We start from the raw sequence: 57671 nt of genomic DNA on the forward strand, positions 1-57671 counted from the left end.
CCCTCCTAACTGACAATAGGCAAAAGCTATTTTTGGTTGATTATCTAAGCGTTGATAAATCTGTAAATAATTTTGGCCACCCTCAATTGCTTGCTCATACTTGCCCCAATCTTGGTAGCAGTCGGATATTAAACCTGATAAATCAGCTATGCTCGCCTCTAATTTTAGTTGTTCGTAAAGGTCACGACTTTGCTGATAATGAGCAAGTGCTTGTTCGTACTTACCCCATGCTTGATAAATATATCCTAACTGCCAATATCCATTAGCTATATTTGGCTGATTATCTAAGTGTTGATAAATCTGTAAGTAATTTTGCTGACTCTCAATTGCCTGCTCGTACTTGCCCCAATCCCGGTAGCAATCAGATATCCAACCTAATAAATCAGCCATATCCGCCTCTAATTTTAGTTGTTCGTAAAGGTCACGACTTTGCTGATAATGAGAAAGTGCTTGTTCGTACTTACCCCATTCTTGATAAATTTGTCCTAACTGCCAATATCCATTAGCTATATTTGGTTGATTATCCAAGCGTTGATAAATTTGTAAATAATTTTGCCGACTCTCAATTGCCTGCTCGTACTTGCCCCAATCTTTGTAGCAGTTGGATATCAAACCTGATAAATCAGCTATGCTCGCCTCTAGTCCTAGTTGTTCGTAAAGGTCACGACTTTGCTGATAAGGAAAAATTGCTTGTTCGTACTGACCCGATTCTTGATAAATCCGTCCTAGCTGACAATATGCATTCGCGACATTTGGCTGATTATCTAAGCATTGGTAAATTTGTAAATAATTTTGCTGACTCTCAATTGCCTGCTCGTACTTGCCCCAATCTTTGTAGCAATCAGATATCCAACCTGATAAATCAGCCATATCCGCCTCTAGTCCTAGTTGTTTATAAAGGTCACGACTTTGCTGATAATGAGAAAGTGCTTGTTCGTACTTATCCCATGCTTGATAAATTCGTCCTAACTGCCAATAGGCAACAGCTATATTTGGCTGATTGTCCAAGCGTTGATAAATCTGTAAGTAATTTTTGCGACTCTCAATTGCCTGCTCGTACTTACCCCAATCGCGATAGCAGTTGGATATCAAACCTGATAAATCAGCCGTATCCGCCTCTAGTCCTAGTTGTTCATAAAGGTCACGACTTTGCAGGTAATGAAAAAGTGCTTGTTCGTACTTATCCCATGTTTGATAAATCCGTCCTAACCTCCGATAAGCAACAGCGATATTTAGCTGATTATCCAAGCGTTGATAAATTTGTAAGTAATTTTGCCGACTCTCAATAGCCTGCTTGTACTTGCCCCAATCTCGGTAGCAGTCGGATATCCAACCTAATAAATCAGCCGTATCCGCCTCTAGTCCTAGTTGTTCATAAAGGTCACGACTTTGCTGGTAATGAAAAAGTGCTTGTTCGTACTTATTCCATTCTTGATAAATTCGTCCTAACCTCCAATAAGCAAAAGCTATATTTGGCTGATTATCTAAGCGTTGATAAATCTGTAAATAATTCTGCTGACTCTCAATAGCCTGCTTGTACTTGCCCCAATTCCGATAGCAGTCAGATATCCAACCTGATAGATCAGCCACATCTGCCTCTAGTCCTAGTTGTTCGTAAAAGTCACGACTTTGCTGATAATGATAAAGTGCTTGTTTGTGTTTGCTCCATGCTTGGTAAATCTGTCCTAACTGACAATAAGCAAAAGCTATATTTGGCTGGTTATCCAAGCGTTGATAAATCTGTAAGTAATTTTGCCGACTCTCAATTGCCTGCTTATATTTGCCCCAATCCTGGTAGCAGTCGGATATCCAACCTGATAAATCAGCCATATCCGCCTCTAGTCCTAATTGTTCGTAAAGATCACGACTTTGCTGATAATGGGAAAGTGCTTGTTCGTACTTGTCCCATGCTTGATAAATCCGTCCTAACCTCCAATAGGCAAAAGCTATATTTTGCTGATTATCCAAACGTTGATAAATTTGTAAGTAATCCTGCCGACTCTCAATTGCCTGCTTGTATTTGCCCCAATCCTGGTAGCAGTCGGATATCCAACCTAATAAATCAGCCACATCTGACTCTAGTCCTAGTTGTTCATAAAGATCAAGACTTTGCTGATAATGATAAAGTGCTTGTTCGTACTTACCCCATTCTTGATAAATTTTACCAATATCCCATAGTGTATTTGCTTCGTTTTTTGAATGGCTATGTTTTCTATCAATAGTTAAAGTCTGCTCAAAACATTCTACTGATTTCTGATATTTGCCATGTAAACGATGACAAACACCTTGATCTATCCAAAGATATCTAAAAGATAATGTATGAATATTTGAAGATAATTTTTTAAAGCATTGCTCATAATAAAAAAATGCTTCGTCAAATTCTTCTTTTTGTTGGTAACAAATAGCTAATGCCCAATTAAAATAAAGATTTAAATGACTATCTAATATTTGATTAAGTTATTCAAAAAGATTAACAGCTTTTTCGTAGTTATCTTCACGAAGGTAACTCATAAAAATCATAAACTTTAATGCTTTAATACTATTTCTATCAATATTTATATACTGACAATTTTTAAGGGCAGAAGACATTTCTTCGCCCAATTCTTTTACTAAATACCGAATGCCACAAAATAGTATCGCATTTAATGTACCAACAATATCAATAACACAATTGACTAATTGCATATCTGCTTTTCCACAAGCAACAAATAAAATAGCTAGCTGCAACTTAACTCTATTTTCTTCTGATAAATTTGAGTCATTTGCAGCTTGTTTGAGTAGCGCAAATACTTCACCTTTTTGAGTAAACGATTCAATCCTGCGTAGCAGTTTTAAAAGTTGCTTGATTATATCATCAATACCATCTGTATCTAAACAAATAAGGGTAGTAACTAATTTTTGGATAATTTTCTTACGAATGCTACTATTACTTACCTCGACTTGAGTTAGAACTTCACCAGCAAATATTAAATCTTTTAAGTTTAATTCAAACTTACTTGTTTCTGATTTTTCAAGTGAATTTGACCAAACAAGAATAGCATCGTGAGATAAGGAATTTTTAAATTTTATATCGCCACCTTGAAGTGTAGGCTCATATGCGTCAAGTTTACTAAACAGTTTCTTTAATAATTTATCAACTTGTGCATTAAAGTGTATTCCGTAATAGCCTAATGCTAATAATATTGGTTCGTTCCAACGTGGCTCGTAGAAGTGTTTGTCAATTAGGCTTAAAATTTCACTTTGGTCGTTATCTGCTATGTAACGCGCGACAAAGTACTCTTCAAATGTTAGGTGCATAAAGCCGTAAATCCCAGGCGCCCTTTCAACAAATAGCCCAGTAGTTTCCCGCACTTTCCGCAAAAACTCTTCTACTGCTTGACGGACGCTTTCTGTGTCTGGCTCAATATCGTTTAATTCTGCAAGTTTTTCTGCTAGCTGTTGTTCTACTTCTGCTTGAGTTACTAACCCTGATGGTTTTTCTTCGTGCATCCAATAAGCTAGCGGCGCCAGTAGTCTCACTACCTCGGTTTCTTTAAGCACTACTGTTGGTGCATCAGGCAGTTTTTTACTTAGCTGCCAATCTTCTATTAATGTCTTAACTGCTAAAGCATATAGTTCAACTCTACGATTTGGCAAACGGGCGCCATTGCGATGTATCAATGACAAAATAGTTAATAGCAAAGGGTTTGCCGTTAAACGCTTTACACCTTCGTTACCTTCTATTGCTTCTAAAATTTCCCTTGTTTGATTATCTCCTGCTGTTTGCCATTGCTCTTCGGTTGCTTCGGGTTGCTGTGCTTTTTCAACCGCGCGACACCAACGATGCAGAAATTTTTCTACCTCTTCGCTGTCCATATCCTCGATGGTAAATTCAGCAAAGCGGCTGCTTAGTTGTACGTCACGGTAGCCAGCAATACGGCTTGTGATGACAAATTTATTACCTGCGAATTCATCAGCAAACTGATTGATGCGCTCAACTATTTGTCTGCGGCTCTCTTGGTCAAATACTTCGTCTAAGCCATCAAGTAATATTAAGCACTGCCCTTGCTGCATTGTTTCTAATATTCGTGCTATTACCTCAGCTTCAGCGTGGTATTGACGTAAATAATCTAGTAAGCTCAAATTTGGTTGTTTGTCTAAGCGTTCTGCATAATCAGCTATACGAAAGAAAACAGGTAATAACGTTCTACCTAGTTCTTGTTCACCATCTGTAACTATTTCCTGGCTATCTCGTTTGGCAACAGCATAATGCAATGCTAGATAACGTAGTAGTGTTGTTTTACCTGCACCTGGCGCCCCCAAAATTACATTGTATTGGTTTTGCCGTACTGCTTCAGATAAATCAAGCTTTTGCGTAATAGTTTTTGTGGTAGTAGAAAAAGATGATTCGAGGACAACTGGTTCGTCATAGTAACTAGGCTCATCCAAGTCATGCGGACTAGAATTTCCAATTGTTAGCCTTTGCGTGTAATTACTTAATTCATGTCGCTCGGTTTCTACTACCTCCTGGCGCCGTACTGCCTGTAGGGAAACATAAATTTGGTCTAGAAAAATATCTACTTGGCGCTGCACTTGCATTACACCACTAATTTTTAAATAAGAGTTTTCTGCAATTAGTCTTTCTAGATATGAATAAAGTAAGGGATTTAAAACAGGACGTGTCTCAAAGGTTACTACTTTGTTTCGCCAATCCCAAAAATCTGGCGCCCGGTTGCTAAATTCCTTTAAAAATTCAGATTTGTTCAGCCAAAAAATCAATACGATGTCTCGGTTAAATATAGATTCTCTACCCAAATTTAACTGTTTCATCTCGCGTACTAGGCGAGGTAAGGGCAATTGGTCTATTCCAAATGCCATTATTAACTTGCGGCTAGCTTCTTGCTGTATATTTGCTTGATTATCTAAGCTGTAGAGAAAATTATATAGAGAATTATCGCTGTAGAAAAAGTTTTGAATTTGAAAGTTTTCGTCACAGTCTGATAATAAAGTTTTGAACTGCTCCACCACTGGATGTTGGGGACTGCTATCTGGGGCTATTGCAAAAATAATAGTGCCGCCATCAGATAGTTCTAAGGTGGTAACTAATTTATCTAGCTCTGTATCGTCAGTTTCGCTTAGATAATTTGACTCTTGGGGAGCAGTTGTCATAAGTAGATAAAATTATTTGGCTATAAGAATTTAGTAAAGGACAGGCAAGTAATTGAAGGACAGGCAGGATGCCTATCCCACGGGTTTCCAGCGTTCTAAGTCTTCGATAAGAATTGGGTTTACGTCAAACCAGTGATTTCGGCGCTCGTCGTAGTACCCTAGAACAAATTTGTTTTGTAATAATTCGTCACAAATTACAAAATCTCCTTTACCTGGTAAGTTGTAGGTTTTGGTATTGAGTTTGCCTGTACGATGTATTTCTTCCATTGCAGGATAATGATAGTCGCTGAGAGTGTAGTCTTTACGGACTTGTTGTACTGCTTCAATTGCTGTGTCTAAATCTACTAATAGTAATTTTTTTCTTAAAGAGACTTCACAGGAAGCGCGTGCTAATCGTATTAAGTCACGGATAACACCACCGCTTTTCTCACATATTAACTCTAGTGCATCGGGGTTAAATAAACCTTTGTAGCTGTTGCCTAGTCGCGCAAGTCGCTTGTTGATGATGCTAATTAAAACATCTCTACCATCCGAGTGGTTATTAAGGGTAGGTTGGGAGTTGGCGCCACATTCAAAAACTGGCGGGTTTGTTAAATCTAGGCATTTTTGAAAGCTTTCCATTGGTTGGCGGAAGTTGGGTGAGTATCTGAGAGAGATGGGAATGGAATAAATAATGTGACAGCTTAATTCGGTGAGTAGGGGACTGGAAAACATTTGCAAGGCTGTGACAAAATCGTGTCTATCTAACCCATCTACTATTACTACTAACTTTTGCTCGCTTTTTTTCTCTGCGACTTCAACAATGGCGTTTACTCTTTCAATTATTTCGCTGAGTACTGGGCGGATATTAACGGTTTTAGTAAGTTTTTGGTTTAAACCTTGTTTGAGGATGAAACCAAGCTTTTCGATAAATTCTGGTAGTTTTAACCCTGCGTCAGTAGCTTCTTCGTCTTGTAATACTACTGTTTTGAGGCTATCTCCAAGATTTTGTAAGAGTTCGTCGTTTAATCCCCAATTTGATTGCAGGACTGTTTCAAAAATTTTTACACCAATTAAAACTACTACTTCGGCGTAACCAATGTTGTAACGGTCAAGTGCTGTTTCTGTATCAACCCAAATTACTGTGTAATCTTGATTTAGTTGTTGTTGCAACCACCGTAATTCAGTAGTTTTACCACCTCCTCTATGACCAGCTAGTAAAAATTTTGCTGGGTCGTCTTCCATTTCTAGCGAGGTGATGAGGCTGTCTACTGGGCTGTTGGCGCGTTGTACGTAAAAGTCTCGTAGGTCTTCGGGTTTATTTAGTGGCTCTTCTGGCTTAAATAATTGGTAAGCAGGTTTCCAAAATTTTGTATTGCTCATTGCCAGATAACCTCAATTTTGATTTATGTCAAAACAATTAGATTTAAGTATAACTAAGGATGTTCCGGCGATGGATTATACAAATTTTCATAAATTATGAGCTAACTCTTGTGGGATGGGCATCCTTGCCCGTCCCTTAAAATGTGTATTAATTAACAGGCAGGGATGCCTGTTCCACAAGATATACACAAGACAAAAACAATACTCCTCAATACACATGTATCAAGGAGTGCGAATAAAAGTATGGAATGATTCACCCTGTATGGATATTTGCTTGAACTAGAAATCATCAACAAGTAGACTCAAGCGGCTGATAACAGGGTCAACTTCAACAGGCGCCGGAGGAGGAGTGTTACTAGGTTTATATACTTCTCCTCCTGTGGGTAGTGATTGGGTTGGGGCAACTTGAACGGTGACACCCTGTGTTACCATAATTGCCAGTTGTGCAACTTGTTGACTCAGTTGTATTAGCTGAGTTTCGACGGCATCAAGTCGATTTGCTTCTCTGGAATAATAGCGTCCTTCAAGGTCAGTAATTTGACGATGTAGGTCGGCGATTTGTGGTTCACCACCACCAGTACTACTAGGTAATGGCGGTGGTGTTGATATTTGTGATGGTGATGACGACGGTAGTGCTTGTGTGGGTTTTTGGTTTGGGCGTACCGATTCTGGTACGCACAAAGCTTGCCACAACGCTTCTTTACAAAGGTCGCTAAACGACTTATCAGGGTCTTTTTCCAAATGGCTTTCGACTAGCGCAAGCAAACTTTCGTCCGCAACCCCCGGATTAAATGTGACTGATTTAACTACTTTTTTTGACCATTGGAACATTTCTTTTAAGCCTTAGCGGGACGATTGGATAGCTGTGCCTCTCCATAAATATACTGTCCCAAAGCGTTAGCTTGCCGCGATGGTGCAGCTAAATGAGCGTTAATTTTTGCTTCTTTGAGTAAACGCTGCATGTCATCCCAGAAAAATTCGCCACCACCACCAGTGAGAATTACGTCTGTCACCCGTTCTGGCAACCATGCTAATACACGATTACAAATTTCGCGGGAGAACATCTCAGTTAAGTTAGGTAGGAAATCATCGAGGTTTGTTGGTTTGCCGGCGCCACGTGGACGGTAGAAGCGGTCACCTTTTGGACGGTTTACAGCAGCGATTAAAGATAATGATTGTGCGTCAGAACCTTCGATTTCAGCGGCAACTAGTTCGTAGAATTTGTTCATACCAAATTCTTCGCTCTTGGAAGCTCCACGTGCGAAGCGGAAGTTATCAACCATTAAGCAGTCGATTGTTTGGTGACCAATGTCAACGATGGCAACTGAAACTTTTGTAAAGTCAGGAGTTCCGGGGCCTTTTTTAGGTTGTGCTTCACACCATAACAAGCTGCCGTAACCTTCGGGCATTATCCAAACTTTGGTGACGTTGAGTTCTACTGTCTCACCACGGAAGTTCATTACGTGTGGTCCGCTGATTTGACTCATCAACTGACTTTTTTCTTTTTCAAATTGCTCTTGGGAATGATAGGGCAAACTTAGTACTACAGAAATTTCGTCTTTGAGTTTGAAGTAACCTGCACAAGCTAATACTTTTGCAAGTGCGTCTTCTACCTTCGATTGACCCACACCTAAGTTAGCTCCAAAGTCAGCAGCTAATTGACCAATTGCGTAACCGCTACCTTGAAATTCCATCCACAAGTCCATCAATGGGTCGGTAGCACGTGCTTCAAATACTCCACCACGTACTTCTTCCATCGTCATTTTTTTGACGTTGGCAGGAATAAATAATACGCTGTTTGGTTCGCGACTGACGGAGGTTTTTGTGGAAGTTCTACCTAAGTCAACGCTAAGTATATTTTTGCCTGAGCTATTTCCAGTTGGTCTTGGCGCCACTCCTGGGTTTGCTGTCATTGGATTTGCACCAATGGGGTTTGCAGTCACCGGGGTGCGATTCATTGGAATTGAGGCAGCGTTCATTGGAGTTGCTGCGCTAATTGGTGTTGTATTGTTGGGTTGGTCTGTCATAAAGCTCCTAGTAATTACTTAGCTCTAACAAGTTATCATGCTATAAACGCAAAAAAACGAGTACTAGAAAACGCTGGTAACAAAAATTTTTACCTAAATACAAATGTAGCTAGAGATACGTTACTAAACATTTGCATACTCGTTCTTCAACTCGAAGAAGTTACAAAAGGCACGTAATGTTTGAAATTATCGCTTCTTATGCTTGCTTTTATTGACGCGCATCAACAATCGCTCAAATGTGCTGCTATCTCGGTCTTCGTTTTTGTTTGCGTCTAAACACCCACAAGCTAAATGCTTATACCAAAGCCACCAGCACAATTTTTGATACAGGGGCAAGGTACTTATCAACTAACTCGTACCGTGTACAAGGACGCATATCCTGAGTATGTTAGCAAACATGTCCACAGTGCGCTACCCAATGTTGTATAAAATAAGAAAGATGGCAACAGCATGTTACCAATACCCGCACGGTCAAACCATTCGATAGATTTAGTAATGTCTTTACTTGACACGGTTATCCACTTGCCGTATTTATCTGCAAGTTTCTTTAGAGAAGCTTGTGCTGCTGCAACTGCGACTTCTTTGGCTGTAAAACCTGCTAGGGGCATTATCAATTCCGATGGAATTGGTGGAAACAGGTTCTCTAAGAACATCATTAAAGCTATTCCAAAGTAACCCAAGGAATAGACAATATTTATTACACTTGGTATTATCCAATCGAACATTGAGTTGATGGGTGTGAAACTTCTAGCCGTCTCGTTACATTATTATAGGACTTACGCTCAGAAACCGGGTTTCTACGCAAAATCGTTATTTTTATTACAAGATTTCAATCAAGAAACCCGGTTTCTAGGATTTTATGCGTAAGTCCTGATTACTTAAATAATTTTGCCCGATTATGGGGGCGCCTGCGCGTGTCGAATAGTTAAAATGTTAGCTTTCAATGTGATTAATACAATCTTATGCACGTAGCAAGTATAACAGCTAGCTTAATTTATTAATCGTAGAAATTTGGTATAAATTTGAGGAGGGGGAATAGGCGCGCCAATCCCCCACGCGGACTAAACAATAGGCGTCAATGATTGGCGGATATTAGAATGTTCTGATTCCCAATCTAATGGATTCCAATCACGCTCTTCAAGCGCCATTTGCTCGATTAAACTAGCTAAACGTAAAGCTTTTAATGCTTGTTCTCCACCCACAGAAGGAGGATTGCCACCACGAACACAGTTGACGAAATGGTCTAATTCCGCGCGTAAAGGCTCAATATTACTAGTGTAAACTTTTTCAATTAAGCCATCTTGCTTGTAAAGTCCTTGTCGATTTGCAGTGTTTGGGTTAGCTGCTGTGTGTCGATGAATCAATATTTCGTTTTTAAGAAAATCTGCTTCAGTTAGTGAGTTTTGACAGTGAGCTAAGATATTGCGAGTTTTTCGATGCGTAATTTTACTTGCGGTCAGTGTAGCGACAACCCCGTTCGCAAATCCTAATGTTGCTGTCACATAATCTAAATAAACAGAGTCTGGACTGCGAGTCCCATTAGCAGTTAACTTAACCACAGGCGCCGCAGCTAAATCAAGCAATAAATCAATATCATGAATCATTAAATCCAAGACAACCGATACATCATTGGCTCGATTTGAGTAAGGACTCATTCTGTGTGCTTCGAGAGCTAAAACTTTTTCGGTTTTCAAAACTTTACTCAATTCTTGAAAAACAGGGTTAAAGCGCTCAATGTGACCCACTTGCAAAATACATCCCGACTCAGCAGCAGCATTAACGAGCGACTCTGCTTCAGAAAGACTTGCAGCAATAGGCTTTTCGATTAAAACATGGACACCAGCTAACAAACAACTAATACCGACGGCGTAATGCATCCTTGTTGGCACTGCAATACAAACCGCATCGACAAGAGGTAGCAGGTCAGCATAATCTTCAAAAAAGCGAGCTTTGTACTTGCTTGCTGTTTCCAGTCCACGCTCAAAATTAATATCTGCCACTCCCACTAGTTCAACGTCTTTCATTGAACTAAAAACGCGAACGTGATGTTGCCCCATGTTACCTACACCAATCACACCGACGCGGATAGGGCGTAGTGGGCTACGTTGTGTATATGGATTTGGTTCTGCCACTGACATGCTATCTTGCACTATTATTCTCTCCTCAACCACCAAATATAGAGATGCTACGGACATTGGCATATCATACAAAATACCAATAACGAGCCGTTTTAAACCATCCAGATGGTAACATGGAGGTTATATTTATGAAGAATTTCAAAGTTTGTTGTGAGTTCCCGTTACATGAGAGTCTTATGCGCGCATTCCCTACACTATGGGATTCTACTTACTTACTTTTTGTATATTTTGCACAAAATTCAATAAGTCTTCTCGCAAACTTTATATATTTTACTCCAAATACCGATTAGCCGGATTCATCTTACTACAGCGCAATTGCAGCTTATCAGCAACAAAATCAAAATTATTTTGAAATTTAGAAACCGGGTTTCTTGGTTGAAATATTGTAATGAAAATAACAATTTTACATAGAAACCCGGTTTCTTTTAATTAGAATTACTTCCAACTTTAAACTTCTAATCTTCGCAGTTGAATTTGGTGCAAGCGTGGACCAACGACTGAAATAACCGTGAACTCCAGGTTTTGGTAGATAAAAATTTCTCCCAAAGCTGGAATTTTCTGCAACTGATACAGCAAGAAGCCTCCTACTGTCTGATATTCTCTTGTCAGAGGTAAATTGATATGTAAATTTTCATTTAATTCTTCGACATTGATTTGTGCTTGCACTAAATATGTGAATTCATCCAGAACTTGAATAGATAGATTATTGGCATTCTCTGAGTCATTGGCATCACCGATAATGGTACCAATAACGTCTTCGATAGTTACCAGTCCAGCAGTTTGCCCAAACTCATCTACCACCATTACCATTGCTGGCTTTTGTCGCTGCATCACTGGCAGCAATTCATGGAGTAGTGTGTTTTCTGGGACAAACCTTGCTGGTCTTATCCAAGGTTGAATTTGTGTATCTAGCGTGAGTTTGCCTAGAGCTAAGGGTTTTGTTAGGTCTTTAAAGTAAGCAATACCACGAATATCATCCAAATCTTCACCGATGACTGGGTAGCATGAGTAACCAGTAGTTATCATTGTTTTGAGCAAAGTTTGTAATGAGGCGTTTACTGGTAGTGATACAATACTAGTACGGGGAATCATTACTGCTTGAACGGTAATTTCTCCAAATTCAAAAACCCTTTTAAGTAATTGCCGTTCTTTAGCGAGTAGCCCTGTTGATTCGCGTTCGGTCGATATAATTAGCTGCAATTCTTCAGATGTAACAGGCGGGCGCCAGCTTTTACCAGTATACTCAATACCAAAAAGTCCGAGTAAGCACCGATTAGATTGATTGAGTATCCAGATAAATGGTCTAAAGAATCTAACTATTGCTTTAAAAAGCGGACCCAAAAATCTTGCAAGCTGTTCCGAGTAAAGAATTGCCAGCGATTTTGGGCAAAGTTCACCCAAAACAATTTGCAAGTAAGCAATTAAAAGAAAAGTAATGGGAATTGAAAGCGAATGCACAACAAAAAAATTCATCCCACTAGGCAGTGGTAATGACGTTAGCCATACATCAATCAATTTAACCATCGTACTTTCCCCTATCCATCCCAATGCCAAGCTGGATAGGGTTATGCCTAATTGAGTAGTAGATAGTAGTCTATCTATACTACGATGCAGCGATTCAACTGCAACGGCGCCTGCATCACCTGACTCAACCAACTGGTGGATGCGCGAACGTCGCACCGTCACCATCGAAAACTCAGCAATCACAAAAAAAGCATTGATTGCAATCAGCAACAATACCGACAACAACCTCAGCCCCACGTCTCTGAAACTCACTTTATTGATAACCCGCCTTCGAGATAAGCGCCCACTAAAATTTTAGATTTTAGATTTTAGATTTTGGATTTTATATTAAAGACAAAGTGCTATATTTGGTACTTTTGTATCACATATCTCATCCAAAATCCATTCATTGTCGTTCACGCAGTGTTCGCGCCTGTAAGACAAATCCCCAATCCCAAATCCATTCATGTCCGCAGGAAAATCCCCAATCCAAAATCCATTTATCTTTCCACTGGGATATTCGATACTTCAAGTCGCATTTTCTGTGCTGGGTAGTCAGTCAAAGCTAGTGATATTTTTTTGACATCATCAAGTAGTGGTGTGGGAATACTAACCGTACCAGTAAATTCTGAGCTATTTCCTGGTAATTCGGCGGGTAATCCTTCAGTACTTTGGCTAAGAGTTCTGCCCTTATCGTCCGTAACATCCAAAAAACTATACAAAAAACGTACAGTTTCTGAACCTTTGTTTTGCATTTTTACCCTAAGTACCAAATCGCCACCCGAAAAGCTTGCTGACTGTACCGAGAAATTCACACCGCCATTTTCAGCATTGATAGGAAATCCAGCTTGAGGCTTTTCTTGTGTCTCTTTTGGTTTCTCTTCTGGCTTTTGCTTCTCCTTAGTATCTTCGTCATCATCAGACTTCGACGCTTTAGCAGCCTTAGTCTTACCTTCAATACGTGCCTTTACAATTTTTAATATTTCTTCTTCCCTTAATAATGCCACTCCTGTCTGTGCCGTATTGCCAGATTTAGCGCTAGCAAACTTACTAGTAGGACGTGCGTCGGGAGTAGTTACACCTTTTAGGGCTTTACTACCGACATCAAAACCGATTATGGCACTTACAGAACCAGCTCCCAACATCAGGGTTAATAAAGTCAACGTCAGAAGCACAGTAGAATTAAGTTTCATCGCTCTTAATACTCAAGAGAATAAATAATTGGGCTAATGTAACTAAAATAGAGGAGTTTGTAAACTAAAACCATTAGTCAACTTTATCAATATCAGTTTGCACTATATTTATTCTCAAATTATGTATTATAATCCGATAAACTACCACTACTGACTTAACATTTACACATTTTTTTGACAGAGCAGCTGGCAAAAGTGTTTTTGTGTGTTATTGTAGATTATTAGTTTAGTCAACCAGGGTTGGCCGATCGGTTTAGGCAACGAACTCATAATTCGTCCCAGACAGGTTCAACTCCTGTACCCTGGATTTAAGACAAAGTTAGGAGTTAGGAGTTAGGAATTAGGAATTAATCTTCAACTCCTAACTCCTAACTATTTATTATCTTTGTTCAAATCGGAACTCAGTGCCGCTTCTGAGCTTCTCTTGATTCATGCGTGGGGACATCATTAAAGATGTATTGTAAGGGTTGGGTAGGTCTGGTGTACGAATGTACGGGTCATTCATTGCTTGCTGCATAATTACATCTCGGTAAAGCGCGTTTACCAAGTCAGCATCTCTTTCAATTTCTTTTTCAGGGAAAGAGCTACGGAAAGGTGTACCTGTACCTAATATCAAGTCAATATCTCGATTGATACCTTGGTTACGGTAATAGTTAGGACTATTCTTATAGAAAGCTCTTTGCATTGCATCAGCTGCGGTTTCATAGCCAGGTGCGCTTTCTTGTGCTGCTGCAACTGATGGAAATGATGATGCTAGTAGTATAAAAAGACTACTTAATAATTTAAACTTTAAACCCACAATTAAATTACTCCTACTTTATGAACTATTAAGCTATTGCTCGTGGGCGCCTCAAGAGCGCGCATCATAATTTATGCTTAGTTTGGGAACTCGGATGAGTTCAACTTTGGTGTAGCACAATTTTTTACCAGTTGTAATGAGTTATTCCGCTGAAATTAGTCAGAAGTCAGATGTTTGGGCTGTCAGTACTGATATATCTACCCTACGTGACAAGTTATTAGATTTACTTTGCCAAGATGCGTACAAAGAGGGAGATTTTGTTCTTTCCTCTGGGGCAAAAAGTACATACTATATAAACGGCAAGTTAATAACGCTGCATCCAATAGGCGCCTTGGCTATTGGCAGGTTACTTTTAAATATGTTGCCACCCGATACACAAGCTGTAGCTGGGTTAACTTTAGGCGCCGACCCTATTGTCAGTGCTGTTAGCGTTGTATCGGCATATGAGAATAAACCTGTATGCGCGCTTATTATTCGTAAAGAAGCTAAAGGTCACGGTACACAAGCGTATATTGAAGGGCCTGTTTTACAAAGTGGCGCCAAAGTTGTTGTGTTAGAAGATGTTGTCACAACTGGACAGTCCGCGATGAAGGCAGTAACTAGATTACGTGATGCTGGTTATGTAGTTGATGAAGTTATATCGCTTGTAGATAGGAAACAAGGTGGCGCCGAGTTTTATGAGTCGCAAAATTTAAAGTTTGAAGCTGTGTTTGATATTGAGGATATTCAAAAGAGATATAAGGAATTGCTTTAAACATCTGTAGCACAGGGTAAAATTGGCAACGGATGATAAACGGATGTAACGGATAAGTGATTTTAAATAATTAGGCGCCTTAAGTAGGGTGTGTAACTGCATAAAAAAAACTACAACCAAAACGAAAAATTAAAATGCCAGTTACGCACCACCAATTTTTAACCTATAAACTTCCTATTATGGGTTTAAAATTTTCCTTTCATCAAATTCGTTGCTAGAGCGTATTAATCGGTCTCTACATGGTTTTAAATCATTTAGACAGCGTACTTTTGCATCATTGCTTCGATTTGATTGTTTAGCTGTTCAAGCTCTTGCTGTTTTTGGCATATCCATATTTTGTCAGTTCCACGTTGCTCTAAAGTTTCTTGGTGTGCTTTTTGATGCTGCTGTAAAAGATTTTCATAAAGTGAGATAGCTTGAGAAATTACTCTACTTGCTGATTCAACCTTAGTATCAAAAACAGAAGTAGTGATTTCGTGTAGTTGCTCAGAAAGTTTATCGATAGATTCATCAAATTTTTGAAATCCTATTTCCAAAACTTTCGATTTTATTTGATTATGTAGTCCATCAACATCAAACATTCCCAAACCGAATGAACCTGCTATTGTAGCAGCTATACTAGCATTAATCAGCAGTCTATAAATGCTGGTTACAAAACATTAGTTCCGTGTAATTTAGAAAAAGCATCAGATTTAGCTGTTGCTAATCTTTATTACTATTTCAAAGTTAGAGATAAATCTCAAGATGAACCTGAAGAACAATTAGCTGATAATCCTCAACCTATCTCAGATTTGACCGCAAAATCTTCTACCAATGATATAGAAACTTTTTTATCGCGGTTTTAATAATTTAAAAACTCCTAGATAAAAAAGTATGAAATAATTTATTGTGGGATGGGCATCCTCGCCCGTCCCTATTTATTAGAATGTCAATTTAAGCATTTACTTGGTTTGATTAATACACAAATATACATATATACATATATTGTCTTCTCTATGTTATCGCAAAGAAACCTAACAGACCTGTAATGTTGGGTTCCGCAAAGCCTCCACCCAACCTACGGTTTTTAGTTGCTCCCGTTGCGAGAACTGGGAATAGACTCAGAGGCGCCGTAACGTAGTAGGGTGCGTAACTGCATTAAAGAACCATAACCAAAACTAAAAATTAAAATGGCAGTTACGCACCACCAATTTTTGTAATCATAAGGCATCGTAGGCGCCCATATCTGGATTTTCCCAGTCAGCAAAACATTGTAATCTTGCGCGTAAGTTTGCTGCTTGTTCTGGGTTTATTCCACGAGAAGGTAAATCTATAAAATTATCTTTTGAGACAAAAGTAACAATAACTTTTGCTCCTTCTAATAAATCAGGTGTTTCAAGTAGTTCAATTTTTCCGTTCTGATAAATACCTTCTATTGATTTACTCCCTTCACGCTCAAAGAATACCGAAAATGAACGAACCGCAAAGGACGCAAAGTACGCAAAGGAAGAGAGAGAATTTATAGGTAATCTTCCAGCAGGAAGGGAGTAAGCATTTACTTGGTTCCGCAAAGCCTCCACCCAACCTACAACTGTCTAATTTTTTGGGGCGGGCAGGGATGCCCGCTCCACAAGAACAACAAAGATTTTAAGATTTAGCTACGACTTCTTTGTCTTTTGCTAAGAATTTTTCCAACTCGGTCAACGCGTCTGCATCAACTTTGGTTTGCATTGGGCAGAATTTGGGACCACACATTGAGCAGAATTCAGCGGTTTTGTAAATATCTGCTGGTAATGTTTCGTCGTGGTATTCTCGCGCGCGTTCTGGGTCGAGTGATAATTCAAACTGACGGTTCCAGTCGAAGTTGTAACGAGCATGTGATAGTTCGTCGTCTCTATCACGGGCGCCGGGACGACGACGGGCGATATCAGCTGCGTGTGCGGCTATTTTGTAGGCAATTAAACCGTTTCGCACGTCTTCGGCGTTGGGTAATCCTAAGTGTTCTTTAGGTGTTACATAGCACAACATCGCTGTACCGTACCACCCAGCCATAGCGGCGCCAATTGCTGAGGTAATATGGTCGTAACCTGGAGCAATATCGGTGACGAGTGGACCGAGTACGTAGAAAGGCGCCTCGGAACATTCTTCCATTTGCTTTTTAACGTTAAATTCGATTTGATCCATTGGTACGTGTCCAGGACCTTCGACCATAACTTGAACGTTGTGTTCCCAAGCTTTGCGCGTTAGTTGCCCTAAAGTTTTTAGTTCAGATAATTGGGCGTCGTCGGATGCATCATGTGTACAACCTGGACGCAGCGAGTCACCCAAACTAAAGGAGACATCGTATCTTTTAAAGATTTCGATGATGTCGTTGAAGTGGGTATATAAAGGATTTTGTTTGTGGTGTTGCAGCATCCAGCGAGCAATGATACCACCACCACGAGAAACAATACCTGTAATTCGCGATTTGACTAAAGGTAAGTACTCAATTAGCAAACCCGCGTGGATAGTCATATAATCTACCCCTTGTTGAGCATGTTTTTCGATTACATGCAAAAAGTCATCAGGGGTGAGTTTGTCTAAGTTGCCGTGAACGCTTTCGAGAACTTGGTAAATAGGTACAGTACCAATGGGAACGGGTGAAGCATTAATAATAGTGGTACGAATTTCGTCTAAATTACCACCACCCGTTGATAAATCCATTACCGTATCGGCGCCATATTTTACAGCCAAATTTAATTTAGCTACTTCCTCAGCCATATCCGATGAGTTAGGAGAGGCGCCGATATTGGCATTAACCTTACACTTGGAGGCAATACCAATTGCCATTGGTTCCAAGTTAGTGTGATTAATATTAGCAGGAATAATCAAGCGTCCCCGCGCGACTTCATCACGAATTAACTCAACAGGGAGGTTTTCCCGCTTGGCAACGTAGTGCATTTCCTCAGTAATTACACCAGTACGAGCATAATGCATCTGAGTAACATTATCTTGCCCACGTCGTTTGGCAACCCATTCAGTTCGCATAATTTAAATCATTTCCTTCATGAAAGAGCTTCCCTCCGCTGGTATTACCCAGACTCAGGTGTTAAGGGTGTAATCTCAGCCCGGTTTAACTCAGGCACCCCTAGCAAGGAAATTAATCCTATTGTTGTTATTGTGACAGTTTTTTGCCTCGTCAAAAATTAATAAATGTATTGCAAAATCGTCCAAATGCATTACTTTTATGTGCTTTTGTAAAGAATCTTGTAGCACAGGCATCTTGCCTGTGCAGTAAAATATTCTTAACAGTCAAATTTAATTCAAATATGGATAAATCACTCCAAAAATCAAGAAAGAGCAGAAATTGATGCCGAATTCGCAGAAATGGCTAACGATAACAATTATCAAACAGAAGTTGAAATTTTGAATCAAGAATTTGCGAGTGCAGATTGGGAAGCATTCAAATTAGGCGAATCTCAACTATAAACAGAGATTGTTACATAATAAGTATTTTAGGGAAAACTAAAGTAACCTTAAATACTTAACATCTACTTAGTCGTCATGACTGAACAAATTGATACAAATTCCGCTTTAAAAACACTCAATTTAAAACCAGGTGCATCTCAAGAAGAAATAAAACAAGCTTACCGAAAGCTCGCTCTTGAGTGTCATCCTGACCTTTTTCTCGACCCAACACAAAAACGAGGCGCCGAAGAAAAGATTAAGATAATTAATCAAGCTTACGAACAGCTTAAGAATTATCAATATATAGATACAAACACCGTAAACACAACTTCATCCAATAAAACAAGCGTTTCTTCTACTGCATCAACTCCAGAAACAATTTACCAAAGAGGGATGAGCAAAGCTTCCACAGGTAAATACAGCGAAGCTATTGAAGATTTTACTATCGCGATTCGGTTAAAGCCAGATTATATTGAAGCATATAAATTTCGCGCGCTGGCTTGTGAAAAGCTGGGATACGTTAACCGTGCAAAATCAGATTACAAAAAAGCTTCAGAGTTAGAAGTTATTCAACGTAAATTTGAGCTTCGTGAACGAATACGAAAAGAGCAAGAACAAAAGTATCAGCAAGAAACTGCTCCTCAAAAGCCAAAACGTGCATATCCATGTAAATTAGTCAAGTCATTAAATCATGGTAATTGTATTTGGAGATTAGCAGTTAGTGCTGATGGACAATTTATAGCTAGTGCGGGTAGTGATAACATTATCAAAATTTGGAACTTATCAATATGTGAATCAACAGGTAACTTAATACACACTATTAAGCACGACCAATTAATACGGTGTGTTGTATTTGGTAATGATAATCAAATGCTAGCTAGCGGTAGTGATGATGGTAGTATTGCTGTTTGGCAAGTTGCAACGGGTAAATTAGTTAATAAATTCAAAGTACACTCGGCGCCTGTTTGCTCAGTTATTATTAGTCCAGATAATCAAACTATAATTAGTGCTAGCAATGACACGAGTATCAAAATATCCCATATCAGTATGGGAGAAATGTTGCATGTAGTTAAAGCACATACTCATACTGTACATTCGTTAACACTTAGTACAGAAAAACAAATATTAATTAGCTGTAGTAGTGATAAAACCATAAAACTATGGAATTTAAAGACCCTTAAATCTATAAGTGTAATACCACACTCGGCGTTTATCACTTGTATTGCTATTAGCCCAAATGAAAAATATGTAGCTAGTGGAGGTTTTGACCAAAGTATAATTTTATGGGATATCAGTACAGGGAAAAAAATTAATACTTTTGCTGGACATCGCGCGCAAATTTCCTCTGTATCTTTTAGCTGTGATTCTCAGATTATTGGCAGTACAAGTACAGATGGAGCTTTGAAATTGTGGCAAATTAGTACTGGAGAAGAACTTAATATAGGGACAAGTAAAATTAATGTTGCTAAGTTTAGCGAAGTTTCCAAAAGTCTTATTTGTGCAACTAGTGAGGGAATTATTCAAATTTGGCAATGTGATTAATTGTAAAAAGGAAGAAGTTTTTATAATTAGCTTTAATATTTGGGACGGGCAGGGATGCCCGTTCCACAAGAGGTTTAATATGTGTTGTATGAATCGGCGACTTTATCTAGAATTTTACCTAGTGCGGCGCCACTTGATTCACATGAAAAGTTATCTTTAGCATAGCGTTGTGCTGCTTGACCGAGACGGTTTCTTAGGTCTGCGTTATTCCATAGCATTTCTATTGCTTGAGTTAACTCATCAACGGAGTTTGGTTCTACTAATAAACCTGTTTCACCGTGTTGAATATAATCTTCTGCTCCGTGACAACGGGTGGCAATAACTGCACGACCCATTTGCATTGCCTCTACTATAGTGACTTGTCCTGCTGCGGTTACTTGCGAGTTGGGAAGTAAGGGGACTACATTTATTCGCGCTTCTTGAGACAGGCGCCAGCATTCTGCTTTACTAATACCGAAGGGTGTTTGAACATTGGGTGGAATGTCTATTCCTTCTAATGCGCGTTTGCCTGATGCTACTACTGTTGGTAAGTTAAGTTTAGAAACTGCTGTAAAGAACGAAGGAAAATCACGGTGTGCAGAACCTAGGGCAGTTATAAATGGTTGTTCTGTATTTTCTTGATGCGTTATAGGAATTTCTTTTTCGTGGAATGGAACGAATTCAAAGCGCTCTTTGGGAATACCTAACCATTCATGATAAATATCGCGTTCACGTTTTGTATGTACGATAAAGCTATCTATATTATCTAACGAAGCTTTGGCAAACTGGCACCTAATTCCAGTTGAACATGTACCAACGTTGAATAACCAAGCTATGATTGGGAAACGCTTACGAGTTAGGCGCCTTTGCATACCTAATACTGCTGGCAGTTGCGGGAAAACTGTTATAATCCCTCCTCTAGTTATTTTAACTGCGTCCATTCCATGCTGCCAATAAATAAGCCAATCTTTTAAACCAGTTACCTTTGACTTGCGGTCGTGCCAGTTTTGTAACGGTTGACTGCGCGGTACAATAGCAAATTTATGCCTATCTCCAGGAACATATTTAGTTAACCAGTACTCCTGGGTCAGGTTCAATCTATTAATAAATGGGGCAGCAACTGTCCAATGCATAAATTATTTTCGATGTATTCTATTGTTTATACGTCTACAAACTTTCTGGAATTAACTAATCAATCAGGATTAGTTAAGTACACTATAACCAGTGACTTCACTTAGATTTATATAAATGAAGTCATTATTATTACTAAGCTTTTAATGTTCTTTATAATGTATATCACCAGGCATAGAAAAATGATAGTGATAAATGACACTATCAGAATAAATAGATAAATCTTCAGATAAGAACGCTGAAAAAATTACAAAAGCTTTAAGTTATAGTTGTACTATTTATGCTTGGGCTTGTGTTGAAATTTAACCCATTCTTGTTATAGTGCTAGTGGCGCCGGATACTGGTGAGCAACTGCGGGCAAGTCTAATAATGATAATCTTTCTACTAACGCGGTGCCTCCTAAAAATAAAAATGAACGTCGATTAATTTCACAACTAGAATTTGTCATGGTGCGATATTATTGTTTTTCCCCTTTACTATTTGCCCCCGATGACCGATATCGAATACAAGTATATTATTTTTTACAAGCCATACGGAGTATTGTGCCAATTTACACGCGATACCCCAGAACGTCAAACTCTCCAAGATTATATAGATGTGCCAGATGTTTATCCAGTTGGGCGCCTGGACTGGGATAGTGAAGGTTTAATATTATTAACGAACGACGGACAACTACAACACCGTTTATCTGACCCAAAGTTTGGACACGAGCGAAGTTACTGGGTACAAGTAGAGCGCATCCCCACTGAAGAAGCTTTGTCCCAATTAGGCACTGGTGTAAAAATTCAAGATTACCGTTCTAAAAGCGCGAAAGTTCGGTTATTGCCACAAAAACCAGATGTACCCGAACGTAACCCACCGATAAGATTTAGAAAAAATGTCGATACTGCATGGTTAGAGATGACTCTGACTGAGGGAAAAAATCGCCAAGTTCGTAGAATGACCGCAGCAGTGGGTTTTCCAACACTCCGGTTAATACGTTTCCAAATCGCCCATCTCATGCTAAATAGTTTACAGATGGGTGAATGGCGCCACCTCACATCTGCTGAAGTAGATTTGCTGCATAATATTGTTTTTACAAGCTGTAATTATAAACAGGTGGTTAAAAAACCTAGAAACCGGGTTTCTTCGATGAAATCTTGTAATAAAAATAACGATTTTGCATAGAAACCCGGTTTCTGGTAGATTTTAATTTTTTTTAATCTTTTTTTAATAATTGTATGAATAGTATTATTCTAGCACTAACAAATAATCGTTAAAGATTTTTGTATTAAATATAGTATAATAATACTCCTTTCTTTGTTATCGTTTATAAACATTCGCATACGGGTGCTTTCAAACTAAATTATGATGAGCCGTAACCAAACATCTAGTCGAAATCGTATTTGTCAAGAGGAAGATAATATTTTACCGATTTCTTCAACGCGCTTGGAGCTTGTATCCGATAAAGTGTTAGCTAGCGAACTTAGTCAAACAACTGAGTTACATCCCTGTGATAGTACTTTGTCGTACCGTAAGCTTTACGATGAATTACCTTCGATTAACTTTACGCTTGATGCAAATGGTATTATTTTATCTATAAATAGATTTGGCGCCTCGAAGCTTGGTTACACAAAAGAAGAGTTGCTATATCAACCAATTTTTAAATTATTCGCTTCAAACGAACGTGAGAAGTTGGCAAGTTTGATATTAAATCTATTTAAAGTATCCGGAACAGGGGTTGTAAGTTCTGAGTATCGCTTAAATTGTCCGAATAGTAAAATTGTTTGGGTAAAAGCGACTGCACAAATATTTTCTTCATCAGCAAATCCTGTAGTTGTCTTGGTTTTCGAGGATATTACACAGTTTCATGATTTGAAAGAAGCTTATAATGAGTGCGAACAGCGGTTTAAGACGATAGCGAATAGCGCTCCTATAATGCTGTGGACATCAAACAGCAATGGGATGTATGACTTTTTTAATGAGTTTTGGCTTGAATTTACAGGGTGTGCTTTAGAACAAGTGCGCGGGATAGGATGGCTTGAGCATGTACATATAGATGATAAAATCAACTGTTTACAAACCTATTACTCAGCTTTGAATGCAAAAACAAAGTTTGATATGGAGTATCGGTTACAACGTGCTTCGGGTCAGTATTGTTGGGTTTCAGATACAGGTATTCCAAGATTTACAGCGAGTGGAGAGTTTAGTGGGTATGTTGGTTGCTGTGTAGATATTAGCCAATATAAAACGATTGAACTGGTACGAGAACAAAGCGAAAGCGAGAAAAAGCTCCAAGTTTCCGAGATTGAAAAACTTAATCGTCTTAAGGATGAATTTCTCAGTACTGTTTCGCACGAGCTACGTACACCACTAACAAATATGAAAATGGCAATTCAGATGCTTGGGATTACGCTGAATATGAATGTCGATGCTTCCCATGCTTTAGAAAATAGAATACAGCATTCTGAAGCGAAAGCCGCGCGTTACTTCCAAATTTTAAATAATGAGTGTGAGCGTGAGATAAATCTAATTAGTAATTTTTTAGATTTACAGAAGCTTGATATTAATAGTAAACCGTTGGTTTTGGAAACGGTACATATTAAGGAATGGGTAGTCAAAGTAGTGGGGTTATTCAAAGCAAGGAACAGGAACTCTTTGAGTAACTTATACGTGGATGTTGCTCCAGACCTTCCTCAGTTGGTTAGTGACCCTTTTAGTTTAGAGCGAATTTTAATCGAACTCTTGACTAATGCGTGTAAGTTTAGTCCAGCAGACGAAGAAATCATTGTTAGTGCGCGTTTAAAATCTCAAGATATTGAGCTTAGGGTGACAAATACAGGTGTGGAAATTCCTGCATCTGAGTTACCGCGTATTTTTGATAAGTTCTACCGTATTCCTAGTAATGACCCTTGGAAACAAGGTGGTACAGGTTTAGGATTAGCACTGGTGCAAAAGCTTACTAAGTGTTTAGGGGGAAGTATAGAGGTTGAAAGTGCGTCGAATCGTACTTGTTTTACTTTGCTGATACCTATCAATAGTAACGGATGTAACGGATGATTTGGTCTAAGTGGGATAACCGGGCTGATAGATGGCAAATCATAGGTTAAAATAGTTGCCTATGCGATGTTGCCCGTCATAAGGACTTCAGTCCTTACAACGGGCGCCTTAAAAAGGGATTAAGGAATTTCCACAATGCTGATTTGCCCTGAATGTAAATTTGAGAACCCCGATAAGAATAAGTTTTGTCAAAATTGTGGCACTTCCCTGACTGAACGCGCTTGTCCTGCTTGTGGCGCCGATGTGCCGAATAATGTTGAACAATGTCAGCATTGTGGTAAGGATTCTGGGACGATTTGGTGGGGAATTATTAAGTTTAATGAAGATATTGTTACGAATGATTCTAATTCTAATGTAGAGGCGCCTCCAGTTGAAGTAAGTACTTTTATTCAAATAGATGTACCTACACCCGTTTTGGAATTAGAACAGAAAAAAGTTATTTCTAAATTTGAGGTTGGTTCTTACTTAGATAAACAAGAACGATATAAAGTACTTGAATGTAGCGAAACCCAAGCAGGTCAGCAAGAATTATTAGTCAGAGTTCTAGATTGTAAACCGTATCAAATTACACCGATTACTGCTCAATTAGAACAAGGATTATCATCTGTAATTGAGGCGCCTGGTATTCCAAATGTTGCAAAACCATATTTAGCTTTACACAAGCTGTGTAATTATGGAATACCTCCAATACATGATGCTTGGGTTTTAGAGAATATGTCGGTGGTGCTGCTTGTTGACCGTTCAAATTACTCATATTTACTTGAGTTATGGCTTGAAGACGAAATGTCATCGTTACAAGTAGTGCATTACTTCCACCGCATGACTCAGCTTTGGCAAATGCTCGAACCGTTTAACTGTCGTCAAAGTTTATTAGAGTTAACAAATTTACGTTTAGATGAAGACCAAGAGTTAGTGCTACAAAGACTTTATACTGAATCGAGTCCAGGCGCCAACGTTGATTTTGAAGCTTTTGAACCATCAGAAACATTAAGCATAAAAGCACTAGCGAATATTTGGCACACTTTATTCAAACAGTCGCAACGCACACAGTTCGGTCCGTTGATGCAGTTATTGGGAGACTTAGATGTTGGGACTGTTGAAACGTTGGAGCAGTTGCAAGCAAGGTTACGAAAAATTGCCTCAGAACTTGAGCCAACTCCAACTATAGAAGAAAATAATCATGATACTAAGGATATTCATGATAATTACGAGTCGGAAGATGTGACGGTTACGATGGCAGCGGCGCCAAATACTGCGGTACCTACTGTTCTACAATTGGTCGAAGCAGGGGAGAATGAAATAAAAAGCGATGATATGCCTACAGTAGTTCTTCCAATGCAGCTAAACAGTCTCGATAACGCAGGACTTACCGATGTTGGTCGTCAACGTGACCATAACGAAGACTATTTTGGTATTGAGACAAGAATTAATAGAGTTGAATTTCCGAAAGCGCAAGCAATTGCAGCACGCGGACTATATATATTATGTGATGGGATGGGTGGACATGCTAGTGGCGAAGTTGCTAGCGAGTTAGCTGTCACCACACTCCAAAAGTATTTTAACTCCTATTGGAATTTTAATCATTTACCAAGTTTAGACATTATCAAAGAAGGAGTACGTCAGGCAAATAAAGCTATATATGACCTCAACCAAAAAGATGCTCGTTCGGGTGTTGGTCGGATGGGGACTACATTAGTCATGCTTTTGATACAAGATACACATGTTGCTGTTGCCCATGTTGGTGACAGTCGGATGTACTGTTTAACTCGCAGGGGACTTGAGCAAGTCACTATTGACCATGAAGTTGGACAACGGGAAATAATGCGTGGTGTAGAACCGAGTATCGCATATGGGCGCCCGGATGCGTATCAACTAACACAAGCATTGGGACCACGAGATGAAAATTTAATTGACCCAGACGTGCATTTTTTCCAAATAAATGAAGATAGTTTATTTATTCTTGCCTCAGACGGGTTAACAGATAATAATTTACTCGAAACAAATTGGCAAACGCATCTCAAACCTCTACTGAGTTCTAATGCTAACTTAGATAAAGGCACGCGCGAGCTAATTGACTTAGCCAATAAGTGCAACGGTCATGATAACATCACTGCTGTGCTAGTACGAGCCAAAGTACGTCCAAATCCAGGGGCTGGTTAATACATATTAACTATCCACTACTACTAAATTTTATAATTTCAATAATGTGGTTACGCTCACCTTACTAGAACCGCGACAAAAAAAACCACTTCACCAGTGGAATTTTAGCGATGAACCCTTAATACGGATTGGTCGCGCGTCAGATAATCATATAGTTATTTCAGATGATTTGGTATCTCGCTATCATTTGGAACTTCGACGAGTTGATACAGGTGGGTTAGATGGTTCTTGGCATCTAGTCAATAAGGGTATAAATGGCACTTTTGTAGATGGTGTTTTAGTAGCTCAGGCGCCGATACCCAACAACTGCCTATTACAATTAGCAAACGGTGGCCCTTTATTGAGGTTTCAAATCGAGCAAAAAGTCGAACAACCAGTAGCAAAGCCTAAAATTACTCTACCTACCTGTAACCACGAAGGCAACAATCCGAATAATTTATTTTGTATACATTGCGGTCAACCCATCAAAGTTCTCCAAACAGTACGTAATTACCAAGTACTGCGAACTTTAGGACAAGGAGGTATGGGGACTACCTTCTTAGCATGGGACGCTGTGGGTCAAACAGGGCGCCCACAACTGTTAGTATTAAAACAGATGAATGCCGATATGGCACGAATAGCGAAAGCGCAGGAATTATTCGAGCGTGAAGCAAACACGTTGAAATCGCTATCGCATCCAGGAATACCGAAATATTATGACTTTTTTGTTGAGGAAGGAAAAAAATATCTAGCAATGGAGCTAGTCCACGGGGAAGATTTAGAGAAATTGGTTTTTTTAAAGGGACCAGTGACACCGAATCAAGCGATATTTTGGATGATTCAAACCTGTGATGTACTAAGCTACTTACATTCCCAAGAACCACCATTGATACATCGCGATATTAAACCAGCGAATTTGATGATGCGCTCGTCGAATAATAATATAGTAGTACTGGATTTTGGCGCCGTCAAAGAAAGTTCAACGGCACCAGGAACCCGTATAGGTGCAGAAGGATATTGTGCCCCAGAACAGGAGAGGGGGCAACCACTAACGGTTTCAGATTTATACGCAATAGGACCCACCCTGATATTCTTGCTATCGGGGGAAAGCCCATTCAAATATTACCGCCAGCGTGGGCGCCAGTTTCGGTTTGAAATAGGAAATATTCCAACAATTACCCCTAAATTGCGAGAAGTCATCGACCGTTTGACGGAACCATTGCCACGCGATAGATATCAAACCGCACAGGAGGTAATTGCTGTACTGAAAGAACTTTAAATTTTAGATTGCGCGATTTTGGATTTTGGATTGAATCTAAAATCCAAAATCCAAAATCCAAAATTCTTTATTCTTCTTCGTCCCATGTTTCCACGCACAATAATTCGCCAAGGGGGTCTTGCATAGTAAATCCAAAATCGAGCAGTTCCTGTTTCCAGTGCTGCCAGTCATTGCCAAAAAGTAGAGCAATCTTCCAAATGCTGTCTGTTGGCTTGACAATATTAGAATCTACAAGTGATTGCACATTGCGCTGCAATTTCACCATTGGGTGAAGTACTTGTTGAGGCATAATCTCAATTTAATTTTGATTTGATTGGAATAAAAACTTGGTCAAAACTGTCTTCCAGTATTTTTGGAAACTTCGCCTATACGTAGAGTAATATTACCTTTGGCAAAGTTCAGTCTTATCTTCTTAACTATATCACAACTAACAGAATGTTGTTAGCATGTAATTCTAGTTTTGTACGGTAATCACCACACAGTGCATAAAGTAGTAAGTAACTTTCGTTAAAATTAGGCAGAATTAAAAACCATTCTACAACTTGCAGATATTACATGGTATATGAGAGCCAAATAAACTAGCTCAGAACACATAGCAAGGGCAAAGAACACATCCTTACCACTTCTACAGTTATTTTTCTGATTATCTGGAGATAAACGCTCTTTTATTGAATCTGTTCAAAAAGGCAAGATGCATAAAAGGTATTCAACACCATTAAACAGAGGGGTAACAGTGCCTATTAGTCAAGTAACTACAAACTTGAGACATAGATTCCGGTCGGGTTTGCAGTTAATCGACTTATAGCTTATCGCAAACATCTACAGAAGGATACACATCATGCCAATCTTTAGAAAAATTTAATATTTCCCTGGCAACGGATGAGAGCGGATGTAACGGATGGTTAAATAAACTATCTTGTGGAATAGGCATCCCTGCCTGTTCCCATGCTAGAGGCGCCTATAAGTCTCTTATTCCCCTTTCCTCCTAAACAAATGTTCTAAAATCCGCTGATTTTCCGTTCCTATTCCCTGCATCTCGCTTACAACTTGACGAAACACCTCTCTATCTTGTTCAACATTGCCTTCAGAAACACGCAGTAATTTTTGATGCAAGCGTGCAATATCCAGCAATTCCACCACACTATCTTGAATTGAGGTTATTTGAGTGTTATATATGGTCTCTTCTCTCACTTGCCGCATTTCTGTACGAAGCTGGTCAATTTTATTACCTAACGCTTTAAGACGCGCATCAATATTATCATCAGGTAGTTGTAAGTTAGTCATTCGAGCAGGCGCCTATTATAAGCTAGATTTTTGTAATAACACAAACAGTCTGAATTGAGCAACATAATTAAAACATATATAGCTGCAATCTGTAACCTGACGATTAACCATGATGTGGTAGGGACGTTACATGTAACGTCTCTACAAATTTTTATTACGTTTGCGTAATATCCTATTTATGAATAAAATCTCACAGTAGATAATTAATTTATTGGTTGGGCGTGTGAGTTAATGATTCCGGATTTTGATGAGAATGGTAATCTACCTCCAGGTGTGCATTTTTGCGAGTGGGATGAGTTTGTAGATAGATTCGGTTATAACGACGGAAGAGCGCTCTTGATTACGGGATTGCAAATGGCAATGGAGCAGCTTCAAGCAGCAGGTTGTCGGACAATCTACCTTAACGGGAGTTTTGTTACTATAAAACCAGACCCTGTTGACTTTGACGCTTGTTATGATAGAGAAACTGTAGATTTCAATTATTTACGAATGTACGCTCCTCGATTACTTAACTTTTATGACCGTGCTGGACAAAAGCCAAATACCGAGGCGAGATTTTTCCATCCGACCAACCTGTAGGTGACTATGGAGATAATTCGTTTTACTTTTTTCAGCGTGATAGAGGTAAAAGGAAAAAGGGATTATAGCTATTGATTTATTAAGGTGGGAACCATGATTAAAAATGATTGGGAATATGAAGTAACTACTGACTGCATAGAACAGTTTGAAAAATCTATTGCTGCAATAGAGAAGGATGAAGAAAAAAAATAAACGACCCTGAACGTTGGGCAATGAGACGAGGAGTAGCACAGTGCCATCTTGATAAATTAAAAGCAGAAAAAGCCGAGTACGAAATGCTAACTTCTCATGATAGTCAAACACCTATTGTGTTAAAGATTGATGATATTGGTTATTTACCAGATATTTTAATCAAAGCGCGCATTGCTGCTAAGTTGAGCGAAAAAGAACTAGCAGCTTTGTGCGGACTTACCGAAGAGCAAATAAAAGTTTATGAAAAGAATGATTATCAAGGCGCCAGTTATCTTGACGTAAGATTTGTAATGAATGCACTAGATATAAAAATGCAGGGAGGTGAGTTTCTAGTTCCCCTCGATACATTAAGAAGAACTCCTATAACAAAAGAAGAATTAAAGTCTTCTAAAAAACGTGCTAAAAGTCAAGAAGTTGTAAACGAAAAGAAAAATTTTCAACCCGCTTTGGATTAAAAATCGTTCGGAGTAGGGTGTGTAAGCGCCTAAAATAAGCGAATTTGTAACCAACAAGTAAAGAAGCGCTTACGCACCATCCAGATGTTGATTATTATGAGGCATCATCAAAATATCTTGTTCGTAATCAAATAAAACATCCGTTACACCTAAGTAAGTCGGCGCCAGTCTCACCCCCCTTTTAATTCTTGATATAAAATACAAGCTACCGATAAGCGTAAGGTAGGCGCCATGATAAAAAACAATTGGGAGTATGAAGTAACTCAGGACTGCATAGAAAAGTTTGAAAAATCTATTGCTGCAATTGAGAAGGATGAAGAAAGGAAGACAAACGACCCGGAACGATGGGCAATGAGACGAGGAGCTGCACAGTGCCATCTCGATAAATTGGAAGCAGAAAAAGCCGAGTATGAAATGCTAACATCTCATGACAGTCAGGCGCCTATTGTATTAGAACTTGATGATATTGATTATCTACCTGATATATTAATCAAAGCGCGCATTGCTGCAAAACTGAGTGAGAAGGAGCTTGGCGCCTTATGTGGATGTATTGAAGAACAAATTAAGCGTTACGAAAAAGATGATTATCAAAGTGCTAGTTTCCTTGATTTTAGGCGTGTGATTTTTGCACTTAACATTAAGATTCAAAGTGGTAAGTTTTTGATAGAGCTAGATACTTTAGAAAGAACACCGATTACAATAGAAGATTTGCGGTCATCCAAAAGCCGTGCAAAAAGTCAAGAAGTTGTTAATGAAAGTAAACAATTTCAACCTTGATTATTATAAGGCGCCACAAAAAAATCTTGTTCGCAATGAAATAAATCATCCGCGTTAATATCCGTTGCCAATGGCTTTTTCAAATTCGTCCACTGCTAAAATTGAATCTGTAATTGTGATACACCGCTCAAGCAACTCAATATCTAGAGAAGGCAGTAACTCGCTTGCTGTAATTAACTCATAACCGTAGGTATCAGGGAAAACAGTAGTTTTTGGGAGTAGACCGCTATCCCGTAGGTGATATATTTTAAGTTGGTTTATTTCCCAAAACCAAACTTCTGCTACCCCTAATCTTCGGTATATTTCTTTTGGCATCGATGTTATAACACCAAATCAATTTTTACAAATAGTAGGAGAAATACTGTGACTAATTTAAACGTACAAATACCAAATTCTCTGTATAAACAAATAGAAGCAAAAGCAGCTAAGGAAAATGTACCTATTGACCAGCTCGTTGCTATCGCATTGTCAGTACAGGTATCAGCGTGGGCAAGCTGCATACTATATAGAAGTTAGGAAAGCGCGCGGTAATTGGGATAAATTCAGACAAGTGTTAAGCAAAGTTCCTGATGTTGAACCAGAAGATTACGATAAATTAGCATAATTTCAGAAGGCGCCTACAATGTTTGTAATGTTAAGAACCTCTACGGTAAATTACGTCATCATAAATTACAGAACTTTCGCGGCGCCTGCTTTTCTGGCTTTGTTTCTAAAGGTAAAGTTTTGTTTGCTCTTGAAATATAATCAATCCCACCAGACAAATAATAGCTGTGATAAAACCTCTAGTTCGTCAATTAATCGAGTTTATCACCTATAAGATCAAACCCACACACTAAAATAGTCATTTTGTTCTATCGCGCTATTATGGTACAAATGTTTTATCCGTAGAAGGAACAGCGGCTTTAACTCAGCACTATATATATTAGATATGGCTTGAGAGCAAATGGTAAAACTTTTACAAAGCGAATGTTAGTTTTGGGTAAACAGATGGGTATCTTAACAAGAGTTTACCATAATATAGAGACTAAACATGTTCAGAGGATATTTGAGAAGTTATATTTAATACACAATTCTTCGTTTAATCCCACGCAAATAACTCCTGGGATGAAACCTCTATATCGTCACATCCTCTAGTGAACTTGACAAATTCTCCAACAAAATTTAAATCTTTAACACCTACAACTGTTATAGTATCGAGAACCGTGTCTAATTCATCACGGTAAAAAGCATGACCGTCAAATGTCGCAACTGCTCCCATATTGGCACAACGCTTTCCAAAATCGATAAATTGGCTAATTGTCGGCGCCGCATTGAAATATGATGTTGGAGTTGTACAGCCTTGTGCGAGTAATTCTTCCACTTTGTTCAGGGATAAGCCTGTAAACTTGATGGCGTTAGGGGTGTATCCTGTGATGGAGGCGCCTAAAACATGTTCTAAACGTTGCTTATTCTCATTCATGTTAACTACTAGGATAATAGTACATAGTTAATACAAGAAATAATTTTAGTCAACTTAGCAAACCGTGTGTTGATAAATATATATGATAGGGCTTAAGCAAACGGCAGATAAAATTGTAGGGTGCGTAACGCTATAAAAAAACTTCAACCTAGTGATAAGACTTGTAGCGTTACGCACCGACGATTAATTGTGACTGTATCGTGAATCCATATAAGTAAATTATATATTTTAATAATAATTATATATGTATTAGTGATATTACTTAGTTATTGTTAGTTGTAGCTAATTAAGTGGGTATCCTCAGTACGGATATATATTTCCATCAACAATCAGCCCACAACTTTAATTTATGGCAAGGTGCTTCCTTGCTCTGTTTTACTATGGAATCATCTGTGTCAAATCAAGATTCGTATTTACAGTATATTAAACAAACTGTTCCAGGTATTGAGGTTGGTACTTTATCACGCATTACCAATGTTATAGAAAATACTTCTTGGGAAAATCCTAGTTCTTCAAGCGATTGGAATAATGTGGCAGTCGTTGCTCTAGCAGAAGCAGAACAGTACAGCGATGAAATGGAAACACGCACGCTTTATCTGGAAATGGCTTTTGATGCTCTAAATAGTGCGTTCGAGCTAGAACAACACCCGCTATGTGCTGCTCATCTTGCTTTAGTACACAGCATGATAGGGGAAACACAACGAGCCATAGAAATTGCGTTTAATACATTTATTAATACGCTTCAGCTAGCTTACGAGAATGCAAACACAGATTCTGAGTATTTAGTGTACTTGTCTCCAAAGCAGCAAGGCTTATTAAAATTAGATTATCAATTCACGCAAACAGCTTTATACAAACAAAACAGTTATCAGCAAGCGCTTGTTGTTTTAAGCCAAGTTTTGTGTAATTCGCAACTAGTATTTTATAATGCTGTAGGTCGTCGCTTTTTACAACTTGCGTCTCAAGTTATACCTGATTCAGCAAGTATTGCGCTTCAGCTTGGAATTTCAAGTTTAATGGCTAGTGAGTGGGAAGGGATGCTACATTTACATCGTGCTAAACAGTTAGCTCCATATTCCTCTGCGGCTTATCAAGCTTTGTATTTAACATACCGAGATTTAAACCAAACTGAAACTGCAAATTATTGGTTGAAATTAAGTCAAGAATTTTATCAACAAAATCCTCAATCTCCAGATTGGCAATGGACGCAGCTTCAGACTGAGAATACATTTACCTATGTTCCATTTGAAGGTTTAACGATGGCTGTTGAACCAAGTTTACGTAGTATTGTTACTAGTGTACTTATTGGCGAAGGGGAATGGTTTGAAAAAGAGATGGAATTTTGGCGCCACTTTATTAAACCAGGTATGACAGTGATAGATGTCGGCGCCAATGCTGGGGTTTATACATTTAGTGCAGCGCTAAAAGTCGGTGTTGAGGGGAGAGTACTAGCAGTTGAGCCTTTTTCAGGATGTGTGAATTATTTAAAAGAAACTTGCCGGGTAAATCAACTAACTCAAGTAACTGTATGTTCAGGCGCCGCAAGTAATTTCAACGGTACAGTTAAATTACTTCTTCACAACGCTAGCGAGTTAAATGAGATAGTTTCTAGCGAAGCTGCAGAAAGTATGGCAGATGCTCCTTTTGAAGAAGCTGAGTGTTTTACATTAGATAGTCTAGTTGAGAGAGAAAAGCTAGAGCGAGTGGATATACTCAAAATTGATGCAGAAAACCATGAGCTTGCGGTGCTTGAAGGAAGTACAAATATTTTATCGGAAATGGCGCCTGTGATTCTTTACGAAAATATTGCTGGTAGCAAAGGTAGCAATTATCAAGTTGCTGAATACTTAAACAAGTTAGGATATCAGCTTTTTAGATATCAACCATATTTACAAAACTTGATTCCAGTAGAATCACTTGAAGATATTCAGGGGCATCTTAACTTAATTGCTTTTCCAAGCAAATAAAAAATGAGATTCCTTAATTCCCGACTTATAAAAAATTTGGGATATCAAAGACTAACTTTAGACACTGCTATTTTCCATAATCTTACATTTTCCTATAGGAATAAAATTATGCCAGTATTTCTCAACAATCTAAAGAAAAATAGTCATTTAGACCAAATTCACATGACAGTTTGCAATGTTGGTTCTCGCAAGCTTGGAATAAACGATGATTATGCTAGCTTAGGCTGGGAAACATTTGCGCCCAACTTAAGTATATATGGATTTGATGCGGATGCAGATGCATGTGAAGAAGCAAACGCGAATATTGAAGCTAGACAAGTAAATTGGCAAGAAAAGCATATCCCTTTAGCATTAGGAAGCTCTGTTGGAGAATCTACACTTTACGTAACAAAGCATCCTATGTGTAGTTCGCTTTATCCTCCTAACGAAGCTTATTTAAAGCGCTTTCAAGGATTACCAGAGCTAGTAAATTTGGATTTCGCTTTAGAGATTGAAACAACAACACTTGATACTTTTTGTAAAGATGAAGGAATCAGAGAAATTGACTTTTTACAAATCGACGTACAAGGAGCAGACCTTGATGTATTAAAAGGAAGCTATTATCTATTAGAAAAAAGCGTTTTAGCAATTCAAATAGAAGTAGAGTTTTCACCTTTATATGTCAACCAACCTTTATTTACAGACATAGATATATTTTTAAGGAATCAAGGTTTTAGCTTATTTGACTTAGCCCCATCTTATCGTACTCGTTCTGATTCTCCAATTCAATCAACTCTTCACCCAGGACAAATACTTTGGGCAGATGCATTTTATTTTAGAGATTTGATTCAGGAAAATGTTAATTTCAATTTGAAAACACCACAGCAAATTTTAAAATTAGCTTGTATAGCTGATATAATGCACTTCCCTGACTACGCTTTAGAATTATTAACTTATGTAACTATCAATTATGGTCATGACCCCAAGTATAATTTCGCAAGCAGTATTATTGAAAGCTTGTCTGAAATACCCGATTTAGTACAAGCTGAAATTGAAACTTTACCTGCTGTTAGTAAATTAAAAAGCTACATAAACTAGTATTGTACGGTGGGCAGTGCCCACCTGACTCTCAAACATCAACGACCTTCAACATATATTTGCCACATCTGTTGATAAGCTTTCTCCATTTCACGAGTAAACTGTTTAGCATTCCAAAGGGGTGCTGTATGTCTAGATTGACGTAATTTCCAAGCTACCTGCTGTCTTAGATTTGCATCTTTACCTAAACGAATACCCCACTCAATATACTCTTCATCTGTCCAAGCAATACCTTCTGTAATGCCAGCATTTATCATCATTGTGTAACTATTGCGTGCGGCAAACTGTTCACCAACGCGCGTGACTAGAGGAATACCCATCCACAGTGTTTCTAAAGTTGTTGTGGCGCCGTTATATGGGTAGGTATCGAGTACAACATCAGCAATACTTAAATTCGCGCGGTGGGTTGACTCTAAGGGGTCTTGCTGCAAAAATTTTAATCTGGAACAATCAACACCCTCTTCATCAGCTATTTTGTAAAAGAAATTTTTGATTGCTTCTTCCTCTCCGGAACCCTTAATTAAGAAATAGCTGTTTGCCACTTCGTTAATTATTTTCATTTGCCATCTTGTTGTTTCAGGATTACGCTTATATCCTCTTTGCGCGCTAAGGTAAACTACAGCATCGCTAGGGATATTTAATTCATCCCGACGCAGTGTAGGTATTCCCACTTCAAACCCATCAACAGCGATATAAGTATTAGGTAGGCGCCAGATTTTTTCAGTGTAGTAATCTTGTGCAGTATATGGGAGTACGTAAGGGTCAGCAATGAAGTAATCTACTGTAGGTATTCCAGATGCATCCCATCCCAACCAAGTTGCTTGTAGTGGTGCTGGTTTAAGCGCAATAACTTCAGAAGTAACATCTAAAGTTAAACTGTCTAAATCTATTAAAATATCAATTTCGTCATTACAAATCTTTTCAGCAATATCCCAAGCACTCATTCCTAATTTATGAGGATGTGTAACTTGACTGACATACCATTCTTGCAACCAATCATTAATTTGTTTATAGTCTACAAAGTATATATAAGTTTCAAATTGCTCTTTGTCATGATGCTGAATCAGCCAACGCGCAAGCCAGCCTACAGAATGCTGTCTTAATGCATAAGATAAATATCCTACTTTTAATTTACGATGAGAATAACCAAAACTCTTATTTTTATTTAGTTGAGAATAGCAATTCAAATATTCACCAGCAAACTTTTGTATACTAGCCTGGAAAATTTTTGCAACTTGATTATTTGTTGATTTAAATTGTACAGGATTATCTTTAATGTGCGGAATAGCAAAGAATGGAGTTAATAGACGAAGAGTTTGTATTTCAGAAATTTCTATTGGCTGTAAACATATTAATTGTTTAAAAAGTAATTCTAGCTCTTGACAGGCATTACAAACTTCTTCCCAGTATCCACCCGCACTCATTAATCCACGAAGTAATAAGTGAATAGCAAAAATCTTATCCGGCAATTCATGAGAAATAGAATAACATTTTTTAGAAATCTTGATACCTATATCATATTTTTGTGAGTCTTGATAAAAAATGGCTAAAGCTCTTAAGCTTTCTATATTATCGCTATCTAAACGTAAAATTAACTCTAAAATTTTTGTAGCTAATTCGGGGCATTTTAAAGTATGCCCAATTCGCATTGCAGCAGGTAAAAAAATATCTAAACAATCACTCACACTTGAGCTAGAAAAGTAAGGTAAACTAGCTTCTAAAAGATTAAATGTTGCAAAATGTAAAGGTGCCTCTTTTACAACCTCCTGAATTAAATTTTTTAAATCATCGTATAAACTATTATAATTTCTGCTAGTATTTAAATACTCTATTAAGCATAACTCAATTAAATTATCACCTTGAAAATTGTTAATTTTAATCGAAAGAGTAATAATTTTGATTAGATTATTAATATCAGTAGGATTTATTTCTCGAATATGTTGACGAATAACCCACGCTAAAGAAAATTCTTCAAGCTTCTCACGTTGTATTGCTTCTGCTTCTAAGACTTGAAGAAGTTCATTCGTCAACTTACCTATTTCTTCTTCATCGACTTCAGCCATTGGAAGCATCCAAGTCATTTGTGCTTCGGTTTCTTGCCCTTGTAACAGTAAAATTAAGCCTAAGTACCAATAGTATGGAGTTACATATGGTTCTGCAATAATTGCTTGTTCATATAAGTAAGCAGCCGAAGTATAATTACCTTCGCTTAAATATTGTTCAGCTTGCGTTTTCCAATTAATTAAATCTGTGACCATAATTAACAATATATATTACTTTTAGTTTAAAAGATATGGGAATAAATAGAAATATTGAACAATTAATAATTGTAAATTTAAATATAAGTATTTTTTTTGTTCATAATAGCTTTATTCAATCAACAGAAATAAAGTGAGTAGAAATATCTACCCACTTTTTAAAAGTTAGCAAAATAGTTGAGAAATACTTTTATTCAGAAAAATACTTTTATAATAGTGATAGTAATTCACAACTAATTAAGTATCAAAATATTACTTAAGCTCAACGTAATCACCACCACCACATGATGGCCCAGTCGCAGTATTGGCAGCACCGAAAGTTGCTTCTTCTATACCTGTTTTACCACCAGCAGCACCAGCAGTCTTGGCTTCACATAAAATAGCAAGCGTAGTTGCTTCACTAGTTGCACCAATAGTTGCTATTTGCACACCACCTATGTAAGCTTTAAGAGGTGCTGTCGCAACTTTTAGTACTGCTTGATTCGTAACTGCTGTTGTGCCTTTCAGTACAGCTTTATACTGGTAGTTTTGAGTTTCTGTCCTTACACCTAGACCTAACTTACCAAAGTTAGCAGTATCAGCAAACGCACCGCCTTCCATATATTGTGCTTGTTGTGCGCGGTTCATAGAACCAACATAAGTTTTAGATTCTGACTGCTTTGCTTTGTTTGCTTGGTTAAGGAAAGAAGGTAATGCAATTGCAGAAAGAATACCAATAATAATAATTACAACTAGCAGTTCGATTAAGGTAAAACCTTCGTCTTCTTTCTTTTTATTGAGGATGTGCTGAATAAACTTTGCTTTGAGTTCGGTTTTCATATCAGAGCTTTCCTTGTTGAGTTTAAATTTCGGAATTTGATTTTTGTCTTCTAAAATAAACTTACCCACTTTGGTTGAGTTTCATATCACTCAATATAAAAAAATTGCCAGACTAATCACTAAGTAAACTGAATGGTTAAAAAGTTGGGGTACAATTATTGTGATGTACCCCACTAGAACCTATCTATTTTTAGGCGTAACTTGAGAATCAAGGCGTTTTGCTGAAACAATTTCGCCCCAATCAGATTTTATTATTTCCATTGGTTTGATAAAGAAGGAAAACTTTACCCTGAAGAATTTACCCGTTAAGCTTGACGTTCCAGCATTACGTAACCAAGACCCTCCAGACGCAAGAGCATTTGCTGTATCAAGTTAAATGCTTGCTCATGTTCTATGGGCTTCAAAGTAATGGGGTCAAGCGGTCGTATTTGCTTCCAATTTTCAACTAACGCCATTATTGGCTGAGGTTGCTCTAACAACCGCAGTAAACAAATTGCCATTGCGCTATCAATACTTACTACTGGCTCTTATCAACGGTAAATGTTGGCTAATTGGGAAGGCTCTTAACTCTGTTACGCAAGCAGTAAGGTCTTCACGAAATTTTGGAGTTTTGAGCTGGGGGTGCAAATATGCTTTGCTATTTTGCCAATCTGAATCTGTCCACTCTACAATAGGTGTAAATGAATGCCCTTGTTCAGGATGACCACACCACAAATCTAGCAAGCGCTGATTTGGGTGTATTAGTTCAAACAAGTGCAGTTTTTCTTGATCTGAGAGGTCAGGTAAACACATTGCAACGTATGCAGGCAAATTATCTGGCTCTTTGAAAAGTTCCATTACATCCCATTGCATCCAGTTGACCATACTAATAAATTCTAATCCGGCTCCACGTAAAATTGCGAAAAACTCCGGAATTGTAAAGCCTTTATCTCCAACCAGCATGTGATTGGCTAGTATTGCCTCATTTTCAGTTTCACTTCTGGGATTCCAAGTCTGTGTCTTAATCAAAACTCCATCTTTAAGAGCTTTCATAATGTCACGGACAATACCAAGTTCCATTTCTTCTGGATTATTATCCATTAAACCCATGAACTTAAAGAGTTTTTGCGCGCGGAAAAAATTAGCGCGTTGTAGCGAACTATGGAGGTTTGCACGAATAATACCTTCCGGTGTTAAAACTGACTTCATCGCTTGCAAACCTGTTGTCGCATCTTCTAAAAGATACAGCACATCATCGCAATTGATGTAGTCAAAATTTATACCCAGTTTCGGCAGGTCTTCAAGCAAGAGTACATGAAATTCTACATTATCAACTCCGTGGAACTGCAAGCGTTTCTCTGCAAGTCTGACCGATTCTTCAGAAAAATCAATTCCAACAATTCTAGCTTCAGGGTTTGCAAGAGCTAGTATTAGGGTTTTGTAACCTGTTCCACAACCCGCATCAAGAATTACTTTTCCTTTAAGGTCAATAACTTGTTGATTCCTTAAATAGTAAGATGTTGTTAAGTTATGAAAATATAATAAGTTTGCATCGTCTTTCGGCGATTTCTCTATAGGAACTCTTGGATAGGGGGCATTATCAAATTGTTGCCGAATTTTTTCAAGCATTTCAGATGCTGAAACCGATTGTTGTGTAGGTATTTGAGCAGTCATATTTTCTCCTAATATTAATTATTTTCTGATACTGCTTACAATTTATTGAGTTGCAAGATTACTGAGCGGTGTTTATCGCTACTTGTGCGAATTCAGGCAACAACAACTATCTAAACCTCCTTAATCTCATAACTCATAACTAATTGCCGCATACGTATCTAAGTATTCCCATTTTTTTTAGTTTTCTATCACAACACGCTTAAGAGATTCAGAGAAACTTTTTCAGTACACACTTACTAAGAGATAGGGATGTTACTAAAATAAAGAATAGATATGCTTGGACGCTGCGAATAGAACTTACAGGTGCCAAAATACTCAAATGGAATTGCGTATCGAGGGAAAAACAGAATTTCCTACTTATAGAGGATTAACCGATGGGCATAAAATATATTATCGGACGCACAGACTGGAGGGAAGAACACGGCACCGAAACTAGGCAGCTAGCTCACACAGGCGCCATAACGGATATCCTTGTAGAACACTTTGACTCGAATAGCGGGCGCCCAATACCGCAACCTGGTTATAGACCAAGGGAGTTTCATCGAACCATCGCAATTTGCTGACCCTCGTTTAAGAGGCGCCAGTACCCACAGTCGGGTTGGAGATTGGGAGGTAATGCGAGTCGAGCAGTACCCATCAGGACAACCGGATAGTGATTTCGAGACAATAGTTATTTGTTACTACCGCTACTCCCCTGTTACTACACCGTTAAAACCACTGTCAAAAATTCAAACGACACAGGCATTGTAAAAGTAGGCGCCATGATTCAAGATGATAAGCACTCTTCGCGTACACTTAATAAGTTAATAGCATCGTCCGTTGCCGTATGAAAAATGATAACGGACAAAGCAGTATTAAGATAAGGGGTTATTAGGATTTTCAATTGTCAATCCCTCAGCTATTATCGCTGCATTTAACTCATTATCTGCAGATACAAATCTTATAGGAGTTTCAGTGATGTAACGCTTTACCAATGCACTACTATCTAAGAAATAAACTGCCATTTAACGGCGTTCCTCAATTATAGTTTCTGAAACAGGCTTTCCCTCAACCTTATATAAACGTCGTTCAGAAATTGGGTCATAACAAGGACGCTTAATCTGTTTTACTAAGCCAGAATCTAACAGTGCTTGATGAAATGCGGCTCGCGCGCGTGACTTCTCTTTATCAGCTAAACGTTTTTGAATTGTTTGGTTAAGTTGATTGAGTTCTTCTATCTCGAGAGTTTCAAGTTGACTTAATATTTCATTTAAAGTTGCTTGTGCCATACTTTAGCTACTAACTATTACTTCTACTATCATAAACTAGTCCTTCATATCATTATTTTTTGGTATATAAAATCACTTGTAGGCTTACGGCATCTCATCTAAACGTAGCATTCAAAAGCTATCATGTAAGAAAATTGCGAAAATAAATACTTGAACTTTGATACTATGGTTCAAACTCCAACTAAATCATTAACGCTAGCAGAATTTTTACAGTTACCCGAAACTAAACCCGAAGCGCGAGTACATTGATGGCCAAATTATCCAGAAGCCGATGCCAAAAGGAAAACATAGTACAATTAAGGGAGAACTGGCAGCAACAGCAAATCTAGCGGCAAAATGTCAACACATAGCTTGGGCATTTCCAGAGTTAAGGTATACTTTTTGTGGACGTTCCATTGTCCTAGATGTTGCTGTTTTTACCTGGAACCGTATTCCTTTAGATGAAGAAGGTGATATTACAAATGTTTTTTCCGCTCACCCAGACTGGACGATTGAAATTTTATCACCTGAGCAAAGCCAGACAAAAGTTATAAATAATATATTACATTGCCTCAAAGCAGGTTGTCAGATGGAGTGGTTAGTTGACCCTTCCGAAAAATCTGTTATTGCTTATCCTCAGTCTCAACAACCTATTTTTCTACAAGAACCAGAATTATTGCTTCCTACTCCTGATTTTATTACGAATTTAAAGCTGAGTGTTGGAGAGTTATTTAGTTGGCTGAAACCAGGTCATGTTAAAGCTTCAGATACACAACTGTTGTTAAATTAATCGTTTAGACCCTAAAAACAGATTTACCTACCTTTGGCAATCAGTGTAACGCACAAGCCATCCGTTACATCCGCTCTCATCCGTTGCCAATCTTCTAACCATACACCCTAATAACTACAAACTTTTGTCTGAGCATGTTTTTGCGATTCAGGTTTAGCTTTCACAACAATCTCTATATCACATCCCAAAATATTTAAAAATCGAAAAAGTCTTTCAGTTGAAAAACCTGATAATTTTCCTTTAAGTAATGCGGAAATTTTAGGTTGGTCAATTCCTAAAAGTTCTGCTGCTTGAACTTGGGTGATGTTTTGTTTGCTAATAATTTCACTGATGCGACGTACCAGTTCTGCTTTTACAAGCAATTCATCAGGGTTTGGCAGACCTAAATCCGCAAAAACATTTCCACTGCCTTCATATACACTAATTTCTTCAGTCATTCCTAGCTGGTTTTAGCAAAGATACCATCTTTTTAATTATGCTAGTTTTGGCATATTAAGTCAATAGTACACTGACTGGTGCCTGCTAAAACCATTCATTACTCCAAAATATTTATGTTAAAAGAACCCACAAGCGAGAGTGGGGAGTTTCACAGAGCCATATAACCTATCATAAAGTTTGATAGCTTCTGAAGTTATATTAATTTAACTGATAGCTTCTGAAGTTATATTAATTTAACTGATAGCTTCTGAAGCTGTGTTAAGATGAAGACTTCTGTTGTTAACTGGAGATATCAAATATCTTCAGAAGCTATGGGAGCCACTAAAAAAGCCAAAGTCACTTTTACTTGTACTGACGAAATTAAGGGTAATTTAGAAGTTTGGGCAGAACTAGAAAACCGCACAGTCTCTAACCTTGTGGAAAAGCTGGTTATGGACGCGATTGCAGCTCAACAACCTTCATTACCCAGAAAACAGGACAGAAAAACAGCGTGACAGAAAGCTGTCAAGCTAATAAAGAGGGGTGTAACGATGAACGAGAACGCAGAAAAGCCAGAGTCCCGACACTCTGCTACCGACCCACAAAAGTGCAGACAAATGGAAGCAAAATATGGGTGGGAATTACTGCGAATAGAGCGCACAGGAGGCAAAGTCTTAAAAGTTGACTGTGTGTTTAAGGGTGATACCAAATTTCCTGATTATTACCAAGAGGACTAAAACATGGGCAAATATATTATTTTTAAAACTGAGTCGATGTCAGATTCTGGGTGGGAAGAGAGAGTATTAGCTCACACAGGCGCCTTGACAGATATTCTTGCGGAACACTATGACTCATCTAACTCCCCATCACCAACACAAGGTTACAGGCTAAGGGAGTATCACAAAATTGAACAGTTTGCAGACCCTGCATTTCCTGGCGCCAGTACTCACAGTCGGGTTGGAGATTGGCAGGTAACGCGAGTTGAGGAGTACCCATCAGGACAATCAAATAGCGGTTTTGAAGCAATAGTTGTTTGTTATTGCCGCTACTCTCCTGTTACTACACCGTTGGAACCACTGCCAAAAATTCAAACTACACAGGAATTACAAGAAGTTTAGTTAAAGTATAAGGTTTGTATTATGCGCTTTTTAAAGAAAAACACAAAAAGCGCTTATTACGAGCTTATCAATTGGAGACAAAAGTAGATATTGCAACCGAATGAATCGAAATAGAAGTACCCAAATCTGACATTGTAATTGGATTTCATACGCCTAAAGTACTCCAGCTAACTGGCTTTGGCGTTGAGAAAGCAAAAAAATAATGTCCGCACGCTTCCAATTTTCTTGCTGGCTTATAACAAAGCTAGTGTTCCGCAAGTGGAGCGCGTTAAATTATAGTTTTGGTAGAGGCGCCTTAAATACACATCAATCTACTAGTTCAAAACGCACCTTTTTTCCAATTACTCTAGCTGCACGTTCAATCGTATCCAGTGTTACAGCAGGATTATCAGGGTCTAACAGACGCTCAAGAGATGATCTGCTTGTTTGCATTTGTTGTGCCATTTCTGTTTTGCTCAAATTCTTTTTAGCTGTTGCTAGTTGGCGCCATTACAATCCAAGATATCTAAAATCACAAAACAAGCTTTCTTTCCCTATAGATAAATGGAACATACGCATGGGGATTCAAAACCTGCTTGGAGACGTTACATGTAACGTCTCTACGTGCATCGCATAAACGTTACTATTTTTATTCAGTCCTCTTTTAGAGGACTTGTACTATTAGCATATGGGTTTTCAACCCTATGCGGGTAAGAATGCAATCGAAAAATCTACAATTACGGGCGTTGTTTTTGTCTCCCAACGTACAACGCGCGCTTAATATGTTGGGTTCCGTTCCACCAGCCAACCTACGTCTATCCGTTACATCCGTTACATCCGTTGCCAATACACATTTGCTCATAGCTAAAAATGTGCTATATTAAATTAAACGTAGTCGTTATGAGTTTGTATAACCTGTTATGACAAATCCCACAGTAGAAAACGTAGTAATTATTGGTTCTGGCCCTGCTGGATATACTGCTGCTATATACGCAGGTCGCGCGAACCTTAAACCTGTTGTGTTTGAGGGTTTCCAAGCGGGGGGTTTACCTGGTGGGCAGTTAATGACGACGACTGAGGTTGAGAACTTTCCTGGGTTTCCTGCTGGTATTACTGGGCCTGAGTTGATGGATAAAATGAAGGCGCAAGCAGAAAGATGGGGCGCCGAGTTATATACTGAGGATGTGATATCAGTTGATTTGAGTCAGCGTCCTTTTACGGTGCGCTCTGAAGAAAGGGAATTTAAAACCCACAGTATTATCATAGCTACTGGCGCCACTGCAAAACGTTTAGGTTTACCTAGCGAGCATACTTTTTGGAGTCGAGGCATAAGCGCGTGTGCTATTTGTGACGGTGCCACCCCGATATTTCACGGTGCTGAACTTGCTGTAATAGGCGCCGGAGATTCAGCAGCAGAAGAGGCTATTTACTTAACTAAATATGGTTCCAAGGTGAACTTGCTTGTGCGTACCGAGAAAATGCGCGCGTCGAAAGCAATGCAAGACCGTGTATTAACTAACCCCAAAATCACCGTACATTGGAACACCGAAGCTGTAGATATTTACGGTAACGGGCACATGGAAGGGGTAAAAGTTCGTAACACTAAGACGGGTGAGGAAAGTTTATTACATGCCAAGGGCTTATTTTACGCCATCGGTCACAAACCCAATACATCATTATTTGAAGGACAAATTCAACTTGACGAAGTAGGTTACATTGTTACTAAACCTGGTTCACCAGAAACCAGTGTAGAAGGTGTATACGCAGCAGGTGACGTACAAGACCACGAATATCGTCAAGCTATTACAGCCGCAGGTTCGGGATGTGCCGCTGCAATGTTGGCAGAACGTTGGTTGTCTGTAAATGACTTAGTTCAAGAATACAAACAGGCGCCGCACACTCCAGATAATGAACTCGAACATGAAGAGTCAGCGAAAACAGTGGCGCCTGTCGAATTTAGTCTCAGCGCAACACGTCACGAAGGTGGTTTGGCACTGCGGAAACTATTCCACGACAGCGATAGATTAATCGTTGTTAAATATGTATCACCAGGTTGCGGCCCATGCCACACCCTAAAACCCATATTAAACAAAGTAGTAGACGAATTCGACGGTAAAATACACTTCGTCGAAATAGACATCGACAAAGACCGCGACATCGCCGAAAACGCTGGTGTAACAGGCACACCCACAGTTCAGTTCTTCAAAGACAAAGAGTTACTCCAAGAAGTCAAAGGCGTCAAGCAAAAAAGCCAATACCGTCAATTAATCGAAACCAACATCTAGAACAACTCCCAAAAACCAAACCAACCCAAAATGTGCTAAACATCTTGTGGGATGGGCATCCTTGCCCGTCCCATAAAACTTAGGTGTGGGTCATGATTACACAACGCAGAACAAAATCAATCTAAAATAGGCGCCAAAACATATAATTATCAATATAAATTCATCATTCAAAAGCTTTGCCCATTTACGTTGTTCAATATATAAATTATGCAAAACCTTACTAGAATTACTCGTAACCCAGAAGTAATGGGTGGTAAACCTTGCATTCGAGGAATGCGTGTTACCGTCGGCACTGTTGTTGGCTTACTAGCGTCTGGACACTCACAGAATGATATTCTTAAAGCTTATCCGTATTTAGAAGAGGGAGATATTTACGAAGCACTGGCTTATGCAGCTTGGCGGGCAGAAGAGATTGAAGTACCTTTAAAAACGGCATGAAAATTTTGATTGATATGAACCTTTCGCCTGATTGGGTCATAGTCTTTGACAGGTATAATATTGAAGCTGTACATTGGTGTATATTTACCCGTACCGCTTTCAATGCCTTCAAGCCAAAGATTTCGCACTTCCTCTATATTTTGCAATTGCAACAAACGTTTTTGCTTCCACTAACTTTCTAAAAATTAGATATAAAAATATCCTTTTTGCTCTAAAGTAGCAAAGATTCTTATAAAACCCAATATTAGGGTAACAGGCAGGGATGCCTGTTCCACAAGAAGTGTATTTATACTACAAGTGTTATATTTGCCCCCAATGAAACATTTTGTTGCGATGTGCGTTCAATTGGTTGTATATTCCATTGACAAAACTATTGTTATATATTAAAACTCTTAACTCATAACTCCTAATTCTGTACAGACCTAATTAATTCGGTCTCTACTAATTCCTAACTCCTAACTCCTAACTCCTAACTTTTAAATATATGGCTGTTACAAAGAGTCCTCTACCTAAGTTTCTACAGCTTCCCCAAAATCCTAGTCTTTCGCAGAAGTTGATGTATGTGGGGTTGGCGTTAACTTTATTTTTTATATTGCTGGCGTTTTTTGCGCCTGTTTTACAAGCTATTGGAATTCTACAAAATCCTACTGAGTTTCTTAGTAACCCTATGCATGAGGCGCCTTCTGGTAAGTACTGGTTTGGTACTAGTCGCCTGGGGTATGATGTGTTTTCTCGGACTATGTTCGGCGCCCAAGCTGCTTTACAAGTTGTAATAGTCGCGACGGCGTTAAGTATGGTTATTGGTGTTCCACTGGGAATGTTAAGTGGTTACACGGGCGGCAAGTTAGACAAAGTATTACTATTTATTATGGATAGTATTTATACTTTGCCGGGATTGTTGCTTTCGGTAACGCTAGCTTTTGTTGTTGGACGCGGAATATTAAACGCTGCTATCGCTATTAGTATTGCTTATATACCCCAGTATTATAGAGTTGTACGGAATCATACAGTTAGTGTGAAAACAGAGGTATTTATCGAAGCTGCTCAGGCAATGGGCGCCAACACTTGGCAGGTACTTAGCAAATATTTGTTTTTCAATGTTATCCAAAGTGTACCTGTACTCTTTACCCTTAATGCTGCGGATGCCATTCTAGTGTTGGGTGGATTAGGATTTTTAGGACTAGGGCTTCCTGATGAAGTTCCTGAATGGGGGCATGATTTAAAGCAAGCTTTAGAAGCTTTACCTACAGGAATTTGGTGGACTACTTTATTTCCGGGTTTAGCACTAACTTTGATGGTAGTAGGTTTATCCCTATTTGGTGAGGGGTTGAACGATTTGGTTAACCCACGCTTACGAAAACAAATTAGGAATTAGTGTAGAAGATCGTTGTAAGCACGTTGTAAGCACGTTGTAAGCACGTTGTAAGCACTTTAGTGCTTGTACATGAAAGCACTAAAGTGCTTACAACGTGCCATAAATCCAATTTCATTTGTTAATCTATATATTTTGTTCTATTTATAACAGAGAGTCTGAACGTGAAAGATAAGATGTCCTTGATTGCTGCTACGACTGGCGGTTTCATGCTTTCGGTTGCTTTAACCGGGATATTACATGGTAAGCCTGTAACTAATATTGCTAGTGAAGGTAGTTTTAATATTTCTCCTGTCACTTATGTGAATGTCAAAAAATCTGAAGTACACGAAGTGAAGAAATTAGGCTAGGCAAAAAAACTACCAATGACAAATAATAATATTCAAGTTATTGGGATTGACCTAGGTGGAACAGCGATAAAGTTGGGGAGATTTACTGTTGACGGCGCCCTTTTACAGTCGATAACCGTTGCAACTCCTCAACCTCCTGCTCCTGAAATGGTATTGAATGTAATAGTTAGCGCATTACAAGAACTGGATTCAAATAATCAAGCCGTTGCTATTGGTCTTGGAATGCCTGGACCAAGTGACCCAGAGGGACGAATTGCGCTAGTGTCTATTAATTTACCAGGTTGGCGTGATGTTCCGTTAGCTCAATGGTTAGAAGAAAAAACAGGCAAACCGACTATTTTGGCTAACGATGCTAACTGTGCTGGTTTAGGTGAAGCTTGGCTAGGCGCCGGTCGTCGGTTCAAAAATTTTATTATGCTGACCTTGGGTACTGGTGTTGGTGGCGCCGTCTTTATTGACGGTAAATTATTTATTGGACATCATGGCGCCGCAGGTGAACTTGGTTTAATTAGCTTACACTCAGATGGTCCAGAATGTAACAGTGGCAACCAAGGCTCATTAGAACAATTTACTTCGATTCGGGCAATTAGGCGCCGTACTGGTAAAGAACCTTCGGAATTAGGGGAATTAGCAGAAACTGGTAATGTAGAAGCTTTAAACTTTTGGCAAGAATACGGCAGAGATTTAGGTATTGGTTTAACTAGTTTAATTTACGTGCTGACACCACAAGCTATTTTAATTGGTGGTGGAGTAGGCGCCAGTGCAAAGTTTTTTATACCTAGTGCCAAAGCTGAAATTGAAAAGCGAGTCTTTATTACGTCGCGCGCTGGTTTAGAAATTTTACCAGCAGAGTTGGGTAATTCAGCAGGTATGTTAGGCGCCGCAAAATTGGCATTAACAAAAATAAATACCAAATTGTCATTAGTCACGTAGCGTAATGCGGAGCCTTTGCCGCAGGCTAGAATCTAGATGCTTCACTACGTTCAGCATGACATTATTGATATTTTTTAAAAAACTATCAAATACTTAGAGGACGAATATATTTGGTCTCCAAATTTAGTTTACTATCCCAATCTTTTATTAAAGATTCATCTATAGTTTCTAATTCCGGGTGTTCCTCAATATAAAAGTCTAAACCGCTATGTAAAACCCTCTTCGTATCTATCAAAGACATTTGTCTTGATTGAAAATTATTTCCGTTGACAAAATCACCCATGACCTCGCTACCTTGGACTAAACGTTTAATTATTGTAGCTATAGCTAGGGGAGAATTATCGATAGTTATCCATTGTCTGCCTAATTCTTCTGCTACCGCAGCAGTGGTTCCACTTCCTGCAAATGCGTCTAGTATTAAATCTCCTGCATTCGATGAAGCAAGAATTATTCTTTTTATCAAATCTGGGTTCTTCTCTGTAGGATAACCGGTAATTTTAATATTTTGGTTGTGAGCGTCTTTATAATCAAGCCAAATATCTTGAACCCCTATGCCTTGACTGTTATCTAAATAAACTTTTCGTCTAGGGTTTCCTGTTGGAGACCAATATATTTCTCCTCTTGCATCCATTTCGTCCAATGTTTCAGGAGTATATTGCCAGTGTTTTCCAGGAGGGGGTAACATTCCTCTCCAAGGTTTACCTGTTGAACCTTTTCTAGTCCCAGGTGCATGAATAGGAACTTTTTTATATAGTCTTCCTGTTCCTTCTTCTACATATTGATATTCTTTTTTTATTGCTGCTTCTGTCCATGCTTCAAACGGCTGGTTCCATGTGTATTTGTCGGTCTTTGTATAAAATAATATGTAATCAGCAACATTTCCGTACTGCTTACGTGTGTAGTTTTTGGGATTACATTTTTTCCTTGTTATCCAGTTACGGAAATTTCTGGCGCCAAATATTTCGTCCATGATAATTTTTACTGGAAAAGCCATGTTTTCGTCTAGATGGACATATATGGCGCCTTGCTCAGATAAAAGTTCTTTTAGTAGTATTAGTCTCTGACGCAAAAATTCTAAATATACTGCTCCTTCCATGCAGTCGTGGTAAGCATGGTCGCTTTTACGAGATTCAAAGCTGCTTCCTGTTGCGTAGGGAGGGTCTATGTAGATTAATCCAACTTTTCCAGCAACGGTAGGGTCTTTTAATAAGGAGCTTAATACCCTTAAATTTTCTCCGTAGATTAATTTATTTTTCAGGTTTTTGTCTACGGTGACGACATGCTTTAATTTGGCTGGTTGAGTTTTTAATACGTGTTCTGCTGGAATTTTGCCTTCGTAATTTAATTGAAAGGATATATTTGTATTTATCGAGTTACTGATATAAGCGTTTTTACCAGGTATCCCTGTTGCCATGTGAGATGTTTTATTTTATTGGTACATTTGTCTATATTACCTGATAGATAAACAAAGGTGAAGTATTTACTTGGTCATGCTTCAAATGCTTCCAACATTTCATCAGGCAAAATTTTCCGAGCAGTCATGCATCTAAAGAAATAATTACTTAATCTTTGAGGCGCCTGCAAATTTCGCTAATCGAATATATTTTCCCTTTAGTTTTGAATTATAATGTTGGGTTGCGCGCTCCGTTTCACCCAACCTACTTTACTACCTGGCTCAGCACTCAGCACTTTTTACTTACATAGAGTATCCTGTGGCTTTTTCTATGTAGTCGATGACTTTTTGGTATGATTCGGGGTTGCTGACGGGGTTGATGATAATAGGTATTGTGCTATCGGGTAGCCAAAAGGTAATTCTACCATTGGGTTCGCGGCAAAATGAACTGATACATTTTAGGTTGATTATGTACTCGTTTCTTTCGTATATTATTTTTACCCAATATGTATTTTCAGGCAATTGTGTAACTTTTTCGGTGTAGTTAAGAATTTTTTGGTAGTCTTTTGGGTTACTTTGCGGGTTTATCACAATTGGAATAGCGTTATCTGGTAGCCAAAATGTTACTCTACTGTTCGGTTCGCGGCAAAAGGCACTGACGCACTCAAAGTCTACTATGTACTCGTTGCGGTCAAATAGTACTTTTTCCCAGTGCGCCACGATTTTCTCCCATTAATAGTTAAAAGTGCTGAGTGCTGAGTGCTGAGTGCTGAGTGCTGAGAAAACAATTAATAACTCCTAACTCATAACTCATAACTCATAACTCTTAATTCAGCACTCAATACTTTATAACACTTCTGCTGGCGCCGGGAAGTTGATTGTGGGGTGGGAGTGTCTAATTGCTGCTTCGAGAAATCCTTCAAATAATGGATGCGGTTTACTTGGGCTTGATTGAAATTCTGGGTGGAACTGAGATGCTACAAAGTACGGGTGTTCGGGATATTCAATCATTTCAACCAGGCGCCCATCGGGAGATGTACCACTAATTACATAGCCGGAGTCTACAAATAAACTGCGGTAAGCGTTGTTGAATTCGTAGCGGTGACGGTGACGCTCGTATACAACTTCTTCTTGATACTGTTTGAAGGCACGTGTGTTTGGTAGAACGCGACAAGGATATAAACCTAAACGCATTGTTCCCCCTAAGTCCACTACATCTAATTGTTCAGGTAGCAAGTTAATTACCGGATGTTCGGCATCAGGTGCAAATTCGGCGCTGTTGGCATCTATTAAACCCGCTACATTTCTTGCCCACTCAATCACGGCACATTGCATTCCCAAACATAATCCTAAGAAGGGGATTTCATGTTCACGCGCGTATTTAATTGCGGCTATTTTTCCATCTACACCTCTAGTCCCAAATCCGCCCGGTACTATTATACCATCTACCCCTTCGAGGTAGTTTTCAACTGATTCGGTTTCGAGTTTTTCGGAGTTTACCCAGCGCAGTCGCAATTCTCCATGAGTTGCTATTGCCGCATGACGAACGGCTTCTACAACCGATAGATATGCATCACTCAAACGTACATATTTACCAACTATGGCAATTTCTACTTGGTATTTGGGGCTGTACAGTCTTTCTACTAAGGTTTGCCATTGACGCAAATCTGGTTTGCGTTGCTCCATTTGTAGAAGCTCTAAGCTTTGATGTGCTAATCCTTCGCGCTCTAACATGAGTGGCACTTCGTAAATGCTGTTGGCATCTTGGGAAGTAACGACGCACTCTACGGGCACATCACAAAATTCTGAAAGCTTTTCTTTGATGCCTGGGGGTATTGGTCGATCGCTTCGACACACTAATATATCTGGTTGAATGCCTATCGAACGCAGTTCTTTGACTGAGTGCTGGGTTGGCTTCGTTTTCATTTCGCCTGCTGATGCTATCCACGGTACCAATGTTACGTGCATATAAATCACGTTTTGGCGCCCGACTTCTTTGCGAAACTGACGGATGGCCTCCAAAAATGGCAGCGACTCTATATCACCAACTGTGCCACCTATTTCTGTAATTACAACATCAGGATGTGTATCTTGGGCGACACGCTTAATTCGATCTTTAATTTCGTTGGTGATGTGGGGTATAACTTGGACGGTACCTCCGTTATAGTCTCCGCGACGTTCGCGGTTGATGACCGATTGGTATACCGCACCGGTTGTCACGCTGTTAAGTCGAGACATTGGCGTATCAGTAAAGCGTTCATAGTGCCCCAGGTCTAAATCGGTTTCCGCTCCATCTTTGGTGACGAATACTTCACCATGCTGAAACGGACTCATGGTACCTGGGTCTACATTTATATAAGGGTCGAGTTTTAGAATCGAAACCGAATATTCGCGGGATTTGAGCAGGCGCCCCAAACTTGCTGCTACAATTCCTTTACCGATACTAGATACAACCCCACCAGTCACAAATACAAACTTAGTCATACATCAATTATCAAATTTTAGCAACTTCTGTAAAAGACACCCCGTCATTGTGCCACAGTAAATGTTATGTTCTTATTTATTTAGTGGCGTGAAACCCGTTTTAGGATTATTCTTAATTAGCTCAATACTCACCCCCTATAGCGTTTTGGCTAGTACACAATCCCTTAAGGTTGTTTACCCGCGAACCAATCACAAAACAAGTGCCGATAGAATCTTCTTCATTGGCACGGCGCCGTCAACCGGACAAGTTTTAATTAATGGTAAGCTAATCAAAAGAAGTCAGAGTGGTCATTTTGCACCAAGCTTACCGCTCTCGATTGGGGAAAATAACTTTACAATTCGTTACCAAAATCAAGAATTGTTGATCAAAGTAACGCGGTTGAGTATACAACCGGAAATTCCCACTAGAGCTACGTTTGCTCCAAATTCTCTCACACCATCCGTTGATATTGCCCGATTACCAGGAGAAACTGTATGTTTTAGTGCCGTTGCACCTCCTGCTTCAAAAGTAAGAGTCAAACTTGGTTTACAAACAATTTCTCTTTTACCTCAACCACAAATTGCACAACTTCCCGATAATAAAGCAGCTTTAACAGGAAGGAACCAACCAATTGCGAGTTCGAGCGTTAGTAAGTATGAAGGCTGCACCACTGTTGGACAATCCAGTCAACAAACAGGTACGTTACTTTATGGCAATAACATTATCTCAGGTACAGTTATTCCAGATACTCCCACTTTGATTGAGTTAGGTAAACCGGAATTCCAACTAACTACTAACGGTAAGACTGTTACCCAAACTGGTACTGGTAATATTACCGTACTTCCAAGAGCGCAATTGCAAGTAGCTGAAGTTACATCCGACGCTGGTGTCGCAAGAACTGGATCCAGTACCGACTTTTCTCGGCTTACACCTCTACCAAAAGGTACAAGGGCATCAATTACCGGAAGAGACGGTGATTGGTTACGCTTAGATTACGGCGCTTGGATTAATAGTAAAGAGACTCGTATTATACCAGGTAGTGTAGCACCACGCACAATTATTCGCAGTGTTGGCTATCGGAATTTACAGGGCAAAACTGAGATAGTTTTTCCTCTACAGGTACCTGTTCCTGTCAGTGTCCAGCAAGGTGACAAGTCTCTGACTTTGACTCTTTATAACACCACTGCACAAACCGATACGTTCCGCACTGACAATAACCCAATTATTTCACGTCTTGATTGGCAACAAGTCAACCCAAATCAAGTTCAATACACTTTCAACCTCAAGACAAATCAACAGTGGGGTTACAAACTTCGCTATGAAGGCACTAGCTTAGTTTTAACAATGCGTCACCCCCCCACTCAAACTGGACGCAAACCATTATCTGGTGTCAAAGTACTACTCGACCCAGGACATGGTGGTGCTGAATCTGGCGCCACTGGTCCTGAAGGTACTTTAGAAAAAGATGTTAATTTAGTTATTTCTAGGTTAATACGCTCAGACTTAATCAAACGTGGCGCCACTGTAGTCATGACGCGCAACTCAGATGTAGAACTCTCACTAGTTGACCGTCAAAAAATTATTGACGCAGAAGAACCTACAATCGCTTTATCTGTTCACCATAACTCGTTACCCGATAATGGTGATGCCGAAAACATTAAAGGATTTGGTACGTTTTGGTACAATACGCAAGCACACGACTTAGCTTTATTTTTACATAACTATGTAGTAGAAAAAATTAGGCGCCCTTCTTATGGAGTATTTTGGAATAACTTAGCGCTAACACGTCCCGCGAGTTCTCCATCTGTACTACTAGAGCTAGGGTTTATGAGTAATCCTAATGAAATAGAACTAATTACCAACCCTGAAGACCAAAAGAAGATGGCACGCACTATTTCTAATGGTATCGCCGAGTGGTTTAAGAAAAATCGCAAATAATACTTAGGAAATAAGAACCCCAGTTTCTTATTTCTTAATCTTTGTATTCCTAAGCACACAAACGCGAAAAGTTTTTTAAGATAAGTATAAGTAATTTAAAAGTTTGACAAAGCGTATATTAAGACAGCTTTATATTATTGTTATTTTTAAGTGAATCCCCTCATTGACAAGGGTTAGAGGTTATGCAAACTCGATTAATCGCTGATATGTTTGTGTATTTTAATTAATTAAACAAAGTTGGTATATAAAAATATGGCAATAATGAGATACTTATTTATCAGTAGATATTCTCTTCATATCGGCGGAGATTGCGTAAGTATTTGACTGTAACGTTTGTAAGTTTTTATCCGTTACGAATGTTACATTTTCGTGAAGTTGTGATTAAATGTTATTACAAAAATATTTTTGGGCATAATGAGACATTTGACTATATAGTAGTCTTTGCTACATAATCATTTGTACTCAAATATACACGCTGAAGTGCATTTACCTTAGTGAATGTACTAGATTCTGATGACTTGATAGCATGTGCAATTTTTTTGTCTACATATTCAACGTTTGTACGCACTAAAGCGAAAGTTATTTAATAATGTAGTAAGAGGAAAACCCAGTGTCTAATTCATTAAAGCACCAACTCAAAGAGTATTACCAACGAAGTCTGTCGCTATCAACAGAATTACCGATATCATCTTCTCCAACTCCGTTAAGTGCTTCTTCTAGTTCAAGTTCTGCTGTTGCTGCGGATGTTAGCGGGGGGTTAGGAAATATTTCTGGCAATATTAATTACAGGGGTACTGCTCCACAAGTTGTTGACTCAGATTTAACTATCACCAATGTTGGTACACTCAATGGCGCACGGGTGTTAATTGGTAACTTTGATGCCAGTAAAGACCGTTTAGGTATTGATGGAGCTACAAGTGGTAGTAGTCCAGATGGAGTTAATTGGAACTACGACCAAGCAAGAGGTGTGCTGACCTTAGATTCAGCGACTGCCCTTAGTTCTGATGTTTACCAAGGTTTATTGCGTCGAGTTACGTATGCTAATACTGATGGCAGCAACCCAGGAGCAGCGCGCAATATTCAATTCTCTTTAGGTAATTTGCTTGCAAATCCAGAAAATGGGCATTTTTACGAGTTTGTAACGGGTGAAAATAATGTTGGTATTTCTTGGACTGATGCCAGAACTGCTGCTGAGGGTCGTAACTATTTAGGAAAACGAGGGTATTTAGCTACAATCACCACTCAAGCTGAACAAGATTTTATTCAAAGTCGAGTTAGTGGTAATGGTTGGATAGGCGCCAGTGACGCAATAACCGAAGGAGACTGGAGATGGGTAACGGGGCCTGAAGGTTTAGAGGCAGACACCAGTGGTATTGGAAGGTTATATTGGCGAGGGACTAGTACAGGTGCTGCAATTGATGGGCGCTACAACAACTGGGATTTACAAAGGAATGAGCCTAACAACTCGACTGATGGTGGTAAACCTGACGGTGAAGATTATGCCCACATAGTTGGAAATGCGAATGCTGGAAATATAGGTAAGTGGAATGACCTTCCTAACCAGCAAGATTATACTAATTTTGCTGCTTATAGACCCCAAGGTTACGTCGTCGAGTACGGTGGTTTACCAACAGATTCTTCACCAACTGTTAGTGCTAGCGTCACACTTAACTTTACTGGCGCCGTTGGTAATGCTGGTACTCCCGCTGTTGGTGCCTCATCAAGGGTTCCTAATTTTGGTGGTACTCCCAACGCTAGTGGCTTTAATACACCTGAAATACTATGGCGCAATTATGGTAATGGAAGCCTCAGTGGGGGGAATGCTGTTTGGGGTATTAATTACGACCCTGCAAACCCAACTAACCCCTTTAGCTTGAGTACAGACACAAGACTAACTAAGGCCATTCGAGAAGTAAGAGACACTGATTGGGAAATTGAAGGTTTGTATGACGTAGATAACAACGGTATTACCGATATTTTCTGGCGCAATTATGGGAATGGACCCGACAGTGGTAAAAATGCTGTTTGGTTTATGACATTTGACGCTAACACTGGTATTGATGTTGATTTATCCAGCACAACTAGAACTCAGACTCTTCGTCCTGTAGAAGATACAAACTGGGAAATGGAAGGGGTGACAAACTTTGGTGGCAGCAGTGGACCTCAGATTCTTTGGCGCAATTACAGAACTGGTGATATAGCTATATGGGCATATAACTATGATTCTAACGTTGCTGGAACTGGCGCCCTTACTCTTGACCTCAGCAGAAGCAGAACTCTCGCTCGGAGAGTTCCTACTGACTGGACTATCGAAGGCTGGGCTGACTTTAATAATGACGCTATTCCCGATATTCTCTGGCGTAATTATAGAACTGGCGAAAATGCTATCTGGAAATTAAATAATACTACCACGGGTAACAATCCTTACTTTAATGACGCTGATGGGTACGTTATTACTCCTATCGCTGACACTCAGTGGGAAGTTGCAGATGTAATTGACTTTGATACAGATGGTGTTGCTGATATTCTCTGGCGCAATTACCGCACTGGCGGAATTGGTATTTGGGGAATGCAAAATAGCGGTGACTATGACCCAGCCGAGACAAACGCCATTATTACTCCTCCTGTCACAGATACCCAGTGGCGCATTGATGGAACTGCCGACTTTACAGGAGATGGTGTACCTGACTGGGTATGGCGCAACTACCGTACTGGTGAAACTAATATGTGGGCCATGAAGCGTGATGCAAGCAACGGCGACCGCTATGCTTTCGATGCTGGTTCTGTTATTTTCAGAGTTGAGGATGTAACTTGGGAAATTGAAGGCCCTAGCCCATCACGTGACAGAGTGTAAAATTACTATCAAATGTGTAGTTATTAAATGATTATGCAGAGGCGCCTTACTGAGGTGTCTCTGCATACTCTATGTCTTTATATTTAAATGTCTCCTGTAACACTTTATGAATTC

55 protein-coding genes, 1 tRNA gene, 3 pseudogenes and 1 riboswitch are annotated in these 57671 nt (G+C 39.0%); of the genes and pseudogenes, 29 read left to right on the forward strand and 30 right to left on the reverse strand.

Going from position 1 to position 57671, the window contains the following annotated elements; all coding sequences use genetic code 11:
* The 5 genes from DSM106972_RS53185 to fcmB all read right to left on the reverse strand — a co-directional run.
* Positions 1-2448, reverse strand: a 2448-nt coding sequence (locus tag DSM106972_RS53185) for a tetratricopeptide repeat protein (RefSeq protein WP_325052170.1), incomplete at its 3' end; no start/stop codon positions are given.
* Between the two features lie 9 nt (positions 2449-2457).
* Positions 2458-5148 (reverse strand): NACHT domain-containing protein, encoded by a 2691-nt coding sequence (locus DSM106972_RS53190; protein WP_233787725.1) that lies wholly within the window; start codon positions 5146-5148, stop codon positions 2458-2460.
* A 72-nt stretch (positions 5149-5220) separates the two neighbouring features.
* The gene (locus DSM106972_RS07085; RefSeq protein WP_127080048.1) at positions 5221-6510 is read right to left on the reverse strand and encodes a P-loop NTPase fold protein; all 1290 of its coding nucleotides are present in this window, start codon (positions 6508-6510) and stop codon (positions 5221-5223) included.
* Positions 6511-6789: 279 nt separating this feature from the next.
* The gene (fcmC, locus tag DSM106972_RS07090) at positions 6790-7341 is read right to left on the reverse strand and encodes a filament morphology membrane protein FcmC (RefSeq protein WP_127080049.1); all 552 of its coding nucleotides are present in this window, start codon (positions 7339-7341) and stop codon (positions 6790-6792) included.
* Positions 7342-7346: 5 nt separating this feature from the next.
* Positions 7347-8537 (reverse strand): filament morphology actin-like protein FcmB, encoded by a 1191-nt coding sequence (gene fcmB / locus DSM106972_RS07095; RefSeq protein WP_127080050.1) that lies wholly within the window; start codon positions 8535-8537, stop codon positions 7347-7349.
* A gap of 127 nt (positions 8538-8664) precedes the next feature.
* On the opposite strand from fcmB, the pseudogene DSM106972_RS55685 reads away from it, so the two are divergent.
* Positions 8665-8721: pseudogene (locus tag DSM106972_RS55685) on the forward strand (tetratricopeptide repeat protein); the annotation flags it as partial.
* A 111-nt stretch (positions 8722-8832) separates the two neighbouring features.
* Here DSM106972_RS55685 and DSM106972_RS07105 read toward each other — a convergent pair.
* The 4 genes and pseudogenes from DSM106972_RS07105 to DSM106972_RS07120 form a co-directional block, all read right to left on the reverse strand.
* Positions 8833-9262: pseudogene (locus tag DSM106972_RS07105) on the reverse strand (hypothetical protein).
* A gap of 336 nt (positions 9263-9598) precedes the next feature.
* Positions 9599-10687, reverse strand: coding sequence for a Gfo/Idh/MocA family protein (locus DSM106972_RS07110; protein ID WP_127080051.1), 1089 nt, complete (start codon positions 10685-10687; stop codon positions 9599-9601).
* A 435-nt stretch (positions 10688-11122) separates the two neighbouring features.
* Positions 11123-12451, reverse strand: coding sequence for a hemolysin family protein (locus tag DSM106972_RS07115; protein ID WP_233787726.1), 1329 nt, complete (start codon positions 12449-12451; stop codon positions 11123-11125).
* A gap of 227 nt (positions 12452-12678) precedes the next feature.
* Positions 12679-13371 (reverse strand): hypothetical protein, encoded by a 693-nt coding sequence (locus DSM106972_RS07120; protein ID WP_127080053.1) that lies wholly within the window; start codon positions 13369-13371, stop codon positions 12679-12681.
* Between the two features lie 234 nt (positions 13372-13605).
* On the opposite strand from DSM106972_RS07120, the gene DSM106972_RS51240 reads away from it, so the two are divergent.
* Positions 13606-13678 (forward strand) — tRNA-Ile (locus tag DSM106972_RS51240).
* Positions 13679-13750: 72 nt separating this feature from the next.
* On the opposite strand, the gene DSM106972_RS07125 is transcribed toward DSM106972_RS51240, so the two are convergent.
* Positions 13751-14170, reverse strand: a complete 420-nt coding sequence (locus DSM106972_RS07125; protein ID WP_127080054.1) for a hypothetical protein — start codon at positions 14168-14170, stop codon at positions 13751-13753.
* A 136-nt stretch (positions 14171-14306) separates the two neighbouring features.
* On the opposite strand from DSM106972_RS07125, the gene pyrE reads away from it, so the two are divergent.
* Positions 14307-14924, forward strand: coding sequence for an orotate phosphoribosyltransferase (pyrE, locus tag DSM106972_RS07130; protein ID WP_127080055.1), 618 nt, complete (start codon positions 14307-14309; stop codon positions 14922-14924).
* A 254-nt stretch (positions 14925-15178) separates the two neighbouring features.
* Here the strand turns inward: pyrE and DSM106972_RS07135 are convergent, their stop codons facing one another.
* The 4 genes from DSM106972_RS07135 to thiC all read right to left on the reverse strand — a co-directional run bounded on the left by DSM106972_RS07135 (position 15179) and on the right by thiC (position 17930).
* Entirely contained in the window at positions 15179-15505 is a 327-nt protein-coding gene (locus DSM106972_RS07135; RefSeq protein ID WP_127080056.1) for a hypothetical protein, read from the reverse strand.
* Positions 15506-15990: 485 nt separating this feature from the next.
* Positions 15991-16134, reverse strand: a complete 144-nt coding sequence (locus tag DSM106972_RS51245; RefSeq protein WP_158632775.1) for a hypothetical protein — start codon at positions 16132-16134, stop codon at positions 15991-15993.
* Positions 16124-16474, reverse strand: a complete 351-nt coding sequence (locus DSM106972_RS53195; RefSeq protein WP_233787727.1) for an antitoxin family protein — start codon at positions 16472-16474, stop codon at positions 16124-16126. The genes DSM106972_RS51245 and DSM106972_RS53195 overlap by 11 nt, the downstream gene beginning before the upstream one ends.
* Before the next feature lie 76 nt (positions 16475-16550).
* Complete coding sequence (thiC, locus tag DSM106972_RS07145; RefSeq protein WP_127080057.1) at positions 16551-17930, reverse strand: phosphomethylpyrimidine synthase; 1380 nt, start codon at positions 17928-17930, stop codon at positions 16551-16553.
* 13 nt (positions 17931-17943) lie between these two features.
* Positions 17944-18042: riboswitch (TPP riboswitch) on the reverse strand.
* Positions 18043-18446: 404 nt separating this feature from the next.
* Between thiC and DSM106972_RS07155 the strand changes: the two genes are divergently transcribed.
* The gene (locus DSM106972_RS07155; protein WP_127080058.1) at positions 18447-19892 is read left to right on the forward strand and encodes a WD40 domain-containing protein; all 1446 of its coding nucleotides are present in this window, start codon (positions 18447-18449) and stop codon (positions 19890-19892) included.
* 74 nt (positions 19893-19966) lie between these two features.
* Here DSM106972_RS07155 and DSM106972_RS07160 read toward each other — a convergent pair whose 3' ends face one another.
* Positions 19967-21004, reverse strand: coding sequence for a glycosyltransferase family 4 protein (locus DSM106972_RS07160; RefSeq protein ID WP_127080059.1), 1038 nt, complete (start codon positions 21002-21004; stop codon positions 19967-19969).
* 314 nt (positions 21005-21318) lie between these two features.
* On the reverse strand, positions 21319-21450 hold the full coding sequence (locus tag DSM106972_RS54780; RefSeq protein WP_267901068.1) for a hypothetical protein: 132 nt from the start codon (positions 21448-21450) through the stop codon (positions 21319-21321).
* 41 nt (positions 21451-21491) lie between these two features.
* Here DSM106972_RS54780 and DSM106972_RS07165 point away from each other — a divergent pair, with 41 nt between their 5' ends.
* The 4 genes from DSM106972_RS07165 to DSM106972_RS07180 all read left to right on the forward strand — a co-directional run bounded on the left by DSM106972_RS07165 (position 21492) and on the right by DSM106972_RS07180 (position 27459).
* Complete coding sequence (locus DSM106972_RS07165; RefSeq protein WP_127080060.1) at positions 21492-22169, forward strand: pseudouridine synthase; 678 nt, start codon at positions 21492-21494, stop codon at positions 22167-22169.
* A 183-nt stretch (positions 22170-22352) separates the two neighbouring features.
* Positions 22353-24041 (forward strand): sensor histidine kinase, encoded by a 1689-nt coding sequence (locus DSM106972_RS07170; RefSeq protein ID WP_127080407.1) that lies wholly within the window; start codon positions 22353-22355, stop codon positions 24039-24041.
* Positions 24042-24176: 135 nt separating this feature from the next.
* Entirely contained in the window at positions 24177-26201 is a 2025-nt protein-coding gene (locus DSM106972_RS07175; RefSeq protein WP_127080061.1) for a serine/threonine phosphatase, read from the forward strand.
* Between the two features lie 46 nt (positions 26202-26247).
* The gene (locus DSM106972_RS07180) at positions 26248-27459 is read left to right on the forward strand and encodes an FHA domain-containing serine/threonine-protein kinase (RefSeq protein WP_127080062.1); all 1212 of its coding nucleotides are present in this window, start codon (positions 26248-26250) and stop codon (positions 27457-27459) included.
* A 67-nt stretch (positions 27460-27526) separates the two neighbouring features.
* Here DSM106972_RS07180 and DSM106972_RS07185 read toward each other — a convergent pair whose 3' ends face one another.
* The 3 genes from DSM106972_RS07185 to DSM106972_RS07190 form a co-directional block, all read right to left on the reverse strand.
* The gene (locus DSM106972_RS07185) at positions 27527-27748 is read right to left on the reverse strand and encodes a DUF4327 family protein (protein WP_127080063.1); all 222 of its coding nucleotides are present in this window, start codon (positions 27746-27748) and stop codon (positions 27527-27529) included.
* Between the two features lie 510 nt (positions 27749-28258).
* Positions 28259-28390 (reverse strand): hypothetical protein, encoded by a 132-nt coding sequence (locus tag DSM106972_RS54785; protein ID WP_267901069.1) that lies wholly within the window; start codon positions 28388-28390, stop codon positions 28259-28261.
* A 38-nt stretch (positions 28391-28428) separates the two neighbouring features.
* On the reverse strand, positions 28429-28743 hold the full coding sequence (locus DSM106972_RS07190; RefSeq protein WP_127080064.1) for a hypothetical protein: 315 nt from the start codon (positions 28741-28743) through the stop codon (positions 28429-28431).
* Between the two features lie 231 nt (positions 28744-28974).
* Between DSM106972_RS07190 and DSM106972_RS07195 the strand changes: the two genes are divergently transcribed.
* The 3 genes from DSM106972_RS07195 to DSM106972_RS07205 all read left to right on the forward strand — a co-directional run bounded on the left by DSM106972_RS07195 (position 28975) and on the right by DSM106972_RS07205 (position 30746).
* Entirely contained in the window at positions 28975-29322 is a 348-nt protein-coding gene (locus DSM106972_RS07195) for a DUF6932 family protein (RefSeq protein WP_325052159.1), read from the forward strand.
* Positions 29323-29534: 212 nt separating this feature from the next.
* On the forward strand, positions 29535-29969 hold the full coding sequence (locus DSM106972_RS07200) for a helix-turn-helix domain-containing protein (RefSeq protein ID WP_233787728.1): 435 nt from the start codon (positions 29535-29537) through the stop codon (positions 29967-29969).
* Between the two features lie 231 nt (positions 29970-30200).
* The gene (locus DSM106972_RS07205) at positions 30201-30746 is read left to right on the forward strand and encodes a DNA-binding protein (RefSeq protein ID WP_127080065.1); all 546 of its coding nucleotides are present in this window, start codon (positions 30201-30203) and stop codon (positions 30744-30746) included.
* 54 nt (positions 30747-30800) lie between these two features.
* Here the strand turns inward: DSM106972_RS07205 and DSM106972_RS07210 are convergent, their stop codons facing one another.
* Positions 30801-31061: a hypothetical protein gene (locus DSM106972_RS07210; RefSeq protein ID WP_127080066.1), complete on the reverse strand. Its 261-nt coding sequence runs from the start codon at positions 31059-31061 to the stop codon at positions 30801-30803.
* Positions 31062-31179: 118 nt separating this feature from the next.
* On the opposite strand from DSM106972_RS07210, the gene DSM106972_RS07215 reads away from it, so the two are divergent.
* A complete protein-coding gene (locus tag DSM106972_RS07215; RefSeq protein ID WP_233787729.1) occupies positions 31180-31350 on the forward strand; it encodes a hypothetical protein in 171 nt (56 codons plus the stop codon).
* A gap of 474 nt (positions 31351-31824) precedes the next feature.
* Here the strand turns inward: DSM106972_RS07215 and DSM106972_RS07220 are convergent, their stop codons facing one another.
* Entirely contained in the window at positions 31825-32205 is a 381-nt protein-coding gene (locus DSM106972_RS07220; protein WP_127080067.1) for a hypothetical protein, read from the reverse strand.
* Between the two features lie 392 nt (positions 32206-32597).
* Between DSM106972_RS07220 and DSM106972_RS07225 the strand changes: the two genes are divergently transcribed.
* Together DSM106972_RS07225 and DSM106972_RS07230 are read left to right on the forward strand one after the other, a co-directional pair.
* Positions 32598-34172: an FkbM family methyltransferase gene (locus DSM106972_RS07225; protein ID WP_233787730.1), complete on the forward strand. Its 1575-nt coding sequence runs from the start codon at positions 32598-32600 to the stop codon at positions 34170-34172.
* Positions 34173-34280: 108 nt separating this feature from the next.
* Complete coding sequence (locus DSM106972_RS07230) at positions 34281-35249, forward strand: FkbM family methyltransferase (protein WP_127080069.1); 969 nt, start codon at positions 34281-34283, stop codon at positions 35247-35249.
* 38 nt (positions 35250-35287) lie between these two features.
* On the opposite strand, the gene DSM106972_RS07235 is transcribed toward DSM106972_RS07230, so the two are convergent.
* The 4 genes from DSM106972_RS07235 to DSM106972_RS07245 all read right to left on the reverse strand — a co-directional run bounded on the left by DSM106972_RS07235 (position 35288) and on the right by DSM106972_RS07245 (position 39979).
* On the reverse strand, positions 35288-37507 hold the full coding sequence (locus DSM106972_RS07235; RefSeq protein ID WP_127080070.1) for an O-linked N-acetylglucosamine transferase, SPINDLY family protein: 2220 nt from the start codon (positions 37505-37507) through the stop codon (positions 35288-35290).
* Positions 37508-37759: 252 nt separating this feature from the next.
* Complete coding sequence (locus tag DSM106972_RS07240; RefSeq protein WP_127080408.1) at positions 37760-38326, reverse strand: type IV pilin-like G/H family protein; 567 nt, start codon at positions 38324-38326, stop codon at positions 37760-37762.
* A 305-nt stretch (positions 38327-38631) separates the two neighbouring features.
* Entirely contained in the window at positions 38632-38826 is a 195-nt protein-coding gene (locus DSM106972_RS55305) for a hypothetical protein (RefSeq protein ID WP_325052160.1), read from the reverse strand.
* Positions 38827-38833: 7 nt separating this feature from the next.
* A complete protein-coding gene (locus DSM106972_RS07245; protein ID WP_325052161.1) occupies positions 38834-39979 on the reverse strand; it encodes a class I SAM-dependent methyltransferase in 1146 nt (381 codons plus the stop codon).
* A 374-nt stretch (positions 39980-40353) separates the two neighbouring features.
* Between DSM106972_RS07245 and DSM106972_RS53210 the strand changes: the two genes are divergently transcribed.
* Both DSM106972_RS53210 and DSM106972_RS07250 read left to right on the forward strand, forming a co-directional pair.
* The gene (locus DSM106972_RS53210) at positions 40354-40542 is read left to right on the forward strand and encodes a hypothetical protein (RefSeq protein WP_233787731.1); all 189 of its coding nucleotides are present in this window, start codon (positions 40354-40356) and stop codon (positions 40540-40542) included.
* Positions 40463-40729, forward strand: coding sequence for a hypothetical protein (locus tag DSM106972_RS07250; protein ID WP_233787732.1), 267 nt, complete (start codon positions 40463-40465; stop codon positions 40727-40729). Before DSM106972_RS53210 ends, DSM106972_RS07250 begins: the two co-directional genes overlap by 80 nt.
* 254 nt (positions 40730-40983) lie before the next feature.
* On the opposite strand, the gene DSM106972_RS07260 is transcribed toward DSM106972_RS07250, so the two are convergent.
* Positions 40984-41247, reverse strand: a complete 264-nt coding sequence (locus tag DSM106972_RS07260) for a hypothetical protein (RefSeq protein WP_127080071.1) — start codon at positions 41245-41247, stop codon at positions 40984-40986.
* 165 nt (positions 41248-41412) lie between these two features.
* Between DSM106972_RS07260 and DSM106972_RS07265 the strand changes: the two are divergent.
* Positions 41413-42016, forward strand: a pseudogene (locus DSM106972_RS07265) (Uma2 family endonuclease).
* Between the two features lie 107 nt (positions 42017-42123).
* Here the strand turns inward: DSM106972_RS07265 and DSM106972_RS07270 are convergent.
* A complete protein-coding gene (locus DSM106972_RS07270; protein WP_127080072.1) occupies positions 42124-42453 on the reverse strand; it encodes a helix-turn-helix domain-containing protein in 330 nt (109 codons plus the stop codon).
* Between the two features lie 264 nt (positions 42454-42717).
* On the opposite strand from DSM106972_RS07270, the gene DSM106972_RS07275 reads away from it, so the two are divergent.
* From DSM106972_RS07275 to DSM106972_RS07325, 10 genes are all read left to right on the forward strand, one after another.
* The gene (locus DSM106972_RS07275) at positions 42718-42948 is read left to right on the forward strand and encodes a ribbon-helix-helix domain-containing protein (protein WP_233787733.1); all 231 of its coding nucleotides are present in this window, start codon (positions 42718-42720) and stop codon (positions 42946-42948) included.
* Positions 42949-42984: 36 nt separating this feature from the next.
* Entirely contained in the window at positions 42985-43170 is a 186-nt protein-coding gene (locus tag DSM106972_RS07280) for a hypothetical protein (RefSeq protein WP_127080073.1), read from the forward strand.
* 3 nt (positions 43171-43173) lie between these two features.
* Complete coding sequence (locus DSM106972_RS07285; RefSeq protein ID WP_127080074.1) at positions 43174-43551, forward strand: hypothetical protein; 378 nt, start codon at positions 43174-43176, stop codon at positions 43549-43551.
* A gap of 202 nt (positions 43552-43753) precedes the next feature.
* Positions 43754-44167 (forward strand): hypothetical protein, encoded by a 414-nt coding sequence (locus DSM106972_RS55690; protein ID WP_222596630.1) that lies wholly within the window; start codon positions 43754-43756, stop codon positions 44165-44167.
* Positions 44168-44246: 79 nt separating this feature from the next.
* On the forward strand, positions 44247-44414 hold the full coding sequence (locus DSM106972_RS53220) for a hypothetical protein (protein WP_233787871.1): 168 nt from the start codon (positions 44247-44249) through the stop codon (positions 44412-44414).
* Between the two features lie 36 nt (positions 44415-44450).
* Complete coding sequence (gene trxB, locus DSM106972_RS07300) at positions 44451-45815, forward strand: thioredoxin-disulfide reductase (RefSeq protein ID WP_127080076.1); 1365 nt, start codon at positions 44451-44453, stop codon at positions 45813-45815.
* A 207-nt stretch (positions 45816-46022) separates the two neighbouring features.
* Entirely contained in the window at positions 46023-46253 is a 231-nt protein-coding gene (locus DSM106972_RS07305) for a DUF433 domain-containing protein (protein ID WP_127080077.1), read from the forward strand.
* 484 nt (positions 46254-46737) lie between these two features.
* The gene (locus DSM106972_RS07315; RefSeq protein ID WP_127080078.1) at positions 46738-47628 is read left to right on the forward strand and encodes an ABC transporter permease; all 891 of its coding nucleotides are present in this window, start codon (positions 46738-46740) and stop codon (positions 47626-47628) included.
* 173 nt (positions 47629-47801) lie between these two features.
* Positions 47802-47975 (forward strand): hypothetical protein, encoded by a 174-nt coding sequence (locus DSM106972_RS07320; protein ID WP_411675282.1) that lies wholly within the window; start codon positions 47802-47804, stop codon positions 47973-47975.
* A 15-nt stretch (positions 47976-47990) separates the two neighbouring features.
* Positions 47991-48908 carry an ROK family protein gene (locus DSM106972_RS07325; RefSeq protein WP_127080080.1) on the forward strand — a complete coding sequence of 306 codons (918 nt, stop codon included), beginning with the start codon at positions 47991-47993 and terminating at the stop codon, positions 48906-48908.
* A gap of 85 nt (positions 48909-48993) precedes the next feature.
* Here the strand turns inward: DSM106972_RS07325 and DSM106972_RS07330 are convergent, their stop codons facing one another.
* The 3 genes from DSM106972_RS07330 to pyrG all read right to left on the reverse strand — a co-directional run bounded on the left by DSM106972_RS07330 (position 48994) and on the right by pyrG (position 52785).
* Entirely contained in the window at positions 48994-50322 is a 1329-nt protein-coding gene (locus DSM106972_RS07330; RefSeq protein ID WP_127080081.1) for a site-specific DNA-methyltransferase, read from the reverse strand.
* Between the two features lie 282 nt (positions 50323-50604).
* On the reverse strand, positions 50605-51021 hold the full coding sequence (locus DSM106972_RS07335) for a hypothetical protein (protein WP_127080082.1): 417 nt from the start codon (positions 51019-51021) through the stop codon (positions 50605-50607).
* Positions 51022-51147: 126 nt separating this feature from the next.
* Positions 51148-52785 carry a CTP synthase gene (gene pyrG, locus DSM106972_RS07340; RefSeq protein WP_127080083.1) on the reverse strand — a complete coding sequence of 546 codons (1638 nt, stop codon included), beginning with the start codon at positions 52783-52785 and terminating at the stop codon, positions 51148-51150.
* A gap of 61 nt (positions 52786-52846) precedes the next feature.
* On the opposite strand from pyrG, the gene DSM106972_RS07345 reads away from it, so the two are divergent.
* Together DSM106972_RS07345 and DSM106972_RS07350 are read left to right on the forward strand one after the other, a co-directional pair.
* The gene (locus tag DSM106972_RS07345) at positions 52847-54703 is read left to right on the forward strand and encodes an N-acetylmuramoyl-L-alanine amidase family protein (RefSeq protein WP_186538889.1); all 1857 of its coding nucleotides are present in this window, start codon (positions 52847-52849) and stop codon (positions 54701-54703) included.
* Between the two features lie 610 nt (positions 54704-55313).
* On the forward strand, positions 55314-57557 hold the full coding sequence (locus DSM106972_RS07350) for a lectin-like protein (RefSeq protein WP_127080085.1): 2244 nt from the start codon (positions 55314-55316) through the stop codon (positions 57555-57557).
* Positions 57558-57671: the final 114 nt, after the last annotated feature.

It is taken from the genome of Dulcicalothrix desertica PCC 7102 (assembly GCF_003991905.1).
Taxonomy (GTDB): Bacteria; Cyanobacteriota; Cyanobacteriia; order Cyanobacteriales; family Nostocaceae; genus Dulcicalothrix; species Dulcicalothrix desertica.

What these genes read in the sequence shown, in the direction of transcription:
- DSM106972_RS07240 (WP_127080408.1), bottom strand. Translation starts at nt 38,326, where the DNA reads ATGAAAACCGAACTCAAAGCAAAGTTTATTCAGCACATCCTCAATAAA.
- DSM106972_RS07330 (WP_127080081.1), bottom strand. Translation starts at nt 50,322, where the DNA reads ATGGCAACAGGGATACCTGGTAAAAACGCTTATATCAGTAACTCGATA.
- trxB (WP_127080076.1), top strand. Translation starts at nt 44,451, where the DNA reads ATGACAAATCCCACAGTAGAAAACGTAGTAATTATTGGTTCTGGCCCT.
- DSM106972_RS07205 (WP_127080065.1), top strand. Translation starts at nt 30,201, where the DNA reads ATGATAAAAAACAATTGGGAGTATGAAGTAACTCAGGACTGCATAGAA.
- DSM106972_RS53220 (WP_233787871.1), top strand. Translation starts at nt 44,247, where the DNA reads ATGCAATCGAAAAATCTACAATTACGGGCGTTGTTTTTGTCTCCCAAC.
- fcmB (WP_127080050.1), bottom strand. Translation starts at nt 8,537, where the DNA reads ATGACAGACCAACCCAACAATACAACACCAATTAGCGCAGCAACTCCA.
- DSM106972_RS07185 (WP_127080063.1), bottom strand. Translation starts at nt 27,748, where the DNA reads ATGCCTCAACAAGTACTTCACCCAATGGTGAAATTGCAGCGCAATGTG.
- pyrG (WP_127080083.1), bottom strand. Translation starts at nt 52,785, where the DNA reads ATGACTAAGTTTGTATTTGTGACTGGTGGGGTTGTATCTAGTATCGGT.
- thiC (WP_127080057.1), bottom strand. Translation starts at nt 17,930, where the DNA reads ATGCGAACTGAATGGGTTGCCAAACGACGTGGGCAAGATAATGTTACT.
- DSM106972_RS07245 (WP_325052161.1), bottom strand. Translation starts at nt 39,979, where the DNA reads ATGACTGCTCAAATACCTACACAACAATCGGTTTCAGCATCTGAAATG.
- DSM106972_RS07170 (WP_127080407.1), top strand. Translation starts at nt 22,353, where the DNA reads ATGAGCCGTAACCAAACATCTAGTCGAAATCGTATTTGTCAAGAGGAA.
- DSM106972_RS07155 (WP_127080058.1), top strand. Translation starts at nt 18,447, where the DNA reads ATGACTGAACAAATTGATACAAATTCCGCTTTAAAAACACTCAATTTA.
- DSM106972_RS54780 (WP_267901068.1), bottom strand. Translation starts at nt 21,450, where the DNA reads ATGACAAATTCTAGTTGTGAAATTAATCGACGTTCATTTTTATTTTTA.
- DSM106972_RS07260 (WP_127080071.1), bottom strand. Translation starts at nt 41,247, where the DNA reads ATGGCACAAGCAACTTTAAATGAAATATTAAGTCAACTTGAAACTCTC.
- DSM106972_RS07120 (WP_127080053.1), bottom strand. Translation starts at nt 13,371, where the DNA reads ATGAAACTTAATTCTACTGTGCTTCTGACGTTGACTTTATTAACCCTG.
- DSM106972_RS07315 (WP_127080078.1), top strand. Translation starts at nt 46,738, where the DNA reads ATGGCTGTTACAAAGAGTCCTCTACCTAAGTTTCTACAGCTTCCCCAA.
- DSM106972_RS54785 (WP_267901069.1), bottom strand. Translation starts at nt 28,390, where the DNA reads ATGCCTATTCCACAAGATAGTTTATTTAACCATCCGTTACATCCGCTC.
- DSM106972_RS07165 (WP_127080060.1), top strand. Translation starts at nt 21,492, where the DNA reads ATGACCGATATCGAATACAAGTATATTATTTTTTACAAGCCATACGGA.
- fcmC (WP_127080049.1), bottom strand. Translation starts at nt 7,341, where the DNA reads ATGTTCCAATGGTCAAAAAAAGTAGTTAAATCAGTCACATTTAATCCG.
- DSM106972_RS07285 (WP_127080074.1), top strand. Translation starts at nt 43,174, where the DNA reads ATGGGCAAATATATTATTTTTAAAACTGAGTCGATGTCAGATTCTGGG.
- DSM106972_RS07215 (WP_233787729.1), top strand. Translation starts at nt 31,180, where the DNA reads ATGTACCTATTGACCAGCTCGTTGCTATCGCATTGTCAGTACAGGTAT.
- DSM106972_RS07275 (WP_233787733.1), top strand. Translation starts at nt 42,718, where the DNA reads ATGAAGACTTCTGTTGTTAACTGGAGATATCAAATATCTTCAGAAGCT.
- DSM106972_RS07135 (WP_127080056.1), bottom strand. Translation starts at nt 15,505, where the DNA reads ATGTTTGATGTTGATGGACTACATAATCAAATAAAATCGAAAGTTTTG.
- DSM106972_RS55305 (WP_325052160.1), bottom strand. Translation starts at nt 38,826, where the DNA reads ATGGCAATTTGTTTACTGCGGTTGTTAGAGCAACCTCAGCCAATAATG.
- DSM106972_RS07230 (WP_127080069.1), top strand. Translation starts at nt 34,281, where the DNA reads ATGCCAGTATTTCTCAACAATCTAAAGAAAAATAGTCATTTAGACCAA.
- DSM106972_RS07325 (WP_127080080.1), top strand. Translation starts at nt 47,991, where the DNA reads ATGACAAATAATAATATTCAAGTTATTGGGATTGACCTAGGTGGAACA.
- DSM106972_RS07280 (WP_127080073.1), top strand. Translation starts at nt 42,985, where the DNA reads ATGAACGAGAACGCAGAAAAGCCAGAGTCCCGACACTCTGCTACCGAC.
- DSM106972_RS51245 (WP_158632775.1), bottom strand. Translation starts at nt 16,134, where the DNA reads ATGCCTTATGATTACAAAAATTGGTGGTGCGTAACTGCCATTTTAATT.
- DSM106972_RS07085 (WP_127080048.1), bottom strand. Translation starts at nt 6,510, where the DNA reads ATGAGCAATACAAAATTTTGGAAACCTGCTTACCAATTATTTAAGCCA.
- DSM106972_RS55690 (WP_222596630.1), top strand. Translation starts at nt 43,754, where the DNA reads ATGTCCGCACGCTTCCAATTTTCTTGCTGGCTTATAACAAAGCTAGTG.
- DSM106972_RS07345 (WP_186538889.1), top strand. Translation starts at nt 52,847, where the DNA reads ATGTTATGTTCTTATTTATTTAGTGGCGTGAAACCCGTTTTAGGATTA.
- DSM106972_RS07220 (WP_127080067.1), bottom strand. Translation starts at nt 32,205, where the DNA reads ATGAATGAGAATAAGCAACGTTTAGAACATGTTTTAGGCGCCTCCATC.
- DSM106972_RS07235 (WP_127080070.1), bottom strand. Translation starts at nt 37,507, where the DNA reads ATGGTCACAGATTTAATTAATTGGAAAACGCAAGCTGAACAATATTTA.
- DSM106972_RS07305 (WP_127080077.1), top strand. Translation starts at nt 46,023, where the DNA reads ATGCAAAACCTTACTAGAATTACTCGTAACCCAGAAGTAATGGGTGGT.
- DSM106972_RS07200 (WP_233787728.1), top strand. Translation starts at nt 29,535, where the DNA reads ATGAGACGAGGAGTAGCACAGTGCCATCTTGATAAATTAAAAGCAGAA.
- pyrE (WP_127080055.1), top strand. Translation starts at nt 14,307, where the DNA reads ATGAGTTATTCCGCTGAAATTAGTCAGAAGTCAGATGTTTGGGCTGTC.
- DSM106972_RS07160 (WP_127080059.1), bottom strand. Translation starts at nt 21,004, where the DNA reads ATGCATTGGACAGTTGCTGCCCCATTTATTAATAGATTGAACCTGACC.
- DSM106972_RS07320 (WP_411675282.1), top strand. Translation starts at nt 47,802, where the DNA reads ATGTCCTTGATTGCTGCTACGACTGGCGGTTTCATGCTTTCGGTTGCT.
- DSM106972_RS07270 (WP_127080072.1), bottom strand. Translation starts at nt 42,453, where the DNA reads ATGACTGAAGAAATTAGTGTATATGAAGGCAGTGGAAATGTTTTTGCG.
- DSM106972_RS07195 (WP_325052159.1), top strand. Translation starts at nt 28,975, where the DNA reads ATGATTCCGGATTTTGATGAGAATGGTAATCTACCTCCAGGTGTGCAT.
- DSM106972_RS07175 (WP_127080061.1), top strand. Translation starts at nt 24,177, where the DNA reads ATGCTGATTTGCCCTGAATGTAAATTTGAGAACCCCGATAAGAATAAG.
- DSM106972_RS07210 (WP_127080066.1), bottom strand. Translation starts at nt 31,061, where the DNA reads ATGCCAAAAGAAATATACCGAAGATTAGGGGTAGCAGAAGTTTGGTTT.
- DSM106972_RS53210 (WP_233787731.1), top strand. Translation starts at nt 40,354, where the DNA reads ATGGGCATAAAATATATTATCGGACGCACAGACTGGAGGGAAGAACAC.
- DSM106972_RS07190 (WP_127080064.1), bottom strand. Translation starts at nt 28,743, where the DNA reads ATGACTAACTTACAACTACCTGATGATAATATTGATGCGCGTCTTAAA.
- DSM106972_RS53190 (WP_233787725.1), bottom strand. Translation starts at nt 5,148, where the DNA reads ATGACAACTGCTCCCCAAGAGTCAAATTATCTAAGCGAAACTGACGAT.